Origin of the sequence: Peribacillus alkalitolerans, from assembly GCF_010882125.1 — a bacterium.
In the GTDB taxonomy this organism is placed as follows: Bacteria; Bacillota; Bacilli; order Bacillales; family DSM-1321; genus Bacillus_BN; species Bacillus_BN alkalitolerans.
This window is the reverse complement of record NZ_JAAGVZ010000002.1, coordinates 1-57671: the sequence shown is the minus strand read 5'-3', so window position 1 is coordinate 57671 and position 57671 is coordinate 1. Positions and strand designations below refer to the sequence as shown.

The following is a 57671-nucleotide window of genomic DNA, read 5'->3' as shown; positions in this document are numbered from 1 at the left end:
TTAATGAATAACATACCATTCCAGTACCTGCTCCAACTGTACCTTCACTAAATTCAGAAGTTGCATTGGATAATGCTTGGAAAATATGCTCTTTAGTAATAAATCTTGCTCGAACATCATTTAGGAGCATATCGTTACATTCGCAAATAATTGGATTTACAGTTCCTGTCGTACGTCCAATTTCTGGATTATGATCTAACATATATTCAATTAATGCATCAGCTGCTGTGCCAATACTTAACGTATTAGTTAAAATTATTGGAGTTTCTATTGTACCTAACTCATTCAATTGTATGGTCCCCATTGTTTTACCAAAACCATTAATAACGTGACTTGATGCGATTAATTTTTCTCTAAAGATATTGCCTTGGTGAGGCAGGATAGCGGTTACACCTGTTTGCATCTCCTTATCGCTAAGGGTTACATGCCCTACAGTCACTCCTTCAATATCAGTAATGGAATTGAATCTTCCAGTTTCTAAACACCCTATGTTTACACCGAAATCCCTTATTCTTTTTTGATCTAACATGTTTAACCACCTTTCATTCCAATAAATTCATTCTTTCAAAAAGTGACATTTAATACAATACCTATTCCAGGTTCAAAATATAAAACTGATTTCAACTATGAAAATCTATAGTTCGCAAAAAGATTAAGCCTTTCTAAAAAAAATAATTCCTATCGAAAAACTCGGGTTGACATACAATAAAAATGTGATATTATTTAAAATAATAAAATAAATTGAATAGTAAAACTTATCAAGAGAGGCGAAGGGACTGGCCCGATGAAGCCCAGCAACCTGCATTATGCAAGGTGCTAACTCCAGCAAAATGAAACCCATTTTGGAAGATAAGGTACATACCTTAACAATCTTTCCGAAATGGAAGGATTTTTTTCATGGAGAAGAAACATGAAATAGTAGTTAAGGGGGACGACCGTGAAAAAGGATATTCAACTAGAAGAAGTGTTTGAAAAATTGAAAGAAATGTTAAGTACGATGTCCTTTGGTTCTGTCACTCTTATTGTGCAGGATGGAAAAATAATACAGTTAGAAAAAAATGAAAAAATGCGTTTTAAGTAAATTTGAAAATGCTGACTAGACAAACTAGAGGCGTTTTAGCAATTGGGAATTATTATGTTCCCTTTGTTAAAACGTCTCTTTTTTGTAGAGACAGTACTAAGAGGGTGGTCAAATGATAACTTACGAAACATGGGTTGAACAAAAGTATGAATTTGAAGTGGATGATACGTATAAAGGAGCTCTCAATGTATTAGATTGGTCATACCAAATGTACAAGGAACAGATCATTTATGCCTGTAGCTTCGGGATTGAAGGGATTGTGTTGGTAGATCTTATTACAAAAGTTAAGCCTAATGCAACCATAGTTTTTCTAGATACAGAGGTCCATTTTAAGGAAACCTATGAAACGATTCAACGAGTGAAGGAAAAGTATCCTGAATTAAACATTGTCATGAAAAAACCTAAACTTTCATTAGAAAGGCAGTCTATAGAGCATGGAGACGAATTGTGGAAGTCCAATCCTAACTTGTGCTGTCAAATTCGAAAGCTAAAGCCGCTACAGGAGGAACTTGAAGGGGCGACCGCTTGGATTTCGGGTCTACGTCATGAACAATCTGATGTTAGAAAACACGTACAATTCATTAACAAAGACGATAGGTTTCAATCCATTAAAATATGTCCTCTCATTTACTGGACATGGAAGGATGTTTGGAGATATGTAACAAAACTTAATTTATCCTATAATCCTTTGCATGATAGAGGATACCCCAGTATCGGATGCTCCCATTGCACAAATCCAGCCTTTGATATGAATGATTTACGATCAGGTAGATGGAAGGGCCAGGGAAAAACTGAATGTGGACTTCATGGTTAAAGGTGACAGAAGATGATTGAATGGTTTGCAATAATAATTAGTCTTTTCTTTGCAATGAATATTGGTGCGAGTGGTGCAGCAGCCTCATTTGGGGTCGCATATGGGTCTGGGGCTATCAGGAAAGCCCATTTCGCTCTTATTTTTTGTGCGATTGGAATTGTACTGGGTGCTGTTTTAGGTGGAGGTGAAGTAGTTAAAACGATTAGTTCAGGAATTATACCACAAAAGCTTATCAATATACACATTGTTCTAATCATCATTTTTTCAGCGACTAGTTCACTATTTGTAGCTAACCTTATGGGAATTCCTCTTTCAACAAGCGAGGTAACGGTTGGAGCCGTTGTGGGTGTAGGTGTGGCTTATAAATTACTTTTTGTTAAATCTTTGCTTGTTATTATGATGTTTTGGTTAATTGTCCCATTAACTGCATTTTTAATTGTTTTCCCAATTGCTAAAGGCCTATACCATTTACAAAATAAAGGCATCCTTAAAGAATTCAGGTGGCTTTCTTACCTCCTAATTCTGGCCGGTTTTTTTGAAGCATTTTCCGCGGGGATGAACAATGTTGCAAATGCTGTTGGTCCTCTAGTTGGTGCAAATATAATGTCTGTTACAAATGGAATATGGTTAGGTGGGATATTCGTAGCCCTCGGAGCACTGTTGCTTGGAAAAAAAGTATTAGAAACAAATGGGAAGAAAATTACCATCTACACAAAATGGGAAGGAATCATTATTTCAACTACAGGTGCCACGTTAGTCATAATTAGCTCTATCTTTGGATTACCTGTCCCCCTTACCCAAGTGACTTCATCAGCAATCATTGGGATTGGTATGGCTAAGGATGGAAGAGGGGTTCTACAAAAGCATATAGTAAAAAAAATATTACGTATCTGGTTTGTTTCCCCATTATTTTCACTGTCAATCTCTTATTTGTTAGTGAAAGTATTTTTGGCAAGCGATGCGTATTCTGTAACCGTATTGTTAAGTGTAATCCTAGCTACTCTAGGGACAATAAGCCTTATGAAAGCAATAAAAGAGGAAAAGCGCTCTATTCATGAAGAGGGTTCTGGTATTTAACTATAAAACCAAGTAAAAATATCGATTTAATAAAGAATGATGGAGGTAATCTGATGAGTTTACAACCACATGGAGGAAGGTTAATTCAAGCTTACGAGGAAGATTTCCCATTACAGGAGGTAAAAAAAACGATCGAAATTGATTCTATGGCCCTAAGTGATTTGGAATTGATTGCAATAGGTGCTTACAGTCCTTTGGAAGGATTTTTAAACAGTCTAGATTATCAACAGGTCGTTAATCAGATGAGACTTGTAAATGGGATTGTTTGGAGTTTGCCGATAACTTTACCAGTCAATCAACAAACTGCAAATACCATTAAGGTAGGAGATAGAGTCCGTCTAAACTATAAGGGTGAAACCTACGGGGTAATAGAGGTTGAGGATATTTATCAACCTGATAAAGAAAAGGAAGCCTTATTAGTGTTTGGAACAACGGATTTAGCTCATCCAGGTGTAAGAAAGCTTTTTGAACGTCCTGAAGTTTATGTAGGTGGGAGGATTAAACTCGTTAAACGCACTCCAAAGCCATTTATTCATTACACACTTGATCCAAAGGAAACAAGAGAACTGTTTAAACATAAAGGATGGACTCGAATTGTTGGCTTTCAAACAAGAAATCCTGTTCATCGAGCACATGAATATATTCAAAAGGCTGCATTAGAATCGGTTGATGGTTTATTTTTACATCCATTAGTAGGTGAAACAAAGTCGGATGATATTTCGGCTGACATAAGGATGGAGAGCTATGAAGTTCTTCTCAAAAACTATTACCAAAAAAACCGGGTGACTCTTGGAGTGTTTCCAGCAGCAATGAGGTATGCAGGACCAAGGGAAGCCATTTTCCATGCTATTGTCAGAAAAAACTACGGATGTACCCATTTTATTGTAGGTCGAGATCATGCAGGGGTCGGGGATTATTATGGAACCTACGATGGTCAGAAAATCTTTGATCAGTTTAAAGAAGAAGAGCTAGGTATAGTACCTTTGAAATTTGAACATAGCTTTTATTGCAATAAATGTGAAGCAATGGCAACGACGAAAACATGTCCTCATGATCATTCCGAACATGTCATCCTTTCAGGGACCAAGGTACGACAGATGCTACGTAATGGAGAGGTTCCTCCAAGCACATTTAGTCGCCCAGAGGTGATTGAGGTTTTGATAAAAGGACTAAAAGAGCAATTCATTTCGTAGAGGAGGTTAAGAATTTGGGTGGGCAAAGAAATATTGTATGGCACGAAGCTTCCATAACTAAAGAAGAAAGAAGAAAAAAATATAAACATAGGAGTTTTATTCTCTGGTTTACTGGATTATCCGCATCTGGTAAATCCTCTATCGCCAATGCATTTGCACGGTGGCTATTTGAACACGAGAAGCAATCCTATGTGTTGGATGGAGATAATATTCGTCATGGATTAAATTCCGATCTAGGCTTTAATGAACATGATCGTAAGGAAAATATCAGAAGAATTGGTGAGGTTTCAAAGCTATTTGTGGATAGCGGGCAAATCGTTTTATCTGCATTTATCTCACCTTATTGCCAAGATCGAGATTCTGTAAGACAGCTGGTAGAAAAGGGAGAATTTCTAGAAGTATATGTGAAATGCTCATTAGAAGAATGCGAGAAAAGGGATCCAAAAGGGTTATACCAAAAGGCACGCAATCATGAAATACCTCATTTCACTGGGATAAGCGCACCTTATGAGGAGCCCTTACATCCAGAAATCATTTTAGATACTGAAAAATATTCCATAGAAGAATGTGTTCAACAACTATCCAGCAACTTAATTAATTTGGGTTTGATCTAAGGGGGGAGTGTAAACGATGGCATATGAAAAAACATGGGCTGACAACGAAAAATTGAATAAAACAGAACAATGGAAGCTAGTAAAGGATGGGCTATCAATATTTGATGATATTCCACATTACGCTAAAAACGGTTTCTCCTCCATTCCAGAAGAGGAGTGGGATAAATTTAAGTGGGCTGGTTTATACCTACAGCGCCCGAAAGAAGACGGTTATTTTATGATGCGAGTCAATATTCCTTCTGGAATATTAAACTATGAACAAGCAATCGAGCTGGCAGCAATTTGTAAGGAATATGGTAGGGACGTGTATGATATAACCACACGTCAAGCCATACAATTTCACTGGCTAAAAATTGAGCAAATTCCAGATATCTTTAATAGGCTGGAAAGGGTGGGTCTATCCTCTGCAGGGGCATGTGGGGACATTACTCGTAATATAGTAGGAAATCCTCTTGCTGGGATTGACAAGGATGAATTGTTTGATACGAGAGAAATTGTAAAAGAAGTTTACGAGTTTTTTCAATTCAATGATGACTTTTCGAATCTACCAAGAAAATACAAAATGTCTATCAGTACAAATGTGAAAAATGCATCAAATGCGGAAATAAATTGTATATCATTCGTACCAGCTAAAAAGATCATCGATGGTAAAGAGGAAGTTGGCTTTCACCTTTTAATCGGTGGTGGACTATCAGCAAGACCTTTTCTAGCACAAAAAATAGATGTATTTGTTTTACCACACCAAGTCAAGGAAGCTGCAATAGCGGTCACAACCATATTCAGGGATTATGGTTTTCGCGAAAAACGCCATTTATCACGGTTGAAATTCCTTATGGCCGACTGGGGACCAGAACGCTTTAAAGAAAAACTATTAGAGTATGTCAATTTATTACCTAGTGGAGAGGATGCAACAGAAAAATGGAATGCGGGCTATTTTTACGGAGTCCATCCACAAAAACAACCCGGATTAAATTATATTGGACTCAATATACCTGTTGGACGCTTAAGCTCTGATGAAGTGATTGAGCTAGCCAAAGTCTCTAAAAAGTATGGGAATGGTGAACTACGAAACTGTAATTCTCAAAACCTGATTATTCCGAATATACCTGATGAAAATGTAGAAGCCCTCTTAAAAGAAAATATATTTACCACTATTTCTACAAAGCCTTTATCATTCATTGGTTATTCTGTATCTTGTACAGGAATTGAGTATTGCAATCTAGCTCTAGTCGAAACAAAAGAGAGAATGAAAAGAATAGCAAATGACTTAGACAAAGAGCTTTCATTAGATGTTCCAGTAAGAATGCATATGGTAGGCTGCCCAAATTCGTGTGGCCAGCGCCAAATAGCTGATATCGGGTTACAAGGGATCAAAATGAAAACGAAGGATAAAGGGATGATTGAAGCATTTGAAATATATTTAGGTGGAACCCTGCAGGATGGCGGTAAATTCAATGAGAAGCTACAAGGGAAAATTGAAGCCGACTATTTAAAGGAGGCTATTAAAGCCATTCTATTACATTTTAAATCCGACAAAATTAAAGATGAATCATTTTTTAATTATATAGGTAGGGTAGGTCTTAATCCCCTTCAAACGGCACTGGATCATGCTATGCAACAGGCATAGCATGGCAGTGCGGATATATTTAGTTAAAGCACTCAATCTAGGAGGCTATTGAATGAATTTATATAGATTTGAAGTAACTACTGCCGATTTTGTGACGAATGTGGTAATTGCAGCTAAAAAAGATGAGGATGCATTTCATTTAGTTGAGATAGAATTAGAAAAATATTTTCTTAAAAAACCTGATGTTATTGATATTTCATTGTATGAGAAGAAAAAAATTCGAAGTGGCAATGGTTTTGTCCTACATGAAATAGAGACAATTATTGCTTAATAAGGAGTGAAAATAAATGGGGAAAGTATACCTTGTTGGTGCAGGACCTGGTGATCCAGAGCTTATCACTTTAAAAGCTATCAATTGCATCAAAAAATCAGATGTCATCCTTTATGATCGATTGGTAAATAAAGAATTGCTTTCCTATGCAAAAAAAGGAGCAGATTTGATTTACTGTGGTAAATTACCCAATTATCACACAATGAAGCAAGAAACAATTCATCATTTCCTGATTCGTTATGCAAAAAGTGGAAAAATTGTTACTAGATTAAAAGGGGGTGATCCTTTCGTTTTTGGAAGAGGTGGGGAAGAGGCGGAAGCTCTAGCAAAGCATAATATTCCTTTTGAAATTGTTCCTGGTATCACATCAGGTATTGCCGCTGCAGCTTATGCAGGTATTCCCGTTACTCATAGAGATGTTAGCTCAAGTGTGGCCCTAATTACCGGTCACCATAAAGATGACAAATTAGAAGGAGTAAAATGGGAAGGTTTAGCTAATGGCGTTGATACATTGGCAATTTATATGGGGGTAAGTAATCTCCCTTATATTAGAGAACAGCTTTTGAAGTACGGTAAAAGCCAAGATACACCCGTCGCTCTTGTTCAATGGGGTACGACCAATATACAAAAAACCGTAACTGGTACTTTACGTACAATTGTAGACATTGTAAGAGAAAAAAATATTCAAAATCCAAGTATGATCATCATTGGTGAGGTAGTACGTTATCGGGAAAAAATAAAATGGTTCGAGGATATCTTGCAAGAGTCTGTCCCTATTAGTGAGGCATTATAAAATGCAGGCAATTCTTTACGTATGCCATGGAAGTAGACTGAAGACTGCATGTGAAGAAGCCATCTCTTTTATTGAACGTTGTCAGAAACATATCACTGCAGACATTCACCAAATTTGCTTTTTAGAATTAGCCAATCCATCCATTGAAGAAGGATTTGGAGCCTGTGTCAAAAAAGGAGCAACACACATTGCTGTAGTTCCTTTACTATTATTAACAGCCGTTCATGCCAAGAAGGACATACCAGATGAGCTAAGACATTTAGTTATTAAATATCCGAACGTTACAGTTACATACGGTAGACCAATTGGTGTTCATGAGAAGTTAGCCTGGAGTGTAATCGATCGAATAAAAGAAAAACAAGCTTTATCGACTGACTCAACCATCGTTTTAATTGGAAGAGGAAGTACTGATCCAGAGGTTGAAAGAGATTTAAGAGCCTTAGGAAACCTGGTAAGAAAGCATTCAGGTATTTCTGATGTTCGGACTTGTTTTCTTACTGCAGCAAAGCCTAGCTTTTCATCCATTCTTTCTGAAGTATCCTTAATGAAAAATAGGAACATCATTTTCGTTCCCTATCTTCTATTTACAGGCTTATTAATGAAGGAAATAGAAAAAAATATTGCTACACTTTCAGATGGAGTAACCCTGTGCAGATATTTAGGCTGTGATTCGAAGGTGGAAGAGGTTTTCATTGAGAGAGTAATAGAAACACTAGTAAACAAAAATTATCAATACTCTTTTTCTACTAGAGGCTTAATCCATGCTGCCATTAATGATTGATGTGAAGAATAAAATAGTAGTCATTACTGGCAGAGGGAAAATCACTTTTCGAAGACTATCACTATTCTTAGACCAGGAAGCAAAAATTACAGTAATAAGTCCATCTGCGACTGAGGAAATATAAGTGCTTCTCTTGCAATGATTAATTGTCATTTTTTGATAAGTTATGGATTTTTTTAGAATTTATCCATTAGAAGCATGTAACTATAAGACTATTTTACTGAAATTTAAAAATAGTTTGAAAACTAATTATAAGGATGATACGATAGATTTCGTTATCAATATATGTTAACCAAGGAGGAGTTTTAAGTGAACAAAAAAATGTTAGCAATTGGGTTGTCATTAGGGTTAGCTACAAGTACATTGTCTGTCACATCTGCATTAGCTGCACCAAAAAATGTTTTATCAAACTATAAGTACAATGAGTCAGTTGGGTCCCCCGAATTTGTTTCTGGAACCCTTACCAAATCATCAGCAAAAAGTGCAGAGAGTATTGTATATGATTATTTAAATGCGAATAAAGAGAAATTCAAGGTAGGCTCCAAGTCCTCTGAGAAATCCTTCATCATTACATCAAATAAAAAGGATAAGTTCGGTTCTACTGCTCTTCGACTTCAGCAAGTATACGAAGGTGTTCCAGTATGGGGCTCTACTCAAGCTGCACTTGTAGCAGAGGATGGTGTCTTAACGGTTTTCTCTGGTACGGTTGTCCCTGACCTTGAAACCAAAAAAGGACTTAAAACTGAAAAGAAGGTAAATGCCAAACAAGCTATTAAAATAGCAGAAGCAAATCTTGGTTATACTCCGGACTATGAAAAAGATCCAACAGCTGACCTTGTCGTCTATTCACAAGGCGATGAAGCTACATATGCTTATCTTGTAAACTTAAACTTCCTATCTCCAAAACCAGGAAATTACAACTATTTTGTTGAAGCTGCAACAGGGAAGATATTAAATAGTTTTAATGATCTTGATGAGGCACACGGTCAAAGTACGCTTGCCAGCAAACCAGGTGGTGGCAATACAAGCGGTACGAATGTAACCGGAACAGGTAATGGAGTATTGGGAGATTCCAAGACTATTAATTTAACTCTTTCAGGTTCAACTTATTATTTACAAGATAATACGAGAGGTGGAGGCATCTTGACATATGATGCTGCTAATCGAACTCGTCTTTCAGGCTCACTTTGGGCAAGTATGGATAACTTGCTAAATGGCTCATATGATGCTGCTGCTGTTGATGCACATTATTATGCTGGTAGAACCTATGATTTTTATAAAAATGTTTTTGGCCGAAATTCCTATGATGATAAAGGTTCAGTCCTTAAGTCTAGTGTTCACTATGGACGTAATTACAACAACGCTTTCTGGAACGGTAGTCAAATGGTTTACGGCGATGGCGATGGATCGACCTTCATTCCATTATCTGGTAGCATTGACGTTGTGGCACATGAGCTTACTCATGCAGTAACAGATACTAGCTCAGATTTAATCTATCAAAATGAATCTGGAGCATTAAATGAAGCAATATCGGATATTTTCGGAACGGTTGTAGAGTTTTATGATAACAACAAACCTGATTATGAAATTGGAGAAGATATCTATACACCTAATACTCCGAATGATGCGCTTCGTTCAATGAGCGATCCAGCAAAATATGGTGATCCTGATCATTACTCAAAACGCTATACCGGAACATCGGATAACGGTGGAGTCCATATTAATAGCGGAATAATTAATAAAGCAGCTTACTTATTGGCAAAAGGTGGATCACATTATGGCGTGACTGTGCAAGGGATTGGCCATGAGAAAGTAGGAGCCATTTATTATCGTGCTAATACAGTCTACTTAACAGCCTCATCTACATTCAGCCAAGCACGTGCAGCTCTTGTTCAGGCTGCGGCAGATCTTTATGGGGCAACTTCCTTAGAAGTCAATTCCGTAAAACAATCGTTCGATGCAGTGGGAGTACAATAAGCCCTAAGTATTACTTACATCAAAAAATAAACCATTTTAACAAAGCCGAATTTCCTAATATGGAATTCGGCTTTGTCTTTGACGTAAAATACAAATCATGGAATATTGAAGTGTTGAGAAGTGATTTGAATACGAAGCCTCGAATTCACTTGAAAGAATGAACTCTATAACAAATAATATAAGTAAATCCATAATTTAAGTATTCTGAAAATAGATAGGGGCAAAAATCATGAATGCAACAAGTGCATTACAAGATACATATAAGCAAACCAAATACCAATTGAACGGCCATGGCAGACGGAATATTCAGGTATTAAAAGAAGCTTTCCAAAATATTAAAGAGGAATTGGAAAGTGATATATATGGGAAAGGGCAACTCATAGAAGATTTCCAAGCGAAAATGGCTCTATTACTGGGAAAAGAGAAGGCGGTTTTTTTTCCGAGTGGAACGATGGCTCAGCAAATTGCATTGCGGATTTGGTGCGATGATAAAGGTATTCGAAAAGTGGCTTATCATCCATTAAGTCATTTAGAAATTCACGAAGAAGATGGTTTGAAGGAATTACATAATATTGAAACGATTTTACTTGCAGACAAAAATCGTGTAATAGAGCTGAAGGATATCGTTGAAATGGTGGAAGGCGTTTCATGTGTATTACTTGAATTGCCACAGCGTGAAATAGGTGGACAATTGCCGAGCTTCGAAACACTCAAACTAATTTCAAAACATTGTCAGGATCAAGGTATAAAGCTGCACCTCGATGGAGCCCGTTTATTTGAAGTACTTCCGTATTACCAAAAGACTGCCGCTGAAGTCTGTGCTCTTTTTGACAGCATCTATATCTCTTTTTATAAAGGTATTGGCGGGATTGCTGGTGCGATACTTGCAGGAGATCAATCTTTCATATCGCAATCAAAAGTGTGGAAAAGGCGCTATGGAGGGGATTTAATAAGCTTGTATCCTTATATCATCCCAGCTGATTATTATTTTGAAATGCGTGTCGAACGTATGCAACAGTATTATGAAGGAGCGCAGGAGCTTGCTAAGCTGTTAAATTCTTGCCATGACATTTCAACACTGCCGGTTGTTCCTGTTTCCAATATGTTTCACGTCCATTTCCATCATGCTAAAGAGCAAGTAGAGACTGTTCTATTAGAAGTTCAAAAACAATCTGGTATTGGCATAACTACTTATTTAAAAGAAATTGATGAAAATGCCTGTTCTTTCGAATTAAGTGTGGGTGATCTTTATGCAGATGTACCTAAAGAATCCCTCAATAAGGTATTCTCGCTTCTCGATGAAATAATGAAGCATAGCTTTCTAAGTAAATAAACAACAATAACGAATTATAAATTTTGAAAAAGTGATTTGTTAAGATCCCTAGTGAAAGTGCAGCAATCCTACTTTGCCATTAAGACAGGTCAGATAAGGAAAATCATGCTCCAAACCCCGTCATACATAAAATTGCCCGATTTGAAATAAAAAAGCCTTCTTTAAGTAAGAAGGCTCATGTACATTAACGGACACGGATTATTTCATATATATCCACATCAAAATGAACCCTGGTATGCTTGGATTCAAGACGTTCAAATTCCTCATTTTCAACTGTTGTTCTGGACTCGCCGATCCACCAGTTTTTGAATTCATAAAAAATATCAGAAAGCATCATAATTCCTCCCTTTATGAGTAAATGCTTTATCACAATCTCATTATATAAACCATTTTTTAAGTAGGGATTAATTTGATGTTAAGGATATTTGAATTTTAAACAGAAGATGGAAGTGAAAAAATGATAATGAAAATAAAAGCATGGGCAAGGAATTTGAAAAAACAAGTTTTTATACTTTACTATGCTTATCAAGATGATCGAGTACCCTGGTATGCAAAGTTATTTGCTGGTCTTGTAGTAGCTTATGCATTCAGCCCAATTGATTTAATACCTGACTTTATACCGATTCTTGGATATATAGATGATGTGATTATCGTTCCTTTAGGTATAATGTTTGCATTAAAGATGATACCAGATAGTGTAATAACCAATTGTGAAATTATGGCAGAAGAGTTGATGAAAAAAGGGAAGCCTAAGAATTGGATAGTTGCTTCAATCATAATAATGGTTTGGGTTTTTATTTTATTGTGGGGAATTAATAAAGCTTATTATTTGATTCACTAAGGTGCTAGAGTTTAGGATTTTGCCTATCAAATTGGGAGCATTCCTATTTCACTTATGGCGTTAAAGAAGCAAGCAAAGTTTGAAACAATTTACATACATAAATCATTAAAATAAATTACTGAATTGGAGTTATTCACTATGAAACCTATATCCAATCCTGATCTTACATCAAGACCCTTTACGCTTACGGTAGAACAACAAATGAATCATACACCTGATGTACTTTTCAAAGCATGGACGAAGCACTTTGACCGTTGGTTTGCTGCACCAGGAACAGTAATAATGGAAGGGGAGGTTAACACTGTTTTCTTCTTTGAAACTATTTTCGAGGAAAATCGTCATCCTCATTACGGTAGGTTTCTAAGGCTTGAGCAGAATCGTCTCGTTGAATTAACTTGGGTCACTGGGGCTGGTGGAACTAAGGGTGCTGAAACTGTTGTCACCGTTGAACTTGAAACTAATGGGGACGGAACACGATTGCTACTTATGCATAAAGGGTTTCCAGATGAAGCTTCGAAGAACCAGCATGAACAGGCTTGGCCTCTTGTTCTTGAACAGCTAGACAAAAGAATGTCAGATTTTTCATGAATTAAGTCTACAAATTAGCTAGGACCGAGCTGCCACTGTTAGACAGATATAATTATTCGACGACTATTGTGGCAGGTTGTTTAAAAAATATGAAAATAGAGCTCTTCAAAATATTTTGGAAAAGCCCTATTTCATGAATATGTTTAAGTATTTAATTCAATGATGTTGATTAGTTATAGTGCAAATATTGAAAGACTAAATTTAGAGAATTGAGCGGATATCACAATGAAAATAAATCGATTAATTGCGAACAATATTAACAAATTAGATGCAGTATTACCAGCAGATAAATCATTGGGAATTGCGGGTTTGTCTGGATCTGGTAAAACAACCTTTTGTCAAACAATTGGTGAAGAATCCAAGAAACGTCTTGTTTCCTTATTGCCTAAGGCTGAATATCAGTACTTATTTTCCAATATTATGGAAACCAATTTCAGTGCCATTAAAATGGAAGAAATGCCTTTAGTACTTTTTCTTGGAAGATCATCCATATCGTCAAATCCACGTTCTACAATTGGCACGCATACTGGCGTATTTAAAGATATTCGTGTTTGTCTTGCTGATAAATTCAATCTTTCTCCTGAAGTTTTTTCTTTTAATAATGCATTAGGCTGGTGTCCAGATTGTAAAGGACGGGGCACTACCAAAAATGTTGAATGTCCAAAGTGTAATGGGAACCGCTTTAATGAAGAAGTAGAGCAATATAAGATTGAATTATTTAATCAACCTCATACTATTTCCGATATCAACAACCTAAGTATTGAATCCATTTTCTCCCTTTCAGAAGAGTTACAAATCTCTGAAGCTAAACAACATATTCTCAAAAATATCATCAATATGAATATTGGTTACTTAACATTAAATCGTATTATGGGAACATTGTCGGGTGGAGAATTGACAAGACTTTACTTAGCAGAATTCATGGCAACCAGTGAAAATACCGTGATTATTATAGATGAAATTTCCGTTGGTCTTGATCATGAAACATTATTAAAAATTCTAGATCAAATCAAACAATTAGGCTATAAGAATCAAATTTGGCTCATTGATCATTCTGACACAGTGCTCGATTCAACTGACGAACAATTGTTCTTTGGACCTGGTAGTGGAAAATATGGTGGAAAAATAGTTGAAGAATCACCACGTCCTCAACCAATTCCTTGGGAACGAAAGCAGGCATTACCAACCGATTACTATCAATTTAAGGACCTTTATTGTCGTAATATCCAAATGGATGAAATACAGATTCCCAAAAATAGATTGGTAACCTTTACGGGTGAGTCTGGATGTGGTAAATCCACTCTCGTCAATGAGTGTATGGCCAAAGATTTTTTAAAGCGATATCCTAAGGATAAATTAGTAATGGTTGGACAAGATCGAAATCAATCCATTACTAGCCGTTCAACAGTGGCAACTTTTCTGGAAATTAAAAAGAAGCTTACTAAATATAGTGAAGATATTGATGATATATTTGAACGTTCGATTGAAGATATCATTGAGGAACTACCGAATGAAGACATTGCACATAAACGTTTGAGTTTATTGATAAAACTTGGACTTGGATATTTGACATTGGAAAGAAAAACACAAACTTTATCAACAGGGGAGTTTCAATGTGTACATTTAGTTTCTGAGCTGTTTTCTAACTCGAGAAACCCCCATACTCTTTTTATTTTTGATGAGCCTTCAAAAGGGTTATCACAAAATATTTTAAACCAATTCATTGATAGTGTTAGGGTCATTCTGGAGGATGAAACTGTCTCAATCATGATGATTGAACATAATGATTATATGCTAGAAAGCTCTGATTTTATTGTTGATTTTGGTAAAAGACAGATTGAGCCTGTCCAAAATCTTGATGTTGTTAGTCACGATGATTATTATCGTCAAAGAAATAGTGCAAATAGAGTTGCTCCTCAGCATATAGCTTCAACACTAAATCTACAAAAAGGCATTAAGTACTTAAAAGAAAATCATATTGCCTATTTTAAAAGTGCAGAAAACGTCTATAAAGGCGGCATCTTAAAAAGCTTATCATCAATGGCCCGCTTGATTTATGGTGAATACGAATCTGATACGATTGCACCGGTCATTGCCATTGATCTAGAAAGACACTTGTATAGTCAGTATAGTTTTCTCTATGAAATGGGTGGACTGATCAATCATATTGTTGCTTCTCATCCGACTAATAAAGATACAAGAAGCTTTGATTTCTATAATATGGAAAATCATTGTTCATGTTGTACTGGTCGTAGGGTAATTGAAAAATTTGATATTGATGTTGTCATTCAGGACAAAACCGTTCCATTCTGGGATGGATTATTACATCCAGACGTGATGGAAGTATTAAAATATTATCAATATCCTAAATTACAATTCTTATTTGATGAAATAAAGAACGAACTTGGCCAAGATATTAGTAAAAGCTTTAATGAGATGACGGATGCTGAAAAGCATACATTTTTATATGGGTATTGGGAAAAGTCATTTTATGATAAAGCAGGCAAAACATCTAGGATTTGGGAAGGATTTAATATCATCATCGGGCGTTATATGTTTATTTCGAAATCCATTATTAAAGAGCAAATGAAAGCATCAAAAGAGATAATTACCTGTCCAGTTTGTGAAGGAACTGTTCTAAACCATCATAAAAAGCTAAAATTCGATGGCACCGATATCCGTGAAATCATCCAGCAGCCTATTGCTGAGGTAGTAAAGATAGTCGGGGAACTCCCTGAACTGGAAAAACTAAAAGCAATTGTTGGTGGAGATATGGTACTTACGGAAGATGTCTCCTTATTACCTAGGGAAACACAAGTAGCTCTGAAAATGGTTGAGCTTGAACTAGCAAGCTTTGTTGGCTATGAAGTGGTTTTACAAAATGCCTTACCATTCTGGGGCTTTATTAAAGATAATATCGAAGCAGTAAGTAATAAAAATCAGTTAACGATCTGTGATTTTGCAAACATTACTGAGAAGAGAGAAACTATTATTGATAAATACTTCACCAATGGAAAATACAAAAAACTAACATATGTCTATGAAGCTTTTGGGTACAAAAAAATTGTTACTCAAATCAATAAAATCAAATCAAGTCATCCATGTCCATTCTGTAAAGGGAAGAAAGTAATTTCTGAAGATAATCTTCATGATGGCGTGTATAAATTATCGGTACCTTGTGTAAGTTGTTATGCTAGTGGAATTAATGATGAAGGTCGCAAGGAAATCGTCGATGGCATAGAAGTGAATACTTGGTTAACTGGCAAAGTCAGCGATGTTGTTGATCAAACCCTAATTACTAGGAATGTTGCAGATATTCCCATTTTTAATCGTATACGTGAGCTGAATAAACGAGATATGATGGAGATTTATCAATGCCTAGAGCAAATCAATTAACACCATCCAAATAATAAAACTAAACTAGATGTAAAGTGAAAACTCATTTGCAATCAATATTGCAAATGAGTTTTTTTTATTTAGAAGAGGGGGTTAATTTCGTTTTATCGTGAGAAGTAGTGAACTGAATAAAAATTTTTTACACAGTGATGACCACTTTTCCTTGAGAGTGTCCTTCTTCAAAATACCTGAAAGCTTCTTTCACTTCACTCAATTTATAACATCTATCAATAACTGGTTTTACTTTGCCAGCTTCCAGAAGTTCTTTCATCTGATTCAGGTCTTCTTGATTCGGCCGTTGTAACAAGGTGTCTATTTTCTTACTCCCGGTCAATGAATTCCATGGGCCAAGCGCTATGGTTTGGAACATTTGAGCCCCGGTTCCTCCGACGTGTACAAATACACCGTTTCGATTTAATACACGTTTATATGCAGAAATCGGATGATGTCCATTAACCCCAAGAATCAGGTCATAATTCTGTGGCATTTGAGTAAAATCTTGCTTTGTATAGTCAATGACATGGTCTGCTCCAATTGATCGCAGAATGTCTATATTTCTTGTACTACACACACCAGTTACCTCAGCCCCGAATGCTTTGGCAATCTGAACTGCAAATGTCCCCACACCACCAGAGGCACCATTAATCAATACCTTCTGTCCCGACTGAACCTTGCCTTTATCACGCAGACCCTGTAAAGCAGTGACACCCGCCATAGGTACTGCAGCAGCTTCTTCAAAAGTGACATTCGCTGGTTTTAATGCTAATGCATTTTCAGGTACAGATACATATTCGGCAAAACCACCCCAACCACATCCTGATAAGTCTCCGAATACCTCATCACCTGGTTGAAATTCCTTAACATCTTTGCCAACAGCTTCAACACGACCTGTAATGTCACCTCCGGGGATAGTGTATTTTGGTTTTAGTAGACCAAAAGCTAAGCGTGCTAAGAACGGTTCCCCTTTCAAAAGAACCAGGTTACAAAAATTCACCGATGCAGCATGAATTTTTACCAGTACTTGATTGTCCTCAGGAATAGGTTTTTCAACCTCTGTTAATTCAAGAACATCAGGTGGACCATATTTGTGAGAAACTATTGCTTTCATAAGTATTCCTCCTAAATTCATGCGTAAAAACTAATGAATATCTCAAAAAACACTAAAAAAGTTCCCTAATAAAAAAGATATTCCATTTAAAAGATTTTCAAGACTGGAGATTTATTTACATAAGCAAAAAAATGGCGGAGAGGAAATGTAATATGTTTAATAACATGGCATTAAATCCGGCATAAGAGAGACTAAGTAAATTCTTCAAAACCTTTAACAGTTATAGAAAGGGTGTATTTGGAGATATTAAATTTTTTTTTTGACTTTCCCTATTCAACATTTAGGTTAATCAGCAAAAGAAGGTTTTGGATAATAAATGTGGAATTTTTATAGAAACAACGCTATGGAGGATGAATATGTTTGTTGCCAAAAACGATACGAAAGTAATAATACGCACAGGACATTTAGATGATGCAGATACTGTTTTAGATATACAAAGAGATGTTATTTCCGAAAGCGATTATTTTATAGCAGTATCCGATGAGTACAATAAGACTCTAGAGCAACAAAGAGAATGGTTACAGAAGTTATTAGAGAATGATAGAGAAACAATACTTGTAGCCGAGATAAATGGTGTAGTAGTTGGATTAATAGTATTTTCTTCACAAAATCGAAAAAGATTATCTCACACGGGATCTTTTGGAATGATGATTAGTAAAGATTATAGAAATATAGGGATTGGAAAAATGCTGTTAAAATCATTGTTGGAATGGGCTACCAATAACCCTTTAATTGAAAAGGTAAGTTTAGGAGTTTTCTCAACAAACCATCGAGCAATCTCTTTGTATAAAAGTATGGGTTTTATTGAAGAAGGACGCAAAATTAAAGAGTTTAAGATAAATGATAATGAATATGTAGATGATATTCTTATGTACAAATGGGTTTAGGGATCTATTAAGGTGTAGCATTATCTTATTCAATTTTTGTGTACAATACTTAATGATGAAAATATGGGTTTCATCCTAAGGTATGTATTGATTTAGGATCAGGGCTATCAAGAAGTCATTGTTTATAAGTTAAGTTTCCCCCAAAAAAAGACTGACTATAAAAAGTCAGTCAAGGTGACATAAGGTGCTTCCTCACGTCTTATATATACTATTCCAGTAGAAGGACATGCGTTACACAAAAAATAATTCTTCGTTAAGCAATACCTAAAATCTAAACAATATTGCTCTTACTAGTTAATAATGACACTAGACAGGTGCCGTCCTTTTCATGCTTGATAAGAGGGAAGCAGTAAAACCACCGAGGAAGAATTCTTGAACAAGTTACTTCTAAAGTAACATTCAACGTGTGTTATTTGCTGCCAATTTCCTGGATTGTTTCGATGATGAGGAAATAGTTGAGGTGACCGTTTTTATGAAAGAAGACTTCAAATCATTACTTAGGGAAAGAGACCGAAGCATTCCCCTTTATCTTCCATTGACGCTCTGAAAGGGAAGCTGAATGGTGACGAATAATTACTGGAATAGTCTGGTATGCTAAAATCCCTTGAGGATGTTAAGAAGGAATTGGGTATTTAGTAAACTATTATATTCTTTGACCGAATGTTAGAAAAGACATTCAGAAAGTACTTTGATAGATGGGAAGCTCTGTTGAGAGAAATCTTTACAGAGCTTTTTTTCATTAATTCAGGAATACATTTACAAGTAAAAGAATCAGTTATATTCATTCATTTGTTGTCCAAGATGGCACATATTTATTTTTTAAAAGGTTAACCTTTACCGCTTTATTTATTTTGTAAAATTAAAAAGTGGTCATAATGTATCTTAACTTATTAAACTAAAGAATTTGAAAAACCAGAGTGGAGTTCCACTTTGGTTTTTTATTAAATTAAAAGCGATTACAAAATAGGCCTTTCCATCAGTAGCAATACCCACACATTATTCATATTTTGTTGGAGAGTATTAGTTATTTTAGTGTATTCACCTATAATTCAGTTCCACCTGTGATTAATCTCATTTTATTCCCCGTTTTTGTTGCTGTTCCCCCTGTTTATATAATTTAGGAGGTTATTAATATGAATGATTTTCAAAGAGAACTTCAAATGTTGAATGTTGGAGATTTCCAGGCGACCCAGGCTGTCCCTTGGGACCAAAACCAGTACTATACTGATCAAGATCGACAATTCATTAATTTTGGTTTCGGTCAATGTTTTAGATGTTTTAGCTGCTTTAGTTGCTTTTTCTGCTTTAATTGCTTTAGTTGTTTCCGTTGCTCTAATTGTTCTCGTTGCTCAAGATGCGGTGGTGGCCACCGTTGCGGCGGAGGAGGTCGTTGCGGCGGTTAATAGTTTTAGTTTATATAGAGAAGAGCCCATGCATGCGTTGTTGCATGGGCTTTTCTCTACATAATAATACATAATGGACAAATTGCGGTTCATAGAATGATACTGACTGTGATAATGCAGATTTGAGGACAGTTAGGGCTAAGGAGGAGCGAAATGACAAATTTGAACCCTTCTATGCGTTTGAAAGTGAAAAGGGACACGTTTTTTCTCCCTGATTCAAACAGCAGTGTGTATTTTCGGAACAACTTAAGCTCGTTCCGTATGGAAGGTAGTGGTATTGATAAGTGGATTGAAAAGCTATTACCGATGTTCAATGGGGAACACACTTTAGGGAATTTAACTGAGGGATTACCTGCCCAATTCAGGGATCGTGTGTATGAAATTGCAGAGGTTCTATACCAAAATGGATTTATTCAAGATGTATCCCAAGATCGTAAGCATCAATTGACGGAACAGGTCCTTAAAAAACATGCTTCTCAAATAGAATTTGTAAACAACTTTGTCGATTCAGGTGCGTATCGATTTCAATCCTATCGTCAAGCCAAGGTGTTAGCAATTGGCTCTGGTCCTATTTTGGTTTCGTTGGTATCTTCATTGATTGAATCTGGGTTGTCCAAGTTTCATGTGCTAATCACAGATAAGGTTCCAACTAATAGACAGAGGTTGAATGAACTTGTGACTCATGCGCGTAATTCTGATCCTGAAGTGTCCCTAGAGGAAGTCACGCTAAAAAAGAAATACGGTGTTAGTTCTTGGCGGGAAATTTTAAAACCTTTTGATTCAATATTGTATGTGTCACAGGTTTGCGATATTGAAGAACTGCGACATATTCATTCGGTTTGTAGGGAAGAAAAGAAGTTATTCCTTCCCGCAATATGCCTCCAGCAGGTGGGTCTAGCGGGACCTTTAGTGCATCCAGACTCTGAAGTGTGCTGGGAATCTGCTTGGCTCCGCTTGCACAAATCAGTGCTATATAAAGAGCAGCAATTAACCGGCTATTCTTCTACCGCAGGAGCGATGTTAGCCAATGTAATCGTATTTGAATTGTTTAAAGCGGTTACTGGGGTAACAGAACCAGATAAGTCGAATCAATTCTTTTTGCTTGATTTGGATACGATGGAAGGAAACTGGCATCCATTTATTCCTCATCCCCTTGTGACAGGACGAACTTCAGCCCACTTGGTTGAAGATTTTGATATGCGTCTCAAACAGGTCTTAAAGAGTAAAGAACCGAGTGAATTACTTCTTTACTTCAACCAATTAACATCTGAAGAATCAGGGATTTTTCATATCTGGGAGGAGGGGGATTTAAAGCAGTTGCCATTAGCACAGTGTCGAGTTCAGGCAGTAAATCCATTTTCGGAGGGCCCTGCTGAACTGTTGCCAGTCATTGTCTGCTCAGGTCTGACTCATGAGGAGGCACTGAGGGAGGCAGGACTGACAGGTATTGAAGAGTATGTTTCAAGAATGGTCCCATTGCTCGTTGAGACACTACCTCTACATCTGGAATTAAAAAGTAGTTTGATAGAACCGGATGAGTTTGTAGGTGTTGGAACTGGTGAAACGTTTGCGGAATGTGTTTGCCGTGGATTACAAAAGTGTTTAGCAGAGGGATTCAGAAATAAACAGCTTGATCAGAAGCTTTCTGTAACTCGAGTACAATTAAGTACTGTAGAAGATGAACGCTGCAGATATTATTTACAGGCATTGACTATGATTCAAGGTACCCCGCTAATCGGCCTAGGGGAGGAAGAGTTTGGTTTCCAGGTAGTATGGCTCAGAACTAATGAAGGTTGGTATCGCAGTTTAGACTTAAATATAACAAAGGCTCTACGGAGAAGCTTACAAATGGCACTTACCAAAGCCCAAAATCAAGATGATTCACTCGCGGCACAATTGATAGAGGATTCATTCATACATTTGGAAGAAAAGTTCCCCCTAAAGCTAGTAATCCCTTCTTGTGACGAAAAGAAAGAATCCGAGATTTTGCAGTCTTCTGTTGAAGTCTTAAAACGGGGTGGAAAGAGGCTATTGGTAATTGATTTAGGAATTGAACCATTTATGAATGAGAAACTGGCAGGTGTGTTTGGTGTTATGGTTCGAGAGGAGGAAATAAGGTGAGTACAGTCGTGCTGGTAGTGGGAGAAGGTGTATTGGCAGACCTTGTATGTAAAAAACTGTCACCTCAATACTTGGTAATTCGCCAGAACACTTTCGAAACAGTAATCTCGAACACTATTGATTTGGCTCTAGTGTTACAAGATGTATGGAATCCCTCTGTCCTTCAAAAGGCTGAAGAAGTGTTTCGATCTACTTGCACCCCTTGGCTGAGAGGCTTCGTTTCATTTGGTGAGGGCGTTGTTGGGCCACTGATTTGCCCGGATACTCCGGGGTGTTCACATTGTGCTGACTCGCGGCGTCTGTTGTCAGGACGCGATCGTAAAGAAATGTTGGAAATCCATCAAAAGCTAAAGGAGCAAGAAGGCGTACATCAAGAAGCTTGGGCATCGAGAATAGGATTTTCTCAATTGGCCCATCTCCTTGGGTCGGAGGTAGAAAGAATTTTACAAGGTGATCAAGCTAAGTCGAAAGGGCATGTATTTTTAATTAATCTAAAAACATTGAAAAGTTCATGGCATTCTTTTTTGCCCGAATCTTTATGCCCGGTTTGTAGTCGTTTACCAGACGATTCACCGACTGTTGCTAGAATTTCACTTAAACCAAGCCCAAAGATAAGTATGGACAGTTATCGAACCCGTTCCTTGGATGACCTGAAAAAAGTTTTAGCCAAGGACTATCTAGACCATCGAACAGGTTTATTAAATGGAAAAATGTATAACCTCGTTCCGCCATTTGCCGATGTAAGTGTTAATCTTCCTTTCCTACAGGGGGACGAAGGAGTCGCAGGTCGGACTAACTCTTACGCCGTGAGTGAGTTGACAGCCATATTGGAGGGCTTGGAGCGTTACTGTGGTATGGAGCCCCGTGGCAAACGGACAGTAGTCCATGATAGTTTCCGCAATTTAAAAAATAACGCACTTAACCCCTTAAACGTAGGAGTCCATGCTAAAGAACAGTATGAAAAGCCTGGCTTCCCTTTTAAATCATTTAATCCTGACCGTAAAATAAATTGGGTATGGGGTTATTCATTTTTGCAAGAGCGACCGATTCTTGTTCCAGAATTGCTTGCCTACTACAGTCTAGGCTGTGGTGAGCAGGGGTTTGTCTATGAAACTTCCAACGGCTGCGCATTAGGAGGTAGTTTGGAGGAGGCAATTTTGTACGGCATTTTGGAAGTGGTGGAGCGTGATTCGTTTTTGATGACTTGGTACGCGCAACTGACTCTACCGCGCCTGGACCCGAAGTCTGCTGACGACCAAGAGTTACAATTGATGATTGAACGGATGCGTGTCGTTGGAGGATATGATTTATATTTATATAACTCGACGATGGAACACGGTATTCCAAGTATTTTTGCGCTGGCGAAAAACAGGAAGCAAAAGGGATTAAATCTTATTTGTGCTGCGGGGGCTCACCCGGATCCAGTACGCGCGGTGAAAACCGCGATTCATGAGTTAGCTGGAATGATGCTTACGCTTGACGAAAAATTTGAAACCAATCAAGAAGAGTATGTACGAATGCTGCAGGATTCCACGCTAGTGCAACAGATGGATGATCACGGCATGCTATACGGTTTGCCACAAGCGGAAAAGCGCCTGCATTTTCTGATGGAAGATAATCGTCCGCTTAGAAAGTTCAACGAGGAATTCAAATGGAAGTCGGGGCATACAGATCTTACTGAAGAACTACAAGCCATTCTTCAAGCGCTATTCCAATTGAACCTTGATGTGATTGTAGTAGACCAATCAACTCCGGAAACGATTCGAAACGGACTGCATTGCGTAAAGGTGCTCATTCCAGGAATGTTGCCAATGACATTCGGACAGCACCTTACTCGAGTAACTGGGCTGGAGAGGGTGTTGAAGGTACCAATGGAACTCGGATACACGAAACAACCTTTGGCACTTGAACAGCTCAATCCACATCCGCATCCGTTTCCTTAAGTGGCGACTAGGAGGTAGGAGGATGAGTTTAGAAGAATTCCTGCACAATCTTCATTTTGATATTGACAAGGCCAGTGTCCCGAACTGGGAAGTGAATTGGGATGATGCTCCGCTTCCATATAAGCTATACCGTGGTTTACCAGTGTTTCACTTGTCAATGGAAGTACCACTAACACTTGCCGAATGGAACCCACCCTCAAAACCTGACATTCAAAGTGTAGGTCATTTTCTTTGGTATGTATACGGATTAACTCAAATGAGCCAATCAGTCCTTCCATTGGATTCCACAGGGGAAGAATCTACCTTTATGCAGTCGTATCGGAGGTATCCACCATCTGGAGGAGCATTGTACCCAAACGAAATGTACATGTATTTGAAGATAAAGGATTTGCCTGTTGGAATTTACCATTATGATGTATCACACCACTCCTTAGTATTATTGAGGGAAGGGAATTTCGATTCCTTTATAGCCCAGGCTCTTGGTAATCGCTGTAACATTTCCACCTGTTTTGGGACTGTTTTTGTATCGACAATGTTTTGGAAAAATTTCTTTAAATACAATAACTTTTCCTATCGTCTCCAAGGATTGGATGCTGGTGTCCTTATTGGACAGATACTGGAAGTTGGGAAACGCTTTGGATACGCATCGGGAGTGTATTTTCAATTTCTCGATCGAGCCATCAACCATCTTCTCGGCCTACCTGAACAAGAGGAGAGTGTCTATACAATAATCCCGCTATCGGTGGAACCTACGAACTGGTCTACTAATGGAAATAAAATGAATGGTAATCACACTAGTGACGAATTGATTGACGAGTTGATAGCGATTCAGCCTAATCACTATGTAAGGTCACAAGAGGTCAAAGAGTATCCGATGGTAAACAAGATGAATAAGGCATCCATGCTGGAATCAACGCATTCTTTTCGGCTAATCGAGGAACAAGAGAATAATTTTGATGGCCAAGCGATAAGTCTGCCACATGTGGAACGGTTGTCCTATGATCTTGCGACTGTATGCAGAAATCGATTTTCACCCGATATGGATTTCGTTTTAGGAAAGGTAAGTCAACAGCAACTGGCTACCCTGATAAATGAAGCGACGACTACTTTCTCCTATCGAAATGATTTGGATGGAACACTGATGTGTCAGGAACCTCGTGTCTCAATTTATGGATGTTTGTATAATGTTGAAGGTATTCCAAATGGTGCTTACTATTATGATAGTAAAACACATTCGTTACGACAGATACAATTAGGAGATTTTAGATTACAGTTGCAATTAGGTATGTCTCTTGATAATGTGAATTTGCTTCAAGTACCTCTTTGCCTACATGTAGCTGGAGACAAGGATTATTTCAAAGAGGCACAAGGTTTCAGAGGTTACCGCATCCAACAAATGGAAGCAGGTATACTAGTGCAACAACTACTCTTAGCAGCGTCAGCCATTGGTTTTGGAGGACATCCGCTCCTTGGTTTCAATGTAAACTTGTGTGATGAAATATACAAAATGGAGTCTCAAGGGAAAACCAGCTTAATCCAAATTCCGATTGGCCCATATCGGAATCGCCCTTGGTTGAAAGGGAGTTTGAATAGTTAAATTTGGCATGAATGAGAGAGTAGGTTTATGGTCCATTTTTACACGAATAAAGCAGGCTAGCTAGTAGATTGCGAAATAATAATTATATTGGGAATAGAGAAAGAACGACCACTTGATTTGCGGAAGGGTTTATATGTTGACCTGTTTAAAGGGTATTTTGGAATATGGTGATATTTTAGAGTAGCATTAGTGAAATAACTTTATGATTTAAGAGAGCCACTTGGCTCTTTTTTAAAAAAAGTTTATTAGATTTTTATTATGACGACAAACCAGCAGTGCTAAATACGATAAAAGAAACTAGAACGAAAATCTATGTAATAGACAATCATAAAATCAAAGCATTAATTTTGAAAGTGTATATGATTGGAACGATTTTTAAAAAGTATAAGTATCATAGGCTAATTGAATAAAGAAAACCCGGTTGACGGACGCTTGTCCAACAGTCGGGCTTTTTTCTTTACTTATATGTCGAAAGTATAAGTGACTTGGTATTTGAATATACCAGTGATTGGGTCTCCAGCAGGATTTTTAATTGTAATTTCAAAAACATTAGCAAAAACCCAAAAAAACGAAGAACGAACTTCAACTGTAGTAAGCCCCAAAAGTGTACTGCCATCTTTGGATGTTACAGTTAAAACGATGTCATTAGCACCAGTATTATGAAGGGAAAAAGCAACTACAGCTGTAACATCATCTTTGACATATTCTTGTCTTTTCCACTTAAAGAAGTAGACAATACCTAGGACGTATTTACTGATTTCATATTTATAGAGTTAGGTAAAATTAATTAAATATTACGATTGTTGTATAAATTCCCCCAAATTTTCAGATTATACATTTCTATAAAATACATAATCCGACAAAATACACGACATTGTTCCCGATAATTAACCGTAGTTCCTTGATTTTTATGATTAAAGGCCCTTGTAAAGAAAAAAATCAGATTATTAGTCATTCGAATCTTGTGAAAATCCCCCAATTTACTAGGTTTTAAGGTGTATGTACAATTTGAATTGTATTTATTTCAACTCATTAAGGATTAATAGATTAATAGCTAATATTATTGTGATTTCTCGACAAATAACTACTAATCTCTAATTCTAAGTGAGTTCACAGTAAATATCGAAATAAATATAAGACTTACAGATTAAGGATCTTAAGTTTAATATTTATAATTTTAAAAAGGAGAAATGTACATGAACCGAGGAAAAATGAAGGCATTTAAAGTAATGACAACAGCAGCATTAACATCATTAATCTTTACAACATTTACGGCATTTGCTGAAACTAATGACACTTCACCCCAGCCTAATCAATCCATTGAAGAAAAAGCGGGACAAACAAGGCCTTTATTTTTTAACAAAGATAAGGAAGGATCGAATAAAGATCATTTTTATTCAAAAGACCTTAAAAAAGATGGGTTGGTTAAAACATATAAACCGGATGAAATTGTTCGCTTAATCGTAGAAGTGGAAGAACCATCTGATATTGACAAAACATCCAAAAGTAAAAAAACATTATTTAAGCAAAAGCAGGACAAAGTTATAGACCAAATCTCTAAATCGAAAAATTCTAAATCAAAATCTCCTACAAAGGTGAAACATCGCTATTTTGAAGGGTTTAACGGATTCAGTTTAGAAACAGAGTTTCAAAGTATAGAAGAAATACAATCCATACCAGGGGTAATGAATGTACATATAGCTAAAACATTTCAACCAGCGATGGGAGCAAGTAAGGAATTAGTACAAGCTCAAAAAGTATGGAACCAATATGGTTATAAAGGGGAAGGATTACTTGTAGCGGTTATAGATTCCGGGATTGATTATCTGCACAAAGATATGACCCTACCTACAAAAGGAAAAGAAAAAGCAAAATGGACAGAAGAAAAGATCAATCCTAAATTCGAAGAGACAGAAGTATCTGAAGTCTGGTATTCCGATAAAGTGCCAACGGGTTATGATTGGGCAGACAATGATACAAATGTCATTCCTGGAACAAACGGTAGTCCTCATGGTACACACGTAGCTGGTACAGTTGGGGCGAATGGAGATGAAACAAATGGTGGTGTAGCCGGAATTGCACCAGGTGTTCAACTATTAGCTGAGAAGGTATTTTCAGATAATGGGGGAGGAGCCTATGAGGATGATATTATAGCAGGAATTGAGCATGCCATTACAATGGGTGCAGATGTTATTAATATGAGTTTAGGTACTGATTCTGGGTATGTAGGGGAAGAAAATGATCCGATTCAAAAAGCCATTCGAGTTGCAACAGAGAATGGTTCACTTGTTGTAGTAGCAAGCGGTAATGCCTCCTACAGTACAAAGAACAACTTACTGTACTCTTCTTTAAAACCATATGCAGAGAACCCAGATATTGGAGTAGTTGGGGAACCATCCGTCAGCCCATATGCTTTATCTGTTGCTTCATATGAAAATAAAAGCATTCACATGAATACATTAGCTGAAGAAAATGGTTTAAAACTACCTTTCCAAGATCAAACGCAATTTCCAGCAAGTTTTAATTTTAAACTATCTAAGTTTTTAGCACATGATACAAATTATGATTTGGTTTATGTAGGTGAGGGGACAAAGAAAGCTGATTTTTATAAGAACAATGTTTCTTTAGTGACTGGGAAAATTGTAGTCGTAAAACTATTAAATCAATATAGTTATTATTCTAGTATTCAATTTGATGCAGAGCGTGCTGGAGCAAAAGCAGTTATCATTATTCCACCAACTAGTATGGCTGATTATCCGTATTTAGGGTTAAGTCCATATTCCATTCCAGTTGCTACAACTGGTAAAGTTCCAGGTGAAGCATTAGTGAATAAACTAACTAGTGGTCAAACTGTAAAAATGAAATTATCGGGCGATACATGGGTAGAAAACCCTGCAAAGAACACGATGTCCGATTTTTCATCCATCGGTTCTCCTCATACATTGGATTTTAAACCAGAGATTTCTGCACCTGGTGGAAGTATCTATTCAACAGTACCCGGAAATGATTATGAAATTATGAGCGGTACATCAATGGCAACGCCTCATGTTGCAGGAGGTTCAGCATTGTTATTGCAGTCACTTTATGAAAAAGGATTGTCACATTCAGAGGATACGGTTTTAAAAGCAAAACTTGCATTAATGAATACAGCAAATATTGTTATGGATCCGCGTACAAATGGGCAAGTACCTTACTCTCCGAGAATTCAAGGCTCTGGTTTAATGCAAATTCAAAATGCCATTAACACACCAGTTATTGTCACAAGTCATAACACTCCATTAGAACAAGCTGGAGCTGTTGCTTTAAAGGAAATGAATCAAAACACGAGTTTTAAATTAGACCTTGAAGCATTTGATATTCCTAAAGGTAATAAAGAGGAAATTGAATACAAGGTTTATGTAGATGTCCTCAAAGATAAGACTGAAATGCAGGAACATGATTTAGATTATGATGGTGATTTGGATTCAAAGGAGTATCTAACTTTAACAAGTGAGCGTATAAATGGGGTAAAAGTTACTGTTAATGATAAAAAAGTAACACTAACAGAAGGAGCATCTATTAAAATCAAACCTGGTCAAACCAAAATGCTTACAGTTAACGTGTCCTTACCAGATACATTAAAGAAAAATACTTTTGTTGAAGGATTTGTTCGTCTTGTTCCAGTAGCAAAAGACCAAGATAAAGCCGTATCTTTATCCATCCCTTACATGGGCTTCTATGGAAAGTGGGATGAGCCACAAAATATAGATCCTGCAGCTTGGGAGAAGGATGCATTTTTAGGATACACAGCACTTTGGGATGAGATTTCAGAACGTTATCCAATGGGATATGACCCAGTAACTGGAACATTTGACCTTAACCATATCGCTTATTCACCAAACTTCTATGCCAATGGAGTCTATGCTACCTTTACTACTTTACGTAATTTACAAAAAACAGAAATGTATATAGAAGATCAATCAGGGAATATCATTCAAAATTTAGGTGACTTTAGTGAATTTACAGGAAAACCATGGAAATTCAGAAAAAATATTATGGCATATGGTGATTATATGATTGGCGGATACCAATGGGATATGAAAGATCAATCTGGTCAATTTGCACCTGATGGAGTGTATAATTATGTGATTAAAACAACATTAGACTATGCAAACGCCAAGCCACAGGTAGTGAAAATGCCAATTAAAGTAGACTCGATGGCACCTACTATTTCGAATATTCAAGTAAAGCCACAAGACGGAAAATATGAAATTTCCTTTAATGCGGAAGATAATGAAAACGGTAGTGGATTCAATGCTGCAATTATTTGGAGTAACGGAGAGTATTACGAAGTAGGAAATGAGAAAAAAACGTTACTCGTAAATGATGAACCGAAAAGTATTGTTGTGTTAGCGGCTGACTATGCATATAACCAATCATACGGAGTTTGGGGAGATCCAAGCTATATAAATCAAGATATGGTGGTTTCATTTTTCTATGTAAGTCCGACTGGAGACATAAATAAAGACAATCCAGCACAAATTATTAGTTATGCTTCAAACAGAGTAGACTGGACGATTAATATTAAAGATGTTAATGGGAAAATTGTCGATTCATTTGAAGTGAAGAATGAACATACACTACGAACCCAATGGGAACCTAAACAGGATCTTCCAGATGGGATTTACACTTTGTCTGCTGATATTGTTACAAAAAGTGGTCTAAAAGTAACAACTACTCCTGAACAAGTAACAGTACGTCAATAATCATTAAAAAAAGGCGAATTCAGCTTAGCATATTTGGATTCGCCTTTTTCTTTTAATATTACGATTTATTTTTATGTTAAATAATTAAGTAATTCAGATTTAATAAACTTGATAAAGTTCTTTTCAATTGTTGAAGATTTTCTTTTCTTTGGATGGATTAATCCAAGACTTACATTTATTGGTTCATAATTTATGCTATCAAAATCAATTTCAACAATTTTGCCTTCCAAAAGAAAAGTATTATTTTTCATCGCAAAATCTGGAACAAAGCTTATGGCCAAACCATTTGATACTGAACGTAATAGTTCTTCCGCATTGTTAGATGAAAATAGAATATTCATTTTTCCAAATGCAAGCTGAAAATTTTCAATGAACCATTTTATATAATCACCGTTATATAGGACTATCTCTTGATTTAAGATTTCTTCTGGAGTGATAGATTTCGAACTTGCAAAAGGAGAATCACTACTTACATAAACTTTCATTTTTCCTTCAAGGATTACATCAATATTTAAATCCTTGTTATTCTTTAATATCTCTCCATAGATGCATATAAGGCCGATATCTGCTTTGTCCAGTTGAATTAAATCAACTGTACGTTCTGAAACATTGTCTAAAATCTCGATAGTTGAATTAGAGAATAGGTTCTTGAATTCCAATAATGGTTTTGTTAAAAAGGGGATAAATACAGGTAGCGATGATACTCGAAGAACACCAGAATGAATATCTAAACTTTTTTGAGCCTCGCCTATTAATTCCTCGTATTTTAACAAAACCTCATTTGCCTTTTTTACAATATTAGTTCCATCCTTTGTTAAAGTCGCTCCAAGACGAGTCCGGTCGAAAACTTTAATCCCTAGCTCCTCTTCTAGCTTTGTAATAATCTGACTTACTCCAGATTGGCTTAAATGAAGATTTTGCGCAGCAATAGAAATGGATCCAGTTTTTGCAACTTCAACTAGGACCTTTAGTTTTTGTATGTGCATGCTTTGACCACCTTTTTACTTAAACCGTAAAGTAAGAAATTATGTTCAAAAAAAGAAATATCCTCTCACTTTATCTATTAAAAAATGTGAAGTTACTATAACAAATATTAATTTTACTAAGTAATTTTGTAGTTATACAATTGGTTCAATAATTCAAAATCTTCTAAAATCTAAAAAAGGAGTTCTAGTTTATAGCTTCAAGCATTAATTTATATTCTCTTAAATTTTTTTGGTTTGCAAGCGTTTTCTTTTGTTAATTTTTAAACTTGAGAGATAAGATAAGTACTTTTTAGACCCTATTGAATTAATCAGGAGGAGATACCATAATGGAATGGAATTTGAATGAGAATTTACGAAAAAGTGCAGATAAATTCCCTAATCGAAATGCACTAACATTTGAAAGTAAAAGTATTACCTATAGTGAATTAAATGATCAGGTAGACTGTGTAGCCTTTAATTTAGCTTCTAATGGGTTGAGAGAAGGTAATAAAGTAGCATTGATCTTAGGTAATTGCCCAGAATTTGTAATTTCTTACTATGGAATTCTTCGTGCAGGTGGTGTGGTAGTACCTATAAATCCAATCTATACCCATGATGAAATATCATATATTTTGTCAAATAGTCAAACAAAAGCTGTCATTGCACATTCTGCATTGGAATCACAAATCACTACGATTCAGACTGAATTAAAACATATAGAAAAGGTGTATTATGTAGGATCTAATAAAACTGAATACATATGGGAACAGTTGATCGAAAATAATAAAAATGACTATAATTATCCACTAATTTTAGATGAGGATCTTGCTGTTATTTTATATACATCTGGAACAACAGGTAAGCCAAAAGGAGCAATGCTATCCCAAAGAAATTTGGCATCGAATGCAGAATCAGTTGCTAAACTAGTTGAGTTTAAAGAAGAGGATAGCATTTTAGCAGTTCTTCCTATGTTTCATATATTTTGTTTGTCTGTATGTATTAATGCACCAATTATGTGTGGAGCAAATATCGTAATTGGACAAAAATTTAATCCTAATGAAGTCATTCATACGATTAAAAATGAGAAGGTGACCTTATTTGCAGGTGTCCCAACGATGTATAGCTTCTTATTACAAATAAATGATTGTAGTGCGGAACATTTCCAATCTATTCGTGCCTGCTTATCCGGTGGAGCCTCCCTACCAGTTGAATTACTTCAAAAATTTGAAGAAAAATATAAAGTTAATATTCTCGAAGGATTTGGTTGTACAGAAACCGCACCAGTTACTGCATTCAATCCTATTAAAGGGATTAGAAAAGCAGGTTCTGTAGGTGTGGATGTTCCTGGAGTTAAAAATAAGGTTGTCGATCCCTATGGTAATGAAGTTCCAAGAGGAGAAATTGGTGAGTTAATTGTAAAAGGCCCAAATATTATGATGGGTTATTTAGATATGCCAGAGGCCACATCTTCTGCCTTGAAAGATGGTTGGTTCCATACCGGAGACTTAGCCAAAATGGATAAGGAGGGATATATCTATATTGTGGACCGAATGAAAGACATGGTTATAGTAGGTGGATATAATGTTTATCCAAGAGAAGTAGAAGAGGTGCTTTATCAGCATCCAGCAGTAGTAGAAGCTGCAGTAATAGGAATACCTGATCCAGTTTTTGGAGAACAAATAAAAGCTTTTGTTGTAAGTAATGACGAATTAGTTAGTTCTCATGACATATTATTATTTTGCAAGGATAAATTAGCCAAATATAAAGTGCCAAGAGAAATAGAATTGTTAAGTGAACTGCCTAAGAATAGCACTGGCAAAATCTTACGAAGAGCTTTACGTGCATCCATTGATAGCAAAGTTAATGCTACTACAAATTCTAATTTATCACACACAATAAAAGAAGAACCAATTGCACAAAGTTATATTAAACCAAGCCATTGATGTATTAATTGCTATATTAGGTGTGCTAGAATAAAAAAATTCTAAACTTAATAGTGCCATTGTGCCATTTTCAGAAAGCGAAAAAAGTTCAGTACACACTCTGTATTGAACTTTTTTCTTTTATAGGCCCAAAAGGAAACATCAATCCGGTTTGATTTTCGAAAAGATATGAAATGAAATACCTAATGTCTAAATACAGTAAAAATAAAGTTATGTCTGAACTTGGTTCGATGCTGATAATTGGGAATCGGATTTTTCTTATTCTTCTTTAAGGGGCAGGTTTTTGAAGGATAATTAGGTTTAATAGAAGAAACTAGTTAAATACCAAAAAAATAGGAGGGGTATCATTGCAAAAGGTTATTGATGGAATAAATCATTGGATACAAGTCATACCAGAAGAGTTCAACCATATGTCCCAAAATGAAATATCTACTCGGCTTTTACCGCATAAATGGTCAAAAAAAGAGATTTTAGGACATTTATGTGACTCGGCAATAAATAATATTAATAGGTTTATAACTATTCAATACGAAGAACAACCATATGTTATCCCATCGTATAATCAGGACAAATGGGTAGTAATCCAGAACTATCAATCAAGACCAATGGAAGAAATACTATCCCTTTTTATTGTCTTAAATCAACAAATCATAAATATTATTTTAAAAATGCCCAGTGAGAAATTATCTTATCTTTGTGATATAGGGAATAACCAACAAAAGAGATTAGAGTGGCTCTTACAGGATTATCTTGACCATATGGAACATCATATTAATAATCAAATCTTTGCAAAGAATAATGCCTGATTAAATATATTAATATAGCTCAAGAGGGCAAGAGTTAAAGTTAATAGCTTTATTTGTGATGGATTTTCTTATTAGCTAACGAGGCAGGAATGCTGTAGAAGAATGTAGTATCAATATATAGTGTGGGAGGGGATAAGATGACGTTTGATATTCTAAAACAAAATAAGAAAAGCTGGGATATAGTGGCCAATCATTTCAATGGAAAAGATGCGTTGCCTAGTTATGGGCCGTTTACCCAAACGGAAGAGGAATTAAGACTGTTTGAAGAAATGACAAATAAAAAAGTTCTTGATATAGGCTGTGGCAGCGGACATTCTTTACTTTATATGGCGGAAAAAGGTGCTGGTGAATTATGGGGGGTTGACTTATCAGAGACTCAGATTAAGACAGCAAAAAATACTTTAAGAGACTTGGAAACTCACTTATTCTGCGCACCTATGGAAGAGGATATTGGTCTGCCAAACTTATATTTTGACGTAGTTTATTCAATATATGCAATAGGATGGACAACAGATTTGTCATCTACATTTAAATTAATTCATTCCTATTTAAAACCCGGGGGGTATTTTGTTTTTAGCTGGGATCACCCTTTATACGGACATATGATAAGTCAAAATGGTCAAATCTATCTTGATGGATCATATCAGGATGAAGGAACAACAACGTATCTCAAGTTCAAAGGCGAAGAAGCTCCGGTTGTAATTCCTAAAAGAAAAATAAGTACTTATATAAATGAATTAATTAATGCAGGATTTACTATTGACTCAGTTATTGAAAGTGACGTTTCAGAAAGCTTTGATTCCGTAGAAGAAGAATTTTCTGATCGTTATTATTCTTTATACAAAGCGAGAAGATTCCCTACTACTATGATTATAAAAGCCCAAAAAATGTAAAAAGGTATTTTACAAGTTCATGAACTAAAGGGAGCGGTGATCCAGAAGGATTATCGCTCTTTATTATTGAAGTAAGTAATATACTTCAATCGTAGTAACAGGGCAGGTTTTTGAAGGATAATTAAGTTTAATAGAAGAAACTAGTTACCCAAAAAATAGGAGGGGTATCATTGCAAAAGGTAATTGATGGAATAAATCATTGAATCCAAGTCATTACGGAGGAATGTCTATGTTGTCTGATTTAGAATTGATGGAACACCATGTGAATGTGTTATTTCAACACGATACTGAAAATCGAATGACAGTCGTAAATGAACCACCCTACGATGTTGCACCAAGAATTTTCGTTGGTGGTACTAAATTGGGTAGTGTAGTGAGGTATTCAAATACACTGGATACGAGCCTTGTAGAAAAACTCGAACAAGTTATAGGGACAAATCCTGGTGCTCAGATAGGAGAATTAATCAATGTTTTAAGCATAGGCCGTCAGTTAAATCACTTATGGATTGGACCCGCGTATGTGTTTCCTGATGTAAGAGACAGGGTTCGTACACAAGCCATAAAAGTAACTCATGAAAATAAAGGACTTTTAAAGCCTTATTTTCCATATACATTTGAGAATTTGGAGTATAAGCAACCTTGTTTTGTAATAGTTGAAGATAACATTACGGTTTCGATTTGTTGTAGTGCACGGAAGTCCACAAGGGCAGACGAAGCAAGTGTATTCACACATGAAGATTACCGTGGAAGAGGATACAGTATAGACGTGACAAATGCATGGGCAGAAGAGGTACAAAAACAAGGACGAATTGCTCTATATAGCACTTCGTGGGACAATTTTGCATCCCAATCTGTGGCAAGGAAACTACAATTGCTTCAGTATGGCATAGACATACATATGAGTTAAAGTAAAAGTATAAACCAAAGGCAAAGGATAAGATCTAGCTGTCATTAAATATTATATGTATATAATTATCAGTCTCCTTGTAAACTAACGTAAAAAGGGTTGATAATATGCAATTACATTGGATCTGGAGTACAGTTCTAATTGTTATAATGGGAACGCTCTTATTAAGAATTTCCGGAAGAATTTCAATTGCTAAAATGACAGTCACCGAACTTGTTATAATGATAACGATTGGACCTTTACTTAGTCGTCCTATTGAAAATCAAGGGCTTTGGACTACATTTGGTGTTGCGTCTGTTCTCATAATTACGTTATTTGCAATCCAGTTACTTAAAATAAAGTTTTATGGGGTAGAAACATTTCTTACAGGAAAACCAGTAATAGTAATTGAGAATGGTACCTTAAATGAAGAAAACATGAAAAAAATAAAACTTACTACTGAAAATCTTAGAATGAGATTAAACCAAGCTGGAATTAATGCAATAGGTGATCTCGAATGGGCGCAAATTGAGGTTAGTGGAGAACTTGGTTACAAGTTGAAGTCTGATAAGCAGCCAGCCTCCAAACAGGACATTCAGAATTTACTACATTTAATCGAAACCAAGTTTTCCGAATCATCCAACTCTGTTCAAAATTATACACCTGCTGTACAAAGTAATATATTTACGGAGGTTACTTCTGACAATCATCACACTACTCCACAAGATCATCTTCAGTAAAATTAGTCACTCTTTAGGGGGTGGCTTTTGTTATTCTTGCCATGGCTGGGGGTATGTCCTGGTTGATGTTACCTATTTATAGATTTATTGGTAAATGGTTCTAATATTAATACATACAATGAAATAACGAAATCGCTAGGAACTTGATCAACGATAATTCGTACTATATTTCTTAATAATAAAGGAGGTTAGTTTTAAAATGTATGAATTTATTAGACCATTTCTAGAGATATTTTTATTGCTTTTTGAAATAATCATAGTAATTTTAACAATTTATGTAAAAACCAAAAAAGTTAAATTCTATTTTATTTTTATGAATTTATTTTTAGCAATTTTCCTTTATCAAAATGCCGTTAAATTAGCAAAATGTTGTGGAGGATTTGATGATCTTGTCATTCAGTTTTACTCCTTCATAATTATGTTCATTTCTATCATTCAAGTGATGATTAGCATATATAAAAAATGAATTAATTCACATTCTATTGAAAAAAAAGCAGATGAACCGAGTTCTTCTGCTTATTCTTGTGTGAAATACTTTCTTATTTTCATTTTCAAACACTTGATAAGCATCTTGGTTCATGATCATGAATTCAAACTTTACACATAATAGCGGGACCCGCGCTACACGTTAAATCTTATCGCGCATATATGGCTAATGTAGCTTTCAGTAAACAGACTATTTCACCGACATACTGTGCAAAAGCATAATAGGTTAACTTATATAATATTGTAATTCGGATTTAATAAACTGGATTAAGTGTTTCTCTATTTTTGAAGGAGCTCTATTCTTTGAATGAATAATTCCAAGTGTTACATTAATTGGTTCATAGTTGATAATATCAATTTCAATCATTTTACCTTCTATAACATAAGGGTTACTTTTAGTAGCGAAATCTGGGGCAAACCCAATGGCTGATCCATTTGAGATTAATCGTGATAGTTCTTCCGTTTGATTTGATGAAAATAAAATATTCAATTTCCCAAAAGTATGTTGAAAATTATTAATAAACCATTTAATATAATCGCCATTATATAAGACTACCGGCTGCTGAATGATTTCCTCTGGTATTATTTTTTTCTTTTTAGCAAAAGGGGAATCGCTACTTACATAAACCTTTAGGGTTCCCACAAGGATACTCTCAAAATTTAAATGCTCAATTTCTTTTATAATATCCTCATATATGCAGATTAGGCCAATTTCAGTTTTATTCTGTTGAACCGATTCAACAGTAAGTTCAGTTATATTTTCTGAAATCTCTATCGTTATATTTGAATATAAATTCTTAAATTCCATTAATGGTTTCAATAAATAAGTAATAAATGCAGGAATGGTAGACACTCTAAGATTTCCAGAATGTATATCTAAAATTTTTCTAGCCTCTTCAATCAATTCTTCATATTTTTGCAAAACTTCATTTGCTTTTTTTACTATATTAGTTCCTTCATATGTTTGAACAACCCCATAACGAGAGCGATCGAAAATTTTTACACCCAATTCATCTTCTATTTTTTTAATATCCTGACTAATACCAGATTGACTTATATGAAGATTCTGTCCAGCTAATGAAAAGGACCCTGTATTAGCAACTTCAGAAAGTATCTTTAGTTTTTGTATGTGCATATGATGACCACCTTTTATCGTAAATTACTATATTAGAAATTAGTTTAGATAATAAAAAATCCTCTATTTTTAGATATTAGAAAATGTGAACAAGGTATTACAAACCTTAATTTTACTAAGTAATAGTGAAGTTATACAATAAATTCAGATAATTCTTAATTTTATAATTAAAATGAATCCTGAAAAAACCGTTCATCTTATTTTATATTCAAAAAGTTTTATGTATTTTTGCAAGCGTTTTCTTGGTTTTATAGAGTACATAGAATCAGGTCATTATAATGTATCTTCATTCATTTAAAAAGGGGAAAGAAGATGATCTATGACCTAACATCGTTATACCCTAAATGATCTACTTATTTTCTAAATAAGAGGTAAGGCCTATTCGAAGGAAAAGGTGTTACTATAAATCCTATTTATTTAATATTATTAAAACTATTTTTAGGAGGTTTTTACATGCAAACGACTGTAAAAGTATTGGAGTTTCCGCTTTATATTGATGGTGGATGGACACCTGCAAAAAGTGGTGAAACGTTTAGTGTGAAAAATCCTGCATCTGGAGAAGTAATCGCTCTGGTCGCTAAAGCAGGAAAGGAAGATACTGAAGCTGCTATTGCTTCTGCTCGTAAAGCCTTTGACTCAGGAGTATGGTCAAAAAAATCTCCACAAGAAAGAGCTCAAATCTTAATTAATTTCGGGAATAAGATTATCGAACATTCTGGGGAACTTGCATTCTTAGAAGCTATTAGCTCAGGTGCAACTGTAAGACGAATTTCAAACTTAGATATTTTATATTTAGTTGATCTACTTCAGCAAACAGCTAAATTTACTGTTGAGTATCCATTTGTTGAGTCTCTGCCAATACTACCTTTTCCAGGACCTAGCAATAATCAGGTATGGCGTGAAGGAGTTGGTGTCGTAGCTGCGATTACACCTTGGAATCTTCCAATGCTTTTAGCAATGTGGAAAATTGCACCTGCACTTGCAATGGGGAATTCAATTGTTGTTAAACCAGCATCAAATACACCGCTTTCAACTTTGAAATTAGCAGAATTAGCTACTGAAGCTGGAATTCCGGCTGGAGTTTTCAATGTTGTCTCAGGACCTGGAGCTACTGTTGGAGAAGTGCTAGCTACTCATCCACATGTTGATAAAATCGCCTTTACTGGATCAACTGAGGTTGGACGCCGTATTATGCAGTTAGCAGCTGGGACTGTAAAACGCGTAACACTTGAATTAGGTGGAAAGTCACCTTCTATCGTTTTACCAGATGCTGATTTAGATATTACGATTCCAGGTAGCTTATTTGGCTTCTGTCTTCATTCGGGACAACTTTGCGAATCTGGAACTCGCCTATTAGTACATGATTCTATTTATGATGAAGTTGTTGATCGATTAGCGAAGTTGGCTTCTTCAATTACGATTGGAAACCAACTTGATATGGCGAACGGCATGGGGCCTATGGCTTCTCAGCAGCAACTTGACACGGTATTATCCTATGTTGAGGCTGGAATTCAAGAAGGTGCTCGCTTAGTATGTGGTGGAAAGCGTTTAACAGGTGAAGGCTATGAGAATGGCTATTTCATTGAACCTACTATTTTCGCGGATGTACACAATAAAATGAAAATCGCCCAAGAAGAGATTTTCGGACCAGTTCTTTGTGTAATTCGTTATTCTACGATTGAAGAAGCAATCGAAATAGCCAATGACTCAATTTACGGATTAGCAGCTGGAGTTTGGTCAAAAGATGTTAACAAAGCACTACAAATTTCAAGTCAATTAAGAGCAGGGACAGTTTGGATCAATGACTGGCACATGTTAAGAAGTGATGCACCATTTGGTGGATATAAACAAAGTGGTTTTGGTCGTGAGCTTGGCCGCTATGCTTTAGATGAGTACACGCAAGTAAAGCATGTTCATTGCTCGCTTACTCCTGAACTAAGCCAAAAACCTTGGTACGGTATCTTATTATAAAAAACTAGATATTTAAATGACTTATATAAAAAACAGATTAAATCCGAATGATTTTAAAAAACATTAATAGAAAAGAGTAGGTGATCCCATGATAACGTCATTTTTTCAGTTTTCAGTTCGAACAGTTGTAAACAGTGGGGCTGGAGCTCGCTCATTGTTACCAGAAATGATTAAAGGACTTGGTGGTAAAAGAGCAGTTCTTTACGTTGATAAAGGACTAACTCAAGCAGGAATTACAGATAAAATTAAGGAGCTATTTGAGACTGTTCCTAGTGCAGTACAGCTAGTAGGGGTCTTTGAGGACATAGAACAGGATGCAAAAGGTGAAATCATAAACCGCGGAGCAAAGTTCTTTAAAGAATGTAATGGAGATTCACTTATTGCTGTGGGTGGCGGAAGTGTTTTAGACACAGTTAAAGCAATTAAATGGATGCTACATAATAAAGTTCATGATATTCGTGAAGCACTCCTTGTTGGAAATGTAATGGAATTTTGGCCACAAGCTGAGTATATTCCAATTCCACACGTTGCAATCGCAACAACAGCTGGAACTGGCGCAGAAGTGTCTCCAATCGCTGTAGTCTTCAATGAAAAGGTAGGAATTAAAACGAACATCCTAAATACATTTATTAGCCCTGATATGGCGATTTTAGACCCTGAGCTTACAGTTGCTTTACCACCAAAAATTACTGCTTTTACAGGATTTGACGCATTAACTCATGCTGTTGAAGCTTATTTCTCACCTAATGCGAATCCAATGACAGATGCATATGCACTTCAATCCATTCGAATGATTGTAGATAATTTACCTACTGCTGTTCATCAAGGGCATAACCTTGCGTCACGATCCAATATGTTAATGGCTAGTACGATGGCAATTTCTGCTTTCAGTCTTTCAGTTAATGCGATCCCAGTTCACAATATAGCACACGTATTTGGAGCAAAATTCGGAATTCCACATGGACTAGCCAATGCCGTGTTACTACCAAATGTAATGGAATCACTTGCACCATTTTATTTAAAACGAGTTCATGGCTTTGCTGAAGCGCTAGGTCTAAAGGATATACCGGAAAAACCAGAAGAGTGCCTTGCGGAAGTCGTATTATACATCCGTAACCTACGTGAAAAAGTCGGTCTTCCTAGTTCATTTGCTGATTTTGAGGTGAATGTTGATAATATGGCCTACATTGTAGCGATGGTCCATAGCGATCCTTGTGGAGTATTCTTCAAAATTCCACCTGAAGTAATTGCGAAGATTTCAAATGAAGTTGCAGGCTCTAGCTTAGTAGTTTCATAATTTTTATTATTGATAGAGGCACCTTCTAAATATTTTGATGGTGCCTCAATTATATTCAAGTTTTATTAAAAATGTAGGAAGTAGAATTTAAGAAAGAATCACCTAAGAATAGTACAGGTGAAATATAAAAAGCGCTTTATATGTTGAACATGTGGAAGTTAATAAATTTAATAGAGAAATTTTCTGATAAACACTTTTGAGTTTATAACAATTCATGGAGGATCTTATGACCAATAACATATTAACTCAATCAATGCCCGCAACCTCTTTTACAAAAAAGGCAAATTTAGACGTGTATGAATCTCTAAATTTTGATGATAGACAGGACTTCTATGATGCAAACAGAGGCTTTATTGCACCAATAGAATCAAGGATTATTAAAGATGAATCTGGCGAAATTGTTTGGGACATAGAACAGTTAGACTATCTAAATGACACTGCGCCTGAGACAGTTAACCCAAGTTTATGGAGAAATGCACAATTACAAGCTATATCTGGGTTATTTGAAGTTGTAGAAGGAGTATATCAAATTCGTGGACAATCAATGGTCACTAACTTTTTTATTGAAGGAAAAAACGGGGTCATTGTCGTTGATGCATTAGGAAGTACTGAATCTGCTAAAGCCGCAATGGAATTATATTATAAACATCGACCACAAAAGCCAGTAACAGCCATCATTATTAGTCAAAGTCATGCTGACCATTTTAGTGGTATTCAATCAGTACTAAAATATGCTGATAATCCGAATATTCCAATTATAGTTCCTCAATATTTTACAAAAGAAGCATTAAGTGAAAATGTACTTTTAGGCACTATCATGGCGCGTCGCGCAGAGTATCAGTTTGGTAAAAATTTACCAGACGGTACCAAAGGCTCTGTATCAGTAGGAATTGGACCAACAATGGGATCAGGGACAATAAGTTTTGGGTTACCCAATGTTGAAATAGAAAACGAAATCCAATTGATGGAAATCGATGGGATAACTTTTAAATTTTTGTTAACCCCAAACACAGAAGCACCAGCTGAAATGCATTTTTATATAAAAGATTACAAGGCATTATTTGTATCTGAGAATGCCAATAAATTGATGCATCAAATTTATACAGTAAGAGGGGCAAAGACACGAGATGCCTTACATTGGGCTAATTCGCTCGATAAAACAATCGATTTAGTAGAAAATGAAGAGATCGATGCATTACTTATGATTCATGCATGGCCAGTTTGGGAGAAAAATAATGCAATACAACACTTAAAACTGCAACGTGATTTATATAAATATATGCACGATCAGACAGTACGTTTAGCCAATCACGGATATACGATGGATGAAATAGCTGAAACGATCAAGCTTCCAAAAGAATTAGATACTTATTGGGGGAATCGTGGGTATTATGGTACCTTAAAGCATAATTCAAAGGGAATTTACAATTATTATTTAGGTTATTATAGTGCACATCCTTCTGATTTAGATCCATTACCACAAGTGGAAGCAAGTCATAAATATGTAGGATACATGGGTGGGACGGCCAATATTTTGAGACAAGCAACAGTTGACTTTGAAAAAGGTGAATATCGCTGGGTAGCTCAAGTATTAAAAAATGTAGTAATGGCCGATCCAGAAAATTTAGAAGCTAAAAATTTATTAGCAGATGCATTAGAACAATTAGGATATCAAGCTGAATCAGCTAATTGGCGCAATATTTATCTTGTTGGGGCATCAGAATTAAGAAATGGAATTAAAAAAGATAATTCCCCATTAGATGTTTCCGGAATCATTAAAAATATGCCAGTAGAAGAATTTTTAAAGCTGATAGCTGTTAAACTAAATGGTCCAAAAGCAGATGGTAAAAAAATAACGCTAAATGTAACGTTATCAAATTCCAACCAAAAATATACGATTTATTTAGAAAATTCCGTTCTGCATTATAAAGCAGTTAAGTTAGACGCTAACCCAGATGTTTCCTTAACTCTTGAACAATCAACATTATATGGAATTGGACTTGGTCTTCTCACACCAGAACAAGCAGTAGCAGCAGGGAAATTAATCATTTCTGGTGACCATACAAAATTGAATGAATTTTTATCACTATTAGATGAATTTAATCGTTATCTAAATATCGTAACTCCTTAATTAACTGAAAAAGTAATTAATGATTCATTTTTTCACAATATGCACCTGCTCAATCACGCTCGGTATAAATGGATTGTGCAGGTGTTTTTTCCAAAGATATGTTTGCTAAATTTTAATCGGAAATAATGAAAGATTTGATGAGAGGCAGGAGTTTGGATGAAAAGTTGGGCGAAATGGATTATTTTATTTTCACTTTTTATTATGGCTATTATTAATTTTGCTGACAAATCAATTTTAGGTTTAGCTGGAATACATATTACCAAAGATTTGGACTTAACCTCTACCCAGTTTGGTTTATTAGGTAGCAGTTTCTTTTGGTTATTTTCATTATTTGGAATAATAGGTGGCTATTTATCAGATCGTTTTGGTACTTTTAAATTGCTTGCGATTATGGCAATTATTTGGACAATCGCGCAATCTATGGCTTTATTTGCATCAAGTCTACCAATTCTAATATTCAGTAGATTATTATTAGGTGCAGGAGAAGGAGCGTTTCTTGCAACCGCAATAAGTCATATAAGTAAATGGTTTAAACCAGAATCACGTGGATTCGCAATATCAATCATCAATTTTGGAAATGTAGTTGGAATAGCAGTTGCAGCTCCTATTATTGTTTTACTAATATCAAATTATGGTTGGAGACAAGCATTTTTTATTTCTGGTCTATTTAGCTTTGTCTGGTTTATAGGCTGGCTTTGGTTAGGACGGATGAAACCAACTGATTCTTTTAAAGAAGAACAAGTAGATAAGATGGAAAACAAGAATGAGAAAAATAGGAAAGATGTCTGGAAAGCTTTACGATCTCCTATTTTTATTATTACAACATTAGTTGCATTTATTGCATATTCGATCATTGTCTTTGGACTTACCTTTAATCCTTCATATTTAGTGAAAGTAAAGGGGTTATCTGAACAACAGTCAGCAACAGTAATTGCTATTTCTGGATTAATTGGAGCCATTTTATCAATCGTACTATCCATAATTTCAGATGGTTTATACAAAAAAACACAAAGTTTATGGAAGTCGCGGATTCTATTTACTGCTGTTTGTGTTTTGCTAGCAGGTATTTTTTACTCATTGTATCCAATTTTGAATGGATCGGGTTCAATAATCATCGTACTTGCTTTAGTAAATGCACTAGTGATCACTGTAAACACGCTAAATCCTGCTGTAGTAGTCAGTATACTCCCACAGCGTAAAGGTATTATGACAGGAACTTATTTTGGAATAATGACTTCATCAGGTATTATTACTCCAATTATTTTTGGAAAACTGATTCAAGATTCTGGTGCAGATCCAGCAGGGGGATATAGTATAGCAATTTATGGAATGGCAATTGCAATGGCAATTGCAGCGATAATAATATTCCTTTTCGGAAGCCGAAAACAACAAGTTCCAACAGATAATGATAATAAGCTAGTAAACCTCTAATCTGCTCGGGTGGTAGATATAAAAACTAGTGCAAGTCGATCAGTTATTTTATCAAAGGAAATTATATTAATCATCACCTATGTATATATTCAAGGATAAAGGTTGTTTATTTATCGGTGACCTTAATTCTTATTTTTGGAGCTTATTATGAAGATGTTTGGGGATTGTTTTAAAGTTATAAATCAATATTTTTAATAATTTGCAAAAGAATGATCTTCAATTAGAGGATCATTCTTTTGCAGATTTGGATAAACAATGAAATATAACTTTCTAGAATCACATGAAATTATTTTTATTTATATATTAAAGAAATAACCTATAAAACCTGAGATTAGTAAAACAAAAACAGGATGCCATTTGAATTTCAGTAGGGAAATAAGGGAAAAGGTAAATATAAGGAATATGCTAATTGATTTGAGAGAAAGACTTGAGACAACTAAATTGTTAGAAATGACTAACTTAATAGCTGCAAAAATAATTAAGCTAGTAATAATAGGTCTTAATCCATAAAACATTGATTGAACAATTTGATACTGATTTAACTTTTTAAAACAAATCGCAACTAGAAGGACAAGTATAAATGATGGAAGCAGGATCCCAAGAGTAGATACAATGGCTCCAGTTAAACCATTTGTATGATAGCCTACAAGTATAGCGCAATTTGTTGCGAACGGACCAGGTGACATTCCTGCAACAGCAATTATGTTGGTTAGTTCTTGTGAAGTCATCCACTTTTGATTAATCACTTCGAATTCAATGACTGAAACCATTCCAAGGCCACCACCGAAAGATCCTATACCAACTAAAAAAAACGTTTTAAATAATGCCCATAGAATCATATTTTTCCACATCTTTCAGTTAATTTTCGGAGAGTAGTTCAATTAAAATCATACAAATTTATTTTCCTTCTGACTTTTTAATTTACTTTTATTTTCAGTTTTTACTTGCTTAATAAATTTTAGAATTCCAATAAATGAACCAATTAAAATAGCTAATATAGGATGAATAAAGAAAAGAATAGGAACCGAAATGAAACTAAGAAAAAACGTAAACCTATCAATAATTGCTGTTTTTCCTACAGTTATTGCTGCATAGACAATTAATGCAATAATAGAGACTCTAATGGATAGAAATGTTCCTTCTAATTTTGGATTCTCCTCCAGGAAACGAAATATGTATCCAAGTGTAAGAACAATGAAAAATGTCGGTAAAGAAACACCGAGAATAGCTGCAATAGCTCCTCTTATCCCAGCTATTCTTTGGCCGATAAAAGCTGCGGAGTTAATAACTATAGCTCCTGGTACGGATTGTGCTAATGCAAAAATATCAGACACATCTTCTAAAACTAACCATTTATTTTTATGTACGATTTCTTTTTCAATTAATGGAATCATGGCATATCCACCACCAAACGTTAATGGGGCTATTTTAAAAAAAGACCAAAAAATTTTGTGAATCTGTTTCCAATCTCTCTCCATGTAGTCACCTTCCTTAGTCTTCAAATGCTTATTCCTAAACTTACGAAACAGAGCTTTTATCTTGTTTTCTGTATCGTATCAATAGGAAATGAAGTAGTAAATTGCAATATTTGCATAGGGTATAACAGTAGATTATAGGCCTCCTACTTATTTGAAAACTGAACTGAAATATATTGATTCTGATAGAAGCGGGAAATTTAATAAAATGGAGATGTTAGGATTGAACATAGAAAATTTGAAAATGTTTTGCTTAGTAGTTGATTTAGGTAGTATTAGTCAAGCTGCTAGGTTAAATTATGTTTCTCAACCTGCTGTTACAAGGCAAATTCACCAATTAGAAAATTTTTATGGAACATTGTTATTTGATCGAGCCGATGGGAGGTTGAGAGTCACAGAGGCAGGTCAGATGTTGTATCCTTTTGCTAAAGTAATTGTTGATGACTTTAATCGTTCAATAGAAACCATCCGACAATTAAAAGGCGGGAATGATGAAAATCTTAAAATCGGAGCATCGTTAACTATTGGAGATTACTTATTACCTAGCCTTCTTGGCAGTTTTAAAAAAATAAATCCGGATATAAAATTAACTTTAAACATTAGTAATACACCAAGTATTTTAGAGGATTTATCAAATGATTTGATTGACATAGCACTCGTAGAAGGGATCGTTGAGAATACTAACTTTATAGTAGAAGAGTTTAGAGAAGACGAATTAGTTCTCATCTGTTCAATTGACCATCCGTGGAGTGATCGGAATGAAATCACTGTTGAGGAACTTATTAATGATAGAATGATTTGGCGTGAATCTATTTCTGGAACACGATTAATAGTAGAAAATAGCCTAAAAGAGTTTGGTATTTTAGATAAATTAGATAGCTATCTTGAAATAGGGAGCACACAAGCAATAAAGAGTGCTGTAGAAGCGGGACTTGGGATTAGTATTTTACCCAGGTTGACTGTTTCTAGAGAGTTAAAGCTAGGATTACTATGTAACATCAAAATGAAAGAAGTTGAGTTAAAACGAAATTTATGGCTTGTTAGAAAACCTAAAAGATTTGATAAACTAATTGTTTCAAATTTTATAGACTTTATTAAAAATAACCAGAATGAAATTCAATATTCCAAGGTGGAAAGTGAAAGAAATTCAAAATAAAGTTTTAAAAGCTAACAAATCCGTTAGCTTTTTATTTTTGTATATTAATAATCACTTTTCCTCATAATCTTTATTTAATCTTTATCTCATCTTTATCTCACTAGGCTATACTTCTTTCCGAATAGAATTATTAATCAATTTATTAATTACTTAAATATAGAAAGAAGTGAGTACATGAAAATACGTAAACGATTAAATAATGATGGTAGGTTTGCAGTAATTTACTTATTACCAAGTTTGATTGGCTTTTCCATTTTCTATTTAATCCCTTTTGTAATGGGTACTATCTATTCATTTAAAGATGGAGCGGTTGGTGGTTCATTTGTGGGCCTTTTTAATTATAAAGAGTTGTTATCTAGTGCTTCTTTTTTAAAGGCAGCCTCAAACACATTTTGGTTTACTGCAATCAATGTCCCACTAGTAATCGGCATTTCTTTAATATTAGCACTTTGCTTGCATCAAACCGTCATGTTTAAAAATGTAATTATTAGTTCTTTTATCTTGCCAATTGTTGTACCAGTCGCTTCGATTGTAATGCTATGGCAAATATTATTTGATTGGAACGGTACATTTAATTCATGGCTTGTATATATGGGGTTTGCACAAATCGATTGGATGAAGTCGGATTGGTCGATAGTTGTTGTATCAGTTATTTATTTATGGAAAAACATCGGTTACAACATGATTTTGTTCTTAGCTGGACTTCAAAATATACCAAAAGATTATTACGAGATTGCCGAAATGGAAGGTGCAGGTCGCCTATTTAAATTTAGACAAGTTACATTGGTTTACTTAACACCAACAATGTTCTTTGTAGTTTTAATGAGCATAATAAACTCCTTCAAAGTATTCCGTGAAACCTATCTAATCGCAGGCGATTATCCATATGATCGAATTTATATGATTCAGCACTATATGAATAATATGTTTGCTTCTTTAAATATTCAAAAGCTGACTGCTGCAGCCACATTAATGGTGGTATGTATTCTAATTCTAGTGTTTGTTTTCTTCGCCATAGAACGTCGATATCGAAAGTTTATGAGTTAAGAATGAGAGGTGAGGAAAATGAAAAAAAATAATTTATATCGCAAATGGATTTTAACCTATATCTTATTAATTATTGCTGCAATGATGGTTTTTCCGATTGTTTTTACGTTATCAAATTCTTTTATGACGGAGAAAGAAGTTAGCCATTACTATCCATCAGAAAATGAAATACCACAAGATAGCAATGTACACAAAGAAAATTTCGTACATTTGAAGTTGATTCCTGAACAGTTCTCGTTTGAACAATATAAAGGATTCTTTGACAAGAAACAATCATTCTTTGAAGGGGAACAATCAAATATGAAATTTTATGGGAATTCCGCCCTAATGGTTTTCCCAATCATACTAGGTCAACTGATTGTTGCATCCCTTGCCGCATATGTCTTTGGAAAACTAAAGTTCAAAGGAAGAGATACTTTATTTTTGGTGTATATGATTACCATGTTGATGCCTTTTCAAGTAACACTTGTACCTAATTATCTCATAGCAGATAAATTAGGGATCATCAATAGCTTTGAAGCCATAATTTTTCCGGGGATATTCGGAGCATTTGGCGTGTTTATGCTTAGACAGTTTATACTGACGATTCCTTATTCATACATTGAGGCTGCAAAAATAGATGGTGCTGGTCACTTTTCCATTTTCATCAAGATAATATTGCCACTCATTCGACCAGGACTTGCAGCACTAATCGTATTATTATTCGCTGATTATTGGAACATGGTTGAGCAACCACTTATTTTTCTGGATGATCTCTCAAAATTTCCATTGTCACTTTACTTATCTAGAATTACTCAAGAAGCAAGAGGAATAGGCTTTGCTGCGTCAGTACTTTACATGGCTCCAATGATTCTATTATTTGGATTTGCAAAAAAATATTTAATCAAAGGAATTCAGCTATCAGGTGCCAAGGATTGACCAATGTATTACAAGAAATAAAAAAAGATGCTATTAGTACTCTTAAATGATTAAAAGCAGAACTTAATAAATATTAGCAAATCGTATAGACATCCGTTGTTTGGAGAGGGAAAAAGATGAACGTATTATTAAAAAGAATAATGATCATATTAATTGCTATCTTCATCACCTCAGGGTGTATGCCTCAACTAATTAAACCAGATAGAGATAGAGATAGAGATAAAACAAAAAATGAAAAGAATACAGTCATAGCCCCAGTGACTCATAAAACGAATGTGAAACCTATTGTACATCAAGTAACTATTGGGGCGATTGGTGATATTCTTATCCATAATGAAGTTTATGAAGATGCGAAACAAACAGATGGCACGTATAACTTCGATAAGATGTTTTCTGAAGTCAAACAGACCATGCAAAAACCGGATATTCTTGTTGCAAATCAAGAAACAATGATTGGAGGGGAAGAATTTGGTTTGTCTTCTTATCCTTCATTTAATAGTCCACATGAGGTTGGGGATGCATTAAAAAATGCTGGAGTGGATCTTGTAACTTTGGCAAATAACCATTCACTTGATAGAGGAGAAAAAGTTATTAATAGTGCACTAGCTTATTGGGATAAAATTAATATGCCATATACAGGAGTTTTTAAATCGCAAGCAGACCACGATAAAATTCGCACGATAACCAAAAATGACATTACATTATCATTTCTTGCTTATACATTTGGAACAAACGGAATTCCAGTTCCTAAAGGAAAAGACTATCTTGTAAACTTAATAGATGTAGAAAAATTACGTCAAGATGTTAATAATGCGAAAGGGATGTCGGATGTAGTAGTTGTTTCGATGCATTGGGGAAATGAATATGAGAGGTTTCCGAATGAAACTCAGAAAAAACTTGCTCAAGATCTTTCTGATATGGGGGTCAATATCATTATTGGACATCATCCTCATGTATTACAACCACCATCATGGCTTTTTGGTAAAAACGGAAATAAAACTTTTGTGTTGTATTCATTAGGCAATTTCTTATCAGCGCAGGATGAACTATATCAGTTAATAGGTGGGTTAGCTTCCATCGATATCATAAAAACAAAAACGAAAAATAAAACTACTATTGATTTGAAAAATCCTAGTTTCACCCTAACTTATAATTACTATCTAGATAATCGTCAGTTTAAAATCATCCCAATGGAGCATTTAGCTAGTGAGTTTTTGATGAATTCTAATGAAAAGTTTGAAGAAACGAAAAAGCACATGCAAGCCTATCTTAATGATTTAGAAATTATGCCTTCAGTAAAAATCAGTGAACACAATTCTTCCTCTTTTAGTAATTGAGGAAGAATTATTTTTGTTTTTTGTATTCTTCATTTTATCTTTACATCATTTTGTTATTCTTACTTTTATCACAGGGAATCGTTCAGGAATTAAATAATCAAATTGGATAAAATAAGAAAATCGTAAAGTTACGAAAGAGAGTGTGGAAATAAAATGCAATACAAGATTTTAATCGTAGAAGATGAAACGATTTTACGTGAAATAGTGAAAGATTATTTAGTAAACGAAGGATATGAGGCATTAGAAGCGATTGATGGTGAACAAGCAATGGAATTATTTCAAGAACAAGCTTTTCATCTAATTATTCTTGATATCATGTTGCCAAAAGTCGATGGATGGGCCGTTTGTAGAAGAATCAGGAAGACTTCAACTGTTCCTATAATCATGTTAACTGCACGAGTTGATGAAGATGATACACTACTTGGATTTGAACTAGGTGCTGATGATTATGTCACAAAACCCTATAGCCCACCCATTTTGCTAGCCAGAGTCAAACGCTTACTTGAAAGTCGTTATCGAATAAATGAGCTGTCAAACGAAACATTAACAAGAAATGGCATTACGGTCGATTTTTCTACACGGAAAGTCAAAGTAGATGGAAACAATATCAATTTAACCCATACTGAATTTGAAATATTAACTTATTTAATGCAAAATCATGGGATTGTTATTACAAGAGAAAAACTCGTTTATAAGGTTTGGGGCCATGACTACCTTGGTGATGATCGAACGATCAATACACATATACGTAATTTACGAACGAAATTAGGAAGTAAATCCAAACTAATTTCAACGATTATTCGTACAGGCTATAAGTTTGAGGAAACCTTATGAAATTCGGGATTGTCTTAAAACTATTTTTATTAACAACAACTTTATGTTTGTTAATCACTGGATCCATTTATATTGGTCAAACAATCTTTTTTAAGGAATACTATGAGAATCGAAAAGTAAATGATCTAAAATCAAGTATCAAATCATTTGAGACACAATACCTAAAAAGCAATGATAATATTCAATCCATTCAGCAATTAGAACAAGACTTTTATCGTACTCAAAATACATGGATCACAACATTAGATCAAAATGGGAATATAAAAACATCAAATGATTATTATGTAACAATTGAATTAGATGACTCTAAAAATCCTATATTAGAACAAACAATTACTGTTCCACTTTATCACTTATTAACAGTAGAAAATGTCATAAATAACGAGACTCCACTTTCAACTGGTGACAATGTGGATCTATATACAGTTGAAAAAAATAATATAGTAGTACCGTTTTATTTATATTCTGTCCAGAATAATTCATATTGGAAAAACCAACTTACTTGGTCAAAAATCAATAAAAATCTTCTAACAAAATATGAAGGGAAAAATCCAAATGAAGTTGTTCCTAAATTGGACTACTTAATAAAATATAATACTGATTATAAAATCAATAGAGTAAAAGGAACAGTGATAGATGTTCAATTCCCTGAACGGAATGATGTGTCAAGTATCATCTATGCAAATAGCTTGTTTATGGATCGAATTAATGATTTTCAATCTAGCCTCATGTTGAATGAAAATAATAAAGATGATTCATTGAAAGTCCTTGATTACGAGCAAAATGATATTAAATATAAACTTTTCATTGACCCTGTCAAAGGGAATAATGGTGAAACAAATTATATTTTTTCAATGGCCTCTTTACAACCCGTAGATGAAGCTGTTCAAATGGTAAAAGATTATTTTGTCTATATAATTGCTTTCGTTTTACTTCTTACAATTTTGGCTTCAATTTACTATTCAATTAAAATTGCAAGACCTTTATTAAGAATAAACGATACAACTAGAAAAATTGCTCACTTAGACTTTTCAGAACGAATTGAATATCATTCGAAAGATGAAATAGGTGACTTATCTCATAATATAAATTTACTTTCGAATACACTACATTCACATATTACAAAACTCCAACAAGACATTGAAAAAGAAAAACAATTAGAGAATACAAGAAAAGAATTTATCTCAGGTGTTTCACATGAATTGAAGACCCCACTAAGTATTATGAAAAGCTGTATTTCGATACTAAAAGACGGTGTTGCTAGTCATAAGAAGGACTATTATTTTGAAGCGATGGAAAAAGAAGTCGACAAGATGGATCTATTAATTGTGGATATGCTTGAGCTGGCAAAATACGAGTCTGGAACGTATAAAATGAAAATGGAACCTTTTTTTATAGATAAAGTCATTGATCATATATGTAATCAATTATCTTTGGAAATAGAAAAAAAAGAACTAACGATTCATAAAAATCTAGCATCAGTCGAAGTAATCGCAAATCAACATCGAATTGAACAAGTCATCACGAATTTTATGACAAATGCTATCCGTTATACACCAATTAATGAACATATTTATCTTTCAACGGCCGTAGAGGATGAGCAAGTTAAAGTGTATGTAGAAAATAAAGGATCACATATTCCGATTGACCAATTAGATAAGGTCTGGGAACGTTTCTATCGTGGTGATACGTCTAGACATCGATCAGAAGGTAGTACTGGGTTAGGACTTGCCATTTCGAAAAATATATTAGAACTACATGGTGCGCAGTATGGTGTCATGAATACTAATGATGGAGTACTATTTTACTTTTGCTTAAATAAAAATAGGTGAAAATACGGTGGAAAATTCAACTATAGTATTCTTTCTGCTGGATCGCCCTAGTCAAAAGGGCGATTTTTTATTACAGACTAACGCTCCTAGAATTAGCCAACCAGTTATTATGTTAAAATTTTTATCAATCTTTTAAAAAACTTCATTTCATCTTCATTTCATCTTTATTTGAGGAGGGTATTCTTACATTAAATGATGAAGTGAAATGGAGATGAATTAATGAAAAAAATATTGGTTTTAATGATGAGCTTACTATTAATGTTTAGTTTGGTCGCTTGTAGTAGTGGGAAAACACAAAGTAAGGAAAGTAATAACACCCAACAAAATAATGCCAAGAATGGTGATAAAGACACCGTTAAAGAAATGAATAGAGAAGATCTGTCGTTAAAGGTAAGCAAGGATGAGAAAAAAACGATTACCATCTCCGTCATGGGTAAATTCCCAGACTTTGAATTGGCTGCGAAGGAATACGAAAAAATACATCCAAATATCACGATTGAACTGAAAAGTTTTGCTTCGGGCGGTGGCGGGATGTCTCTTCTTGAACTTGAGAAATACGTGGCACAGACTACGACAGAAGTGTTATCTGGAAAAGGTGCTGATTTATTCGTGTTGAACGACCAAAGTTTGCCAATTGATCGTTACATTGATAAAAATGCCTTTGTTGATCTCAATCAATACATTGAAAAAGATACGTCTTTTGACAAAAGTCAATATTACATGAACATTCTCGAACATTCTAAAATAAATGGTGGACTTTACGTTTTACCCACAAAATTTTCATTAGGTGCTTTATTTGGAAACAAGGAGGCAATTTCGAAAACAGGCATCCAAATAGATGACAGCCAAAATTGGACATGGAGTCGATTTGCAGAACTAAGCAAACAGCTAAAAACAAATGGGACACTTAAGACTGTGATGAACGTTACACCTTCAGGTATTTTAAATCCCTTGGTTTTCTCAGATAAAAACTACGACCGACTTGTTGATATGGAGAAAAAAGAAGCTAAATTTGATTCTCCCTTATTTATTGATTTACTCAAGCAAGTAAAAAAAATGTATGATGATGGCGTTTTATCGATTCAACCGACCAATCCAACGGAAACGTATTTTGTAAGCTCAGCAATCTTTTCTCCAAGCGATTATGCAATGCGTTCAGAATTTTATAATAATCAGAATACGACCATTTACGAATTTCCACATTCTTCTGAAAAAGAATCGGGTGTTACCTTCAGTGGATACGACCGCTATGCGATGAATGCAAATTCCTCTGTCAAAATGGAAGCGTGGGATTACTTGAAATTTTTACTTTCTTATGAAATGCAAAGTCAATCAATAAGGGATATGTTCCCTGTGAATATCGCGGCAAATGAGAAGGTATTTTCCGATTTATTAGATGGAAAAGTTGAAAATACAAAAGGTAATGGTGGCAAAGGCGGACAGATAACGGTAACAGAAGAGTCGCTTCAACCACTTAAGCAGATGATTGCTGAAGCGAACACAGAAGTAAGATGGAATGAGAAGGTTCATAAAATTCTCTCAGAGGAAACGCCAAGCTATTTTGATGGCCAAAAATCTGCGGAAAGTGTGGCGGATATTATACAGAACAGAGTAATGACCTACTTAAACGAGTAGAAGAATAAAGAAATTTCTAGGAGACCATTTAAAAAGTGGTCTCTTTTTTATTTCCTATTTAATTATCTTTTAAATTTTTAGAAATAGGAACAGACATAATTTTGATCTTTTTTATCAATTAATTTTAATCTTGATTGATTATTCATCTCATCTTTATCTCAACTTTATTTGGAACCTTTATCTTTATTGATAAGAAGATTCTTGTGCAGATATAAAAGTAGTGGAGAGTGCGGTGAAAGAGAGATGAAAACCCGTAAAAGAGTGAAAAAAAGGGTTTTAAACAGGGCAATGTTAAATTTATGTGCGTTCTTATTAATAGTCTTAGTCATTTACTATTTCATTGGTAAATTAAAAGATTTTGAAGTTGAAAATGTAGTCGAAGGTGCAGGAAACGAAAAGGTGCTTGTAAATAGTTCCAAATACGGTGCCGAACATATCACAGTAGATGATGCAACTCAATCAAGTGCTAAGAAATCAGAAATGGAGAACCTAGATAGACCAAAAGAAAGTAGTCAAAACGAGCCTAATCATCATAAGCAAGAAAGAAACGTACATCCCCAAATTAATAACAAACAACAAATTATTCATGATCAAAAAATCGTCTATCTGACATTTGATGACGGACCGAGTGAGATGACAAACCAAATTCTAGACGTATTAATGAGGGAAAAAGTACATGCGACTTTCTTTATGATCGGAAAAAACATGAATGAACATCAAGAAGTAGTAAAAAGGGCCGTTAAAGAAGGGAATTACATTGGTGCCCACAGTATGACTCATAATTATCATCGACTATACAAACAAGGTCTTTTTGTTTCAGAAATGCAACAAACATTATCAATAATTAATAATTTAACTGGTCAAAAAACTCGATTAGTTCGTGCCCCCTATGGCTCGAGACCAGGTTTGAGTGTAAAGCTTCGCAATGATTCAGTTAAAGCAGGATTGAAAATTTGGGACTGGAATGTAGATACACATGATTGGGAGAACAATGCTAACTCTTCGGAAGTTGTAAATGTAGTGAAAGAGCAAACAACCAAAAATAAAGAAGTCATTCTTTTACATGAAAAGCAAACAACGTTGGATGCACTTCCTGAAATTATTAGCTATTTAAAAGCAAAAGGATATGTGTTTAAGGTTTATAACCCAAATGAACACTTTTCATTAAATTTTTGGAATGATCAACGTCTATAAAATTGATAAATCTTCATTTCATCTTTATCTTATGTTGATTTTGTCTTTATTAAAAACTATTAGACTATTAACTATCAGCAAGATAAATATAAAGCTTAGGGGGAAATTTCATGAATCGAAAGAAAAAAAAGTGGAAAAGAAATCTTTTATTATTAATAATTTCAATATTAATGGTAGTTTTAATCATGAGACTTCAAGGGAATGGACAAATAATAAATAAAGAAAATAAGGTTCAAGCATCAACTATAAATAGAAATAAAATAAATACATCTTCTGAAAAGATATTAACTGGTAAAACAATTGTAATTGATGCGGGACATGGTGGTGAAGATATAGGTGCAAGTGGACAAGCTGGAACAAATGAAAAAGATGTAACATTAATAATGGCAAAAAATATACAAAATGAGTTAGTGAAACGTACTGGCGCTAATGTTATATTAACGCGAAATGATGATGCGAAAATATCACTTGCAGATCGTGTAAAAATTGCAGATGAACAGAAAGCAGACTTATTTGTTAGTATCCATTTTGATGCCTTTTTTACGAGTGAAGTTGAGGGGATTACCACTTATTATAACAAAAAATCGGACGAGCCTATTGCAGCATTAATTCATGATCATATTTTTAAAAATGAGCAGGATGCAAGAAATCGTGGTGTAAGTTTAGGAGACTACTATGTTTTAAGAGAAAACTCAAGACCTGCAATCTTACTTGAACTTGGATTCATTTCAAATTCAACTGATGAAGCGCGTATGACTTCAGAAGAATTTCAAACAAACACAACAAATTCAATTGTTGATGGGATAATTGATTATTTAAAATAGTGAAAATTAGTTAAGAATAAGCAATTTCTCATTTAGGGAAACTAAACAAAAAGAAACAAAAGAGAGAAATGGCTAGCTTATATCGTTTGCAAGTAAGCACGTTGTGAAAAATTATGAAAAGAGGTATTAAAATGTTAGGTTTTAAAATGTTAAAGCAATGCACTGCACTTGGAATTTCAACTGCATTATTAGTAAGAGCTGTTAGTTCGTATGTAACCCATAATGAAAAAATGAGTTAGTAATACTAACAGAAATAGCGCTAAATACTAAAGAAATTCAATCAGTATAAATGGTGATAGAGGGGGTACTGTAAAAGTTAAAGTTTTATATGACAAAGTATTATTATCGGAAAAGCAGGGACAGTTTTTGAAGGTGACTTACCCATTAATAAATTAAATATCGGCTACTAAAATGGCAGCCCTTTTTATTGTGATAAAAGGGCAGGATAGCATTCCTGTAGATCGTTAATTATCGGGTTTGAAAAAAATAAAGCTCCTCAGTAAGATACGAGTATAGAGACCAATCTAACTCAGAATCTTAAGGAG

General features: G+C 35.0%; 47 protein-coding genes and 1 riboswitch (1 of these 48 running past the window's edge). Of the genes, 40 read left to right on the top strand and 7 right to left on the bottom strand.

Annotation, left to right across the window (positions count from 1 at the left end; genetic code table 11):
• Positions 1-529 carry the start of a DmpA family aminopeptidase gene (locus G3O09_RS02730; RefSeq protein ID WP_163099851.1) on the bottom strand. 542 nt of this gene lie to the left of the window's left edge, so only the first 529 of its 1071 coding nucleotides appear in the window; its start codon is at positions 527-529; its stop codon lies beyond the left edge, outside the window.
• A 223-nt stretch (positions 530-752) separates the two neighbouring features.
• Positions 753-856: riboswitch (SAM riboswitch) on the top strand.
• 81 nt (positions 857-937) lie between these two features.
• Here G3O09_RS02730 and G3O09_RS02725 point away from each other — a divergent pair.
• The 12 genes from G3O09_RS02725 to G3O09_RS02670 all read left to right on the top strand — a co-directional run bounded on the left by G3O09_RS02725 (position 938) and on the right by G3O09_RS02670 (position 11561).
• A complete protein-coding gene (locus G3O09_RS02725) occupies positions 938-1081 on the top strand; it encodes a YezD family protein (protein ID WP_163099848.1) in 144 nt (47 codons plus the stop codon).
• Positions 1082-1193: 112 nt separating this feature from the next.
• On the top strand, positions 1194-1895 hold the full coding sequence (locus tag G3O09_RS02720) for a phosphoadenylyl-sulfate reductase (protein ID WP_163099846.1): 702 nt from the start codon (positions 1194-1196) through the stop codon (positions 1893-1895).
• Between the two features lie 15 nt (positions 1896-1910).
• Positions 1911-2972, top strand: a complete 1062-nt coding sequence (locus G3O09_RS02715; protein ID WP_163100255.1) for an inorganic phosphate transporter — start codon at positions 1911-1913, stop codon at positions 2970-2972.
• Between the two features lie 53 nt (positions 2973-3025).
• Positions 3026-4165, top strand: a complete 1140-nt coding sequence (sat, locus tag G3O09_RS02710; RefSeq protein WP_163099843.1) for a sulfate adenylyltransferase — start codon at positions 3026-3028, stop codon at positions 4163-4165.
• Positions 4166-4179: 14 nt separating this feature from the next.
• Positions 4180-4779: an adenylyl-sulfate kinase gene (cysC, locus tag G3O09_RS02705; protein WP_163099840.1), complete on the top strand. Its 600-nt coding sequence runs from the start codon at positions 4180-4182 to the stop codon at positions 4777-4779.
• Positions 4780-4795: 16 nt separating this feature from the next.
• Positions 4796-6406 carry a nitrite/sulfite reductase gene (locus G3O09_RS02700; RefSeq protein ID WP_163099838.1) on the top strand — a complete coding sequence of 537 codons (1611 nt, stop codon included), beginning with the start codon at positions 4796-4798 and terminating at the stop codon, positions 6404-6406.
• A gap of 52 nt (positions 6407-6458) precedes the next feature.
• Positions 6459-6677: a DUF3906 family protein gene (locus tag G3O09_RS02695; protein WP_163099835.1), complete on the top strand. Its 219-nt coding sequence runs from the start codon at positions 6459-6461 to the stop codon at positions 6675-6677.
• A gap of 16 nt (positions 6678-6693) precedes the next feature.
• Entirely contained in the window at positions 6694-7470 is a 777-nt protein-coding gene (cobA, locus tag G3O09_RS02690; protein ID WP_163099832.1) for a uroporphyrinogen-III C-methyltransferase, read from the top strand.
• Between the two features lies 1 nt (position 7471).
• A complete protein-coding gene (locus G3O09_RS02685; RefSeq protein ID WP_163099829.1) occupies positions 7472-8251 on the top strand; it encodes a sirohydrochlorin chelatase in 780 nt (259 codons plus the stop codon).
• Positions 8232-8375: an NAD(P)-dependent oxidoreductase gene (locus G3O09_RS02680; RefSeq protein WP_163099826.1), complete on the top strand. Its 144-nt coding sequence runs from the start codon at positions 8232-8234 to the stop codon at positions 8373-8375. Before G3O09_RS02685 ends, G3O09_RS02680 begins: the two co-directional genes overlap by 20 nt.
• A 185-nt stretch (positions 8376-8560) precedes the next feature.
• On the top strand, positions 8561-10228 hold the full coding sequence (locus G3O09_RS02675; protein WP_163099823.1) for a M4 family metallopeptidase: 1668 nt from the start codon (positions 8561-8563) through the stop codon (positions 10226-10228).
• Between the two features lie 229 nt (positions 10229-10457).
• The gene (locus G3O09_RS02670) at positions 10458-11561 is read left to right on the top strand and encodes a threonine aldolase family protein (protein WP_163099820.1); all 1104 of its coding nucleotides are present in this window, start codon (positions 10458-10460) and stop codon (positions 11559-11561) included.
• 184 nt (positions 11562-11745) lie between these two features.
• On the opposite strand, the gene G3O09_RS02665 is transcribed toward G3O09_RS02670, so the two are convergent.
• On the bottom strand, positions 11746-11898 hold the full coding sequence (locus G3O09_RS02665; RefSeq protein WP_163099817.1) for a hypothetical protein: 153 nt from the start codon (positions 11896-11898) through the stop codon (positions 11746-11748).
• A gap of 120 nt (positions 11899-12018) precedes the next feature.
• Between G3O09_RS02665 and G3O09_RS02660 the strand changes: the two genes are divergently transcribed.
• The 3 genes from G3O09_RS02660 (at position 12019) to G3O09_RS02650 (ending at position 16386) form a co-directional block, all read left to right on the top strand.
• Positions 12019-12402: a YkvA family protein gene (locus tag G3O09_RS02660; RefSeq protein WP_163099814.1), complete on the top strand. Its 384-nt coding sequence runs from the start codon at positions 12019-12021 to the stop codon at positions 12400-12402.
• 138 nt (positions 12403-12540) lie between these two features.
• Positions 12541-12990 carry an SRPBCC family protein gene (locus tag G3O09_RS02655; RefSeq protein WP_240338314.1) on the top strand — a complete coding sequence of 150 codons (450 nt, stop codon included), beginning with the start codon at positions 12541-12543 and terminating at the stop codon, positions 12988-12990.
• A gap of 225 nt (positions 12991-13215) precedes the next feature.
• On the top strand, positions 13216-16386 hold the full coding sequence (locus tag G3O09_RS02650) for an ATP-binding cassette domain-containing protein (protein WP_163099811.1): 3171 nt from the start codon (positions 13216-13218) through the stop codon (positions 16384-16386).
• Positions 16387-16525: 139 nt separating this feature from the next.
• Here the strand turns inward: G3O09_RS02650 and G3O09_RS02645 are convergent, their stop codons facing one another.
• The gene (locus G3O09_RS02645; RefSeq protein WP_163099795.1) at positions 16526-17494 is read right to left on the bottom strand and encodes an NAD(P)-dependent alcohol dehydrogenase; all 969 of its coding nucleotides are present in this window, start codon (positions 17492-17494) and stop codon (positions 16526-16528) included.
• A gap of 356 nt (positions 17495-17850) precedes the next feature.
• Here G3O09_RS02645 and G3O09_RS02640 point away from each other — a divergent pair, with 356 nt between their 5' ends.
• The 7 genes from G3O09_RS02640 to G3O09_RS02610 all read left to right on the top strand — a co-directional run bounded on the left by G3O09_RS02640 (position 17851) and on the right by G3O09_RS02610 (position 30190).
• Entirely contained in the window at positions 17851-18381 is a 531-nt protein-coding gene (locus tag G3O09_RS02640; RefSeq protein WP_163099792.1) for a GNAT family N-acetyltransferase, read from the top strand.
• 1133 nt (positions 18382-19514) lie between these two features.
• Positions 19515-19784: a heterocycloanthracin/sonorensin family bacteriocin gene (locus G3O09_RS02635; protein ID WP_163099789.1), complete on the top strand. Its 270-nt coding sequence runs from the start codon at positions 19515-19517 to the stop codon at positions 19782-19784.
• 153 nt (positions 19785-19937) lie between these two features.
• A complete protein-coding gene (locus G3O09_RS02630) occupies positions 19938-21905 on the top strand; it encodes a putative thiazole-containing bacteriocin maturation protein (RefSeq protein WP_163099786.1) in 1968 nt (655 codons plus the stop codon).
• A complete protein-coding gene (locus G3O09_RS02625; RefSeq protein ID WP_163099783.1) occupies positions 21902-23848 on the top strand; it encodes a TOMM precursor leader peptide-binding protein in 1947 nt (648 codons plus the stop codon). The genes G3O09_RS02630 and G3O09_RS02625 overlap by 4 nt, the downstream gene beginning before the upstream one ends.
• Before the next feature lie 22 nt (positions 23849-23870).
• Positions 23871-25445, top strand: a complete 1575-nt coding sequence (locus tag G3O09_RS02620; RefSeq protein WP_163099770.1) for a SagB family peptide dehydrogenase — start codon at positions 23871-23873, stop codon at positions 25443-25445.
• 492 nt (positions 25446-25937) lie between these two features.
• Positions 25938-26108 carry a hypothetical protein gene (locus G3O09_RS02615; protein WP_163099767.1) on the top strand — a complete coding sequence of 57 codons (171 nt, stop codon included), beginning with the start codon at positions 25938-25940 and terminating at the stop codon, positions 26106-26108.
• A 533-nt stretch (positions 26109-26641) separates the two neighbouring features.
• Positions 26642-30190, top strand: a complete 3549-nt coding sequence (locus G3O09_RS02610) for a S8 family serine peptidase (RefSeq protein WP_163099765.1) — start codon at positions 26642-26644, stop codon at positions 30188-30190.
• 71 nt (positions 30191-30261) lie between these two features.
• Here G3O09_RS02610 and G3O09_RS02605 read toward each other — a convergent pair whose 3' ends face one another.
• The gene (locus G3O09_RS02605; protein WP_163099762.1) at positions 30262-31176 is read right to left on the bottom strand and encodes a LysR family transcriptional regulator; all 915 of its coding nucleotides are present in this window, start codon (positions 31174-31176) and stop codon (positions 30262-30264) included.
• 326 nt (positions 31177-31502) lie between these two features.
• Here G3O09_RS02605 and menE point away from each other — a divergent pair, with 326 nt between their 5' ends.
• The 5 genes from menE to G3O09_RS02580 all read left to right on the top strand — a co-directional run bounded on the left by menE (position 31503) and on the right by G3O09_RS02580 (position 36423).
• Entirely contained in the window at positions 31503-33098 is a 1596-nt protein-coding gene (gene menE, locus G3O09_RS02600) for an o-succinylbenzoate--CoA ligase (protein ID WP_163099760.1), read from the top strand.
• A 347-nt stretch (positions 33099-33445) separates the two neighbouring features.
• On the top strand, positions 33446-33904 hold the full coding sequence (locus tag G3O09_RS02595; protein ID WP_163099759.1) for a DinB family protein: 459 nt from the start codon (positions 33446-33448) through the stop codon (positions 33902-33904).
• A 137-nt stretch (positions 33905-34041) separates the two neighbouring features.
• Entirely contained in the window at positions 34042-34797 is a 756-nt protein-coding gene (locus tag G3O09_RS02590; protein ID WP_163099757.1) for a class I SAM-dependent methyltransferase, read from the top strand.
• A gap of 229 nt (positions 34798-35026) precedes the next feature.
• A complete protein-coding gene (locus tag G3O09_RS02585; RefSeq protein WP_163099755.1) occupies positions 35027-35704 on the top strand; it encodes a GNAT family N-acetyltransferase in 678 nt (225 codons plus the stop codon).
• Positions 35705-35811: 107 nt separating this feature from the next.
• Entirely contained in the window at positions 35812-36423 is a 612-nt protein-coding gene (locus G3O09_RS02580) for a DUF421 domain-containing protein (protein ID WP_163099753.1), read from the top strand.
• A 712-nt stretch (positions 36424-37135) separates the two neighbouring features.
• On the opposite strand, the gene G3O09_RS02575 is transcribed toward G3O09_RS02580, so the two are convergent.
• Positions 37136-38044 carry a LysR family transcriptional regulator gene (locus G3O09_RS02575; RefSeq protein ID WP_163099751.1) on the bottom strand — a complete coding sequence of 303 codons (909 nt, stop codon included), beginning with the start codon at positions 38042-38044 and terminating at the stop codon, positions 37136-37138.
• A gap of 453 nt (positions 38045-38497) precedes the next feature.
• Between G3O09_RS02575 and G3O09_RS02570 the strand changes: the two genes are divergently transcribed.
• The 4 genes from G3O09_RS02570 (at position 38498) to G3O09_RS02555 (ending at position 44874) form a co-directional block, all read left to right on the top strand.
• Positions 38498-40015, top strand: coding sequence for an aldehyde dehydrogenase family protein (locus G3O09_RS02570; protein ID WP_163099749.1), 1518 nt, complete (start codon positions 38498-38500; stop codon positions 40013-40015).
• 88 nt (positions 40016-40103) lie between these two features.
• Entirely contained in the window at positions 40104-41312 is a 1209-nt protein-coding gene (locus tag G3O09_RS02565) for an iron-containing alcohol dehydrogenase (protein WP_163099748.1), read from the top strand.
• 226 nt (positions 41313-41538) lie between these two features.
• Entirely contained in the window at positions 41539-43443 is a 1905-nt protein-coding gene (locus G3O09_RS02560) for an alkyl/aryl-sulfatase (RefSeq protein WP_163099747.1), read from the top strand.
• A gap of 156 nt (positions 43444-43599) precedes the next feature.
• On the top strand, positions 43600-44874 hold the full coding sequence (locus G3O09_RS02555; protein WP_163099746.1) for an MFS transporter: 1275 nt from the start codon (positions 43600-43602) through the stop codon (positions 44872-44874).
• Positions 44875-45170: 296 nt separating this feature from the next.
• Here the strand turns inward: G3O09_RS02555 and G3O09_RS02550 are convergent, their stop codons facing one another.
• Together G3O09_RS02550 and G3O09_RS02545 are read right to left on the bottom strand one after the other, a co-directional pair.
• Positions 45171-45713, bottom strand: a complete 543-nt coding sequence (locus G3O09_RS02550) for a chromate transporter (protein WP_163099745.1) — start codon at positions 45711-45713, stop codon at positions 45171-45173.
• 48 nt (positions 45714-45761) lie between these two features.
• A complete protein-coding gene (locus G3O09_RS02545) occupies positions 45762-46352 on the bottom strand; it encodes a chromate transporter (protein ID WP_163099744.1) in 591 nt (196 codons plus the stop codon).
• Between the two features lie 220 nt (positions 46353-46572).
• On the opposite strand from G3O09_RS02545, the gene G3O09_RS02540 reads away from it, so the two are divergent.
• From G3O09_RS02540 to G3O09_RS02500, 9 genes are all read left to right on the top strand, one after another.
• Positions 46573-47505, top strand: coding sequence for a LysR family transcriptional regulator (locus G3O09_RS02540; protein ID WP_163099743.1), 933 nt, complete (start codon positions 46573-46575; stop codon positions 47503-47505).
• A gap of 174 nt (positions 47506-47679) precedes the next feature.
• The gene (locus G3O09_RS02535) at positions 47680-48552 is read left to right on the top strand and encodes a carbohydrate ABC transporter permease (RefSeq protein WP_163099742.1); all 873 of its coding nucleotides are present in this window, start codon (positions 47680-47682) and stop codon (positions 48550-48552) included.
• Between the two features lie 18 nt (positions 48553-48570).
• Positions 48571-49470: a carbohydrate ABC transporter permease gene (locus G3O09_RS02530; protein ID WP_163099739.1), complete on the top strand. Its 900-nt coding sequence runs from the start codon at positions 48571-48573 to the stop codon at positions 49468-49470.
• Between the two features lie 116 nt (positions 49471-49586).
• Positions 49587-50807 (top strand): CapA family protein, encoded by a 1221-nt coding sequence (locus G3O09_RS02525; protein WP_163099730.1) that lies wholly within the window; start codon positions 49587-49589, stop codon positions 50805-50807.
• A gap of 153 nt (positions 50808-50960) precedes the next feature.
• Positions 50961-51641, top strand: coding sequence for a response regulator transcription factor (locus G3O09_RS02520; protein ID WP_163099727.1), 681 nt, complete (start codon positions 50961-50963; stop codon positions 51639-51641).
• Positions 51638-53473, top strand: coding sequence for a sensor histidine kinase (locus tag G3O09_RS02515; protein WP_163099725.1), 1836 nt, complete (start codon positions 51638-51640; stop codon positions 53471-53473). Before G3O09_RS02520 ends, G3O09_RS02515 begins: the two co-directional genes overlap by 4 nt.
• A gap of 219 nt (positions 53474-53692) precedes the next feature.
• Positions 53693-55108 (top strand): ABC transporter substrate-binding protein, encoded by a 1416-nt coding sequence (locus tag G3O09_RS02510; protein ID WP_163099722.1) that lies wholly within the window; start codon positions 53693-53695, stop codon positions 55106-55108.
• 243 nt (positions 55109-55351) lie between these two features.
• Positions 55352-56302, top strand: a complete 951-nt coding sequence (locus tag G3O09_RS02505) for a polysaccharide deacetylase family protein (RefSeq protein WP_240338313.1) — start codon at positions 55352-55354, stop codon at positions 56300-56302.
• Positions 56303-56412: 110 nt separating this feature from the next.
• Complete coding sequence (locus G3O09_RS02500) at positions 56413-57126, top strand: N-acetylmuramoyl-L-alanine amidase family protein (RefSeq protein ID WP_240338312.1); 714 nt, start codon at positions 56413-56415, stop codon at positions 57124-57126.
• The last annotated feature ends 545 nt before the right edge of the window (positions 57127-57671 follow it).

What these genes read in the sequence shown, in the direction of transcription:
- G3O09_RS02720 (WP_163099846.1), top strand. Translation starts at nt 1,194, where the DNA reads ATGATAACTTACGAAACATGGGTTGAACAAAAGTATGAATTTGAAGTG.
- sat (WP_163099843.1), top strand. Translation starts at nt 3,026, where the DNA reads ATGAGTTTACAACCACATGGAGGAAGGTTAATTCAAGCTTACGAGGAA.
- G3O09_RS02700 (WP_163099838.1), top strand. Translation starts at nt 4,796, where the DNA reads ATGGCATATGAAAAAACATGGGCTGACAACGAAAAATTGAATAAAACA.
- G3O09_RS02695 (WP_163099835.1), top strand. Translation starts at nt 6,459, where the DNA reads ATGAATTTATATAGATTTGAAGTAACTACTGCCGATTTTGTGACGAAT.
- cobA (WP_163099832.1), top strand. Translation starts at nt 6,694, where the DNA reads ATGGGGAAAGTATACCTTGTTGGTGCAGGACCTGGTGATCCAGAGCTT.
- G3O09_RS02685 (WP_163099829.1), top strand. Translation starts at nt 7,472, where the DNA reads ATGCAGGCAATTCTTTACGTATGCCATGGAAGTAGACTGAAGACTGCA.
- G3O09_RS02680 (WP_163099826.1), top strand. Translation starts at nt 8,232, where the DNA reads ATGCTGCCATTAATGATTGATGTGAAGAATAAAATAGTAGTCATTACT.
- G3O09_RS02670 (WP_163099820.1), top strand. Translation starts at nt 10,458, where the DNA reads ATGAATGCAACAAGTGCATTACAAGATACATATAAGCAAACCAAATAC.
- G3O09_RS02665 (WP_163099817.1), bottom strand. Translation starts at nt 11,898, where the DNA reads ATGATGCTTTCTGATATTTTTTATGAATTCAAAAACTGGTGGATCGGC.
- G3O09_RS02660 (WP_163099814.1), top strand. Translation starts at nt 12,019, where the DNA reads ATGATAATGAAAATAAAAGCATGGGCAAGGAATTTGAAAAAACAAGTT.
- G3O09_RS02655 (WP_240338314.1), top strand. Translation starts at nt 12,541, where the DNA reads ATGAAACCTATATCCAATCCTGATCTTACATCAAGACCCTTTACGCTT.
- G3O09_RS02650 (WP_163099811.1), top strand. Translation starts at nt 13,216, where the DNA reads ATGAAAATAAATCGATTAATTGCGAACAATATTAACAAATTAGATGCA.
- G3O09_RS02645 (WP_163099795.1), bottom strand. Translation starts at nt 17,494, where the DNA reads ATGAAAGCAATAGTTTCTCACAAATATGGTCCACCTGATGTTCTTGAA.
- G3O09_RS02640 (WP_163099792.1), top strand. Translation starts at nt 17,851, where the DNA reads ATGTTTGTTGCCAAAAACGATACGAAAGTAATAATACGCACAGGACAT.
- G3O09_RS02635 (WP_163099789.1), top strand. Translation starts at nt 19,515, where the DNA reads ATGAATGATTTTCAAAGAGAACTTCAAATGTTGAATGTTGGAGATTTC.
- G3O09_RS02630 (WP_163099786.1), top strand. Translation starts at nt 19,938, where the DNA reads ATGACAAATTTGAACCCTTCTATGCGTTTGAAAGTGAAAAGGGACACG.
- G3O09_RS02620 (WP_163099770.1), top strand. Translation starts at nt 23,871, where the DNA reads ATGAGTTTAGAAGAATTCCTGCACAATCTTCATTTTGATATTGACAAG.
- G3O09_RS02610 (WP_163099765.1), top strand. Translation starts at nt 26,642, where the DNA reads ATGAACCGAGGAAAAATGAAGGCATTTAAAGTAATGACAACAGCAGCA.
- G3O09_RS02605 (WP_163099762.1), bottom strand. Translation starts at nt 31,176, where the DNA reads ATGCACATACAAAAACTAAAGGTCCTAGTTGAAGTTGCAAAAACTGGA.
- menE (WP_163099760.1), top strand. Translation starts at nt 31,503, where the DNA reads ATGGAATGGAATTTGAATGAGAATTTACGAAAAAGTGCAGATAAATTC.
- G3O09_RS02590 (WP_163099757.1), top strand. Translation starts at nt 34,042, where the DNA reads ATGACGTTTGATATTCTAAAACAAAATAAGAAAAGCTGGGATATAGTG.
- G3O09_RS02585 (WP_163099755.1), top strand. Translation starts at nt 35,027, where the DNA reads ATGTTGTCTGATTTAGAATTGATGGAACACCATGTGAATGTGTTATTT.
- G3O09_RS02580 (WP_163099753.1), top strand. Translation starts at nt 35,812, where the DNA reads ATGCAATTACATTGGATCTGGAGTACAGTTCTAATTGTTATAATGGGA.
- G3O09_RS02575 (WP_163099751.1), bottom strand. Translation starts at nt 38,044, where the DNA reads ATGCACATACAAAAACTAAAGATACTTTCTGAAGTTGCTAATACAGGG.
- G3O09_RS02570 (WP_163099749.1), top strand. Translation starts at nt 38,498, where the DNA reads ATGCAAACGACTGTAAAAGTATTGGAGTTTCCGCTTTATATTGATGGT.
- G3O09_RS02565 (WP_163099748.1), top strand. Translation starts at nt 40,104, where the DNA reads ATGATAACGTCATTTTTTCAGTTTTCAGTTCGAACAGTTGTAAACAGT.
- G3O09_RS02560 (WP_163099747.1), top strand. Translation starts at nt 41,539, where the DNA reads ATGACCAATAACATATTAACTCAATCAATGCCCGCAACCTCTTTTACA.
- G3O09_RS02555 (WP_163099746.1), top strand. Translation starts at nt 43,600, where the DNA reads ATGAAAAGTTGGGCGAAATGGATTATTTTATTTTCACTTTTTATTATG.
- G3O09_RS02550 (WP_163099745.1), bottom strand. Translation starts at nt 45,713, where the DNA reads ATGATTCTATGGGCATTATTTAAAACGTTTTTTTTAGTTGGTATAGGA.
- G3O09_RS02545 (WP_163099744.1), bottom strand. Translation starts at nt 46,352, where the DNA reads ATGGAGAGAGATTGGAAACAGATTCACAAAATTTTTTGGTCTTTTTTT.
- G3O09_RS02535 (WP_163099742.1), top strand. Translation starts at nt 47,680, where the DNA reads ATGAAAATACGTAAACGATTAAATAATGATGGTAGGTTTGCAGTAATT.
- G3O09_RS02530 (WP_163099739.1), top strand. Translation starts at nt 48,571, where the DNA reads ATGAAAAAAAATAATTTATATCGCAAATGGATTTTAACCTATATCTTA.
- G3O09_RS02525 (WP_163099730.1), top strand. Translation starts at nt 49,587, where the DNA reads ATGAACGTATTATTAAAAAGAATAATGATCATATTAATTGCTATCTTC.
- G3O09_RS02520 (WP_163099727.1), top strand. Translation starts at nt 50,961, where the DNA reads ATGCAATACAAGATTTTAATCGTAGAAGATGAAACGATTTTACGTGAA.
- G3O09_RS02515 (WP_163099725.1), top strand. Translation starts at nt 51,638, where the DNA reads ATGAAATTCGGGATTGTCTTAAAACTATTTTTATTAACAACAACTTTA.
- G3O09_RS02510 (WP_163099722.1), top strand. Translation starts at nt 53,693, where the DNA reads ATGAAAAAAATATTGGTTTTAATGATGAGCTTACTATTAATGTTTAGT.
- G3O09_RS02505 (WP_240338313.1), top strand. Translation starts at nt 55,352, where the DNA reads ATGAAAACCCGTAAAAGAGTGAAAAAAAGGGTTTTAAACAGGGCAATG.
- G3O09_RS02500 (WP_240338312.1), top strand. Translation starts at nt 56,413, where the DNA reads ATGAATCGAAAGAAAAAAAAGTGGAAAAGAAATCTTTTATTATTAATA.